The sequence below is a fragment of the Eikenella sp. HMSC071B05 genome (assembly GCF_001811325.1).
In the GTDB taxonomy this organism is placed as follows: Bacteria; Pseudomonadota; Gammaproteobacteria; order Burkholderiales; family Neisseriaceae; genus Eikenella; species Eikenella corrodens.
The window spans coordinates 1-45,062 of record NZ_KV804547.1 but is presented as its reverse complement, the minus strand read 5'-3'; the positions used below and the strand labels follow the sequence as shown (position 1 = coordinate 45,062).

The window sequence follows — 45,062 nt, the reverse complement described above, 5'->3', positions numbered from 1 at the left end:
AGGCTACCTGAAACTTTCAGGTAGCCTTTTCTCAGCGCATCACATTGCGCCAATCTTGTTCGAAATAATGCACCAGAATCTGCGTGTTCAAATAGTTCGGCTGCACATCGCGGCGGGCCATGTCGGGCGGGAAGCGGAACATTTCGGCGGCGGTGTCGGCATTCAAAAAGCGGGTGGGCACGCTAAATTGCGTGGGTACGGGAAAATCGGGCTCAAGGGCGGCCAGCACAAAGCCCCATTCGCCGAAGGAGGGCACATACACATGATAGGGCGCGGTGGCGAGCCCGGCGGCCTCCAGCGTGGCCACCACCGACCAATAGGCGTTCGGGGCGAAATAGGGCGAGGTGGATTGCACCACGATTTTGCCGCCGGGCGCGAGATGCCGCGCCACCAGCCGATACATGGGCACGGAATAGAGCTTGCCCAGCGAGAAGTTGGAGGGATCGGGCAGGTCGATGATGATGACGTTGAACTTTTCTTGCGCCTGCTCCAGCCATTTGGCGGCGTCGTCGTTCACCACGCGCACTTTGGGGCTGGCGAGCGAACCGGCGTTGAGGCGGCTTAATTCGGCGGAGGTGCGGAAGGTGCCGGTCATTTGCGGGTCGAGGTCGACCAGGGTGATGCCCTTTACTTGCTGATATTTCAGCACTTCGCGCGCGGCCAGGCCGTCGCCGCCGCCCAGAATCAGCACGTTTTGCGCCTGCCCGCCCACCATCTGCATGGCGGGCAGCACGAGGGCTTCGTGGTAGCGGGCTTCGTCGCGCGAGGAGAATTGCAGGTTGCCGTTGATGTAGAGGCGCAGGTCGTCGTGCCATTTGGTGATCACCAGGCGCTGATAGGGCGAATGGCTTTCATACACCACCGGATCGCCGAAATAGCTTTGTTCGGCCAGAAAGGTGATGCGGTTGGCGGCAGCGAAGGCGGCCAGCAGGCAGGCCAACACGATGCCGCCGCGCAGCTGGATAGCGCGATAACGCGGCAGCTCCGCCTTGAAGGCGCGCGCGGTAAGCACGGCCACGGCGGCGTTGAGCAGGCCGAACAGCAAGGCGGAACGCGCCATGCCCAGCCGGGGCGCGAGCACTAGCGGGAACAGCAGCGACACGGCCAGCGCACCCAAATAATCAAACGTCAGCACCTTGGCCACCAAGTCTTTAAAATCGGCCTGCCGCCGGTTCAACACCCGCATCACCAGCGGGATTTCCATGCCCACCACGATGCCCACCACCAGCACCAGCGCATACAGCAGCGTGCGGAACGGCGCGGCAGCCAGCCCGAACACCACAAACAGCACCAAGGCCGACACGCCGCCGATGATGCCCACCAGCAATTCGATTTCGATAAAGCGTGAAAGCGCGTCTTCATCGCGGATGTATTTGGTGAGGTGTGCGCCGATGCCCATGGCGAAGAGGTAGAGGCCGATGATGGAGGAAAACTGCAAAATGCTGTCGCCCAGCAAATAGCTGGCCAGCGCGGCAATGATCAGCTCGTAGGCCAGCCCGCAGCTGGCAACGATGAAGACGGAGATAATGAGGGTGCGGTCGGGTTTCATGTTTCAGGTAGCCTTGATGATGGGCTGGATTATATAGCTAAAGCCATACCTTTTTTCATCAGCCCGTAGCTGCCTTTCTTCTGTTGCCTTTTCTTGGGAGCCGCCAACCAACAGAAGTGCTCGTGCGGCATGATGCATAAGGGCAAACAGGGTGCGAATCATGAAGGCTACCTGAAATTCAGTAAGCCGCCTAAAACCTAAATTTTGCTTCATAAATAAAACGGCAAAGCAGGATGAACAACCGGCATTTGTATGGCATAATCAGCCGCATATCGCCGCTGCTGCGGTTTCTCTTTCCACCCTGATTGCAAAGGCAACCCATGAGCATTTCCCTGCAACAATATCTGTCGTATCTGCAATACCTGGCCGTGGGCCTGGGCATGACTGCGCTGTTTTCCGCCGTGTATCTGCGCATCACCCCGGCCGACGAATTGAAGCTGATTAAAAACGGCAACCTGGCCTGCGCGCTTTCCTTCGGCGGCGCACTCATCGGCTTTTGCCTGCCCTTGGCTTCCAGCATCACCCACAGCGTCGGGCTTTTGGATTTCGTGCTCTGGAGCTGGGCGGCCGCGGCAATTCAGATTGTGGTGTATTTCGCCGCCACCCGCCTCGTGCCCGATGCCGCCGGCGAGCTGGCCGGCAACAATGTGGCGGTGGGCGCACTTTGTGCCGTGATTTCCGTGGCGGTGGGGCTGCTTAACGCCGCCTGTTTGGTGTAGCAACGCGTACACAAAACAGGCTACCTGAAATTTGGTTTTGCCGGAATTTGCCCCATTTTAGCTGCGCAGTAATTCGGCCTTGGCCGCGCCAAGGTATTTGGCTGCCCCGTTGCAGCTATGCTTTCAGGTAGCCTTCCCCTTCTCCCTATCCATCAAGAAAGGAATCCCCATGCTGGGCAATTTCATCAAGAAGCAGTTTATCGACGTTATCGAATGGCCGAATCCCGAAGAAGGGCTGCTGATGTGGCGCTTCCCCGTGGCCGACCAGGAAATCCAAAACGGCGCCAGCCTCACCGTGCGCGAAGCGCAGGCCGCCCTGTTTGTGGACGAAGGCAAAGCCGCCGATGTGTTCCACCCCGGCCGCTACACGCTCACCACCCAAACCCTGCCCATCCTCACCAACCTGAAAAACTGGGATAAATTATTCCAGTCACCCTTCAAATCCGACGTTTACTTCTTCAACACCCGCCAGCAGCTCGCCCGCCGCTGGGGCACTTCCCAGCCGGTTACCGTGCGCGATGCCGATTTCGGCGTGATCCAGCTGCGCTCCTTCGGCATGTATGCCTACCGCATCAGCGATCCCGCCGCCTTCTTCCGCGAAGTCACCGGCGTGGGCGCTTCCTACAGCGGCGAGCAGCTCGAACAGCAGCTGCGCAACCTGGCCATGACCCAGCTGGCCGCCGCCTTCGGCACTTCCGGCATCCCCTTCCTCGATATGGCTGCCAACCAAGTGCTGCTGTCGCAGAAAATGAACGAGCTGTTGCTGCCTGAGTTTGCCAAACTCGGCCTCACGCTGGAAAACTTCACCGTGGAAAGCGTGACCCTGCCCGAAAACGTGCAAAAAGCGCTGGACAGCAAAATGTCGATGGGCATCATCGGCGACATGGGCAAATTCACCCAATACCAAACCGCCACCGCCATCCCGATGGCCGCGCAAAACGAAGGCGGCATCGCCGGCATCGGCGCCGGTCTCGGCGTGGGTGCCGGCATCGGCCAGGCCATGGCCGGCGCGATGGGCGGCATGATGCAGCCCCAGCAGCCTGCCCAAGCTGCGCCCGCTCCAGCTGCCCAGCCTGCCGCTCCGGCTGCTCCCGCCGCCCCCTCTGCTGAAGACCCGCAAGCCAAACTGGCCAAGCTCAAAACCCTGCTCGACGGCAACCTGATTTCTGCCGAAGACTACGAGAAGGCCAAAGCCGAAGTGCTCAAACAGCTGATTGGTTGATCAGCTGAGGCTACCTGAAAGCGTCATCCGTAAAGCTTTCAGGTAGCCTCGAACGCGGCTCAAAGGCTACCTGAAAGCCAAATCCCACCATCATGCCAACCACAAACCCCGTACAAGTCATCGCCAAACATCTGCAAACCCGGCCCAGCATTCTCGATTTTGCAGAGGAATTGCAAACCATTGCCGACTTGCAGGCCGTTGCGCCCGAGCAGGCTGCCGCCGATTGGGATGCGTTCAGCACCGTGGTGAGCCGCCTCCGCGATTCGCACCAAATCAACGGCATTTTCTGCCTGACGCCGCAAAACCAGCCTGTCTTTCTCGAGTTTGCAGGCTACCTGAAAACTGTTGCCAGTATTGCAGGCCAAGATGCCGCCCCTTTGTGCGACGGCTTCGATCTAACAGCCGCCGAGATTGCCGCTAAATTTGCCGCCAAACCGCCCGCCCCTTAGGAACCCATCATGAGCGAACCCTTCTTTAAAACCGACTGCCCCAGTTGCGGCGCGCCCGTGCACGCGCACTCGGCCACAGCGGTTACGCTGGTGTGCGGCTTCTGCCACAGCCTGTTGGTGCGCCAGGGCGCAGGCATCATCGACAGCGGCCGCGATTCCGCCCTGTTGGAAGACTTCAGCCCGCTGCAAATCGGCACCTCCGGCACGTTTGCCAACCGCCCGTTTGCCATCATCGGCCGCCTGCAGGCCAAATACGATGCCGGCATGTGGAACGAGTGGTATGTGCAGTTTGAAGACGGCGGCAACGGCTGGCTCTCCGAATCGGGCGACCAATACGTCTTCACCCTGCCCGCTGCCGAGTCCTTGCAGGAAATCCCGGAATTTTCCGGCCTGGTGGCCGGCCGCAGCAGCCTGATATACCGCAACAAACGCTTTTGGGCGGCCGACGTGCGCGATATTGTGCTGGAGCAGGCCGCCGCACAGGGCGAGCTGCCCTTTGCCGTGCCGCCGCAGATGAAAAACCAAGTGGCCGACTGGCGCTGCGAACAAATTTTCCTCACGCTGGATTATGCTTCCTCCCCACCCGAAGTGTTTGTGGGGCAAGGCGTGAAGCTGGCCGACTTACAACTTGGCAATACGCGCAGCAGCGAGCAGGTGGCCGATAGCGCCGGCCGGCTCAAAGGCACACGCCAAGCCGAAAGCTGCCCGAACTGCGGCTCGCCGGTGCAATGGATTACCGGTCTCACGCCTTCCATCCTCTGCCCCAGCTGCGGCAGCAACCTGGATGCCACAGAAGGTAAGCTGGAATTGCTGGAAGCCAACAATAGGCGTGAGGCGCAGGCCGATGCGTTCACCCTGAAAATCGGCTCGGAAGCCCGCATTAACAACCGCACCTACACCCTCATCGGCGCGGTGCGCAAAGACGAATTAGAGCCGGAAGACGCGTTCAATCTGATGTTCGGCCAAAAGCCCCTCGGCATCGTGCCCGTTGGGCGCTGGACGGAATACCTGCTCTTCGAGCCTCAAGCCGGCTTTATGTGGCTGGTGGAAAGCGGCGACGGCGAATGGAGCGTGTCGGAAACGCTCAACGTGTGGCCGCGCCTGTATGGCGATTTGTTCCAACCGCAGGGCCTGCCCAAACTCTACGACTACGGCGGCCGCGTGGTCTTGGCTGCCGGTGCATTCTACTGGCATATCCGCCAAGGCGACGTGGATTTCTACAGCGACTACCGCCACAACAGCAACGGCAAGCTCTGCGCCGAATCCAACCGGCACGAAGCGGCCTGGAGCCAAAGCACCACCATTCCCTATCGCACCGTGTTCGAGTGGTTTGGCATAGAGAGCAACATCCCGCAATACAGCGCCAATATGAATGCAGATCGCCCGTCAACCGGGCTGATGACACTGCTGATAATCGTGTTTGTCATTATCAACGTGCCGGCGTGGTTGAATATGCTGGCTTCGGAAGAGGATATATCTCTGGCCGCGATGCTGTCGATGATGGTGCTGTATTTTCTGGGCAAACGCGGTAATGTGTTCAGTAGCGATGACGACGACGACGATGAGTGAAATAAAATGTCGAGAAATACTTATTTGATTTTCAGCATCATAGCTATGCTAGCCAGTACCTTTTACAACTACAGCTTCATGGGCAGCAGCAGCGGCAGCCGTTCCTACAACGGTTCGCGCGTGGGCGGAGGCTATTCTTCAGGATGGCATAAATGAGCCACAGCCCCGGCAGCCACGGCCTGCTTGATTTATACGGCTGCCCGCCCGAATTGCTGCGCAACGAAGGCTATCTGAAAACCACATTGGAGCACACCGCCCGCCACATCGGCGCCACCGTGCTCGAAAGCCGTTTCCACACCTTCGGCGGCGAAGGCGGCGTAACCGGCGTGCTGCTCTTGGCCGAATCCCACCTCAGCATCCACACCTGGCCCGAACACGGCTTCGCCGCCATCGACATCTTCCTCTGCGGCCGCCTACGGCCTGAAGCGGCGAAAGAAACACTGCAACATGCTCTGAAAGCCGAACGCAGCGTTTGGCAAACCCATCCGCGCGGCAGCGGGCTATAAGGCTTGCCACAGATAAGTGGCGGGAGGAAGAAAGGCTACCTGAAACCTTAAACAGGTTTCACTCTTAACCATGTGCTTGACTAAATAGCGCAGTAGCAACGTACCCTACCTGGTTTGCCCGATAACAAAAAGGCTACCTGAAAATTTTCAGGTAGCCTTTTCAGCATTCAAATCAAACCATCAACGTTTGTGCGCCTGATCCACGGCAGCGGTGAAGAGCACGTCGGTAGAGGAGTTGAGGGCGGTTTCGGCGGAGTCTTGAATCACGCCGATGATGAAGCCCACACCCACCACCTGCATGGCGATGTCGTTGGGGATGTTAAACAGGCTGCAGGCCATGGGAATCAGCAGCAGTGAGCCGCCGGCCACGCCGGATGCGCCGCAGGCACCGATGGAGGCAATCACGCTCAGCAGCAGTGCCGTCCAGAAATCCACGGCGATGCCCAAGGTGTGTACCGCGGCCATGGTGAGCACGGTGATGGTGATGGCGGCACCGGCCATGTTGATGGTGGCGCCCAGCGGGATAGACACGGAATAAGTGTCTTCATGCAGGCCGAGTTTTTTCGCCAAAGCCATGTTCACCGGGATATTGGCGGCAGAAGAGCGGGTGAAAAAGGCGGTTACGCCGCTTTCACGCAGGCAGGTAAACACCAGCGGGAAGGGGTTGCGGCGGGTTTGGGTGAACACAATGATGGGGTTCACCACCAGTGCCACAAACAGCATCGCGCCCAACAATACGGCCAACAGGTGCAGATAGAAGCCCAGTTTGTCGAAGCCTTCTTTCACGATGGTAACCAGCACCAGCCCGAAAATGCCCAAGGGGGCGAAGCGGATAACGCCGCGCACCACTTTGGAAATGGCTTCGGCCACATCGTTGATCAGCGTGCGGGTTTGTTCGCTGGCTTGGCGGAACGCCGTGCCGAGCACCAATGCCCAGGCAAGGATGCCGATGTAGTTGGCATTGGCCAGTGCCTGAATCGGATTGGACACCAGGTTCATCAACAGGTGGCGCATCACCTCGCCGATGCCGGTGGGCGCTTCATTGCTGGCTGCTTCCACACCGCTGAGCAAGAGCTGCGAGGGGAACATGAAGCTCGCACCAACGGCCACCACGGCAGCGGCAAACGTGCCCACCAAATACAGCACCAAAATCGGGCGGATATTAGTGGGGTTGCCGCTGCGGTGCTGCGAGATGGCGGAAGTGACCAAGGCAAACACCAAAATCGGCGCCACTGCTTTGAGCGCGCCCACAAACAGGCTGCCCAAAATCGCACCGATTTCCACCACCGCGCCGGCAGCGGCAGTGTTGCGCACCAGTACGCCCACCAAAATGCCGAGCACGAGGCCGATGGCAATCTGCGTTACCAGCCCCAGGCTGGTGAAAAAGCCAAACGGGCTTTTCCTTTGAGTGTTGTTTTGCATACAAATCCCTAGGTTGTGTGGTTGTCTATAGCCAAAGCCCCGTGCTTGTTAACGCATCAGCCTACTTCAGCCATGGTTCCGGGTGGAAAAAGTTCAGTCTAACAGAAACGAACGTATCAGCACAAATATTTACTGACAGTGCTTCCTCACGCAAGCTGCCTGTGGCGGAGTGGGCGCGTTTTTCAGGTAGCCTTTGGGCGGATAGAGGCTACCTGAAACACACAACAACAGACCGTTTGGATAATCAAACTCAACCATCCCTTTCAGGTAGCCTTGGCCGCCTGGATTTCTTTTGCCTGCCTTTACTATAAAACGTAAGGCAAAAATGCTAATATGCCGCCGTTTGCCGCACACACACCGGCCTGATGTTTACCGATTGCAGATTGCCCATGAAAACCCCTTTATTTCCCCTTGCCGTAATTGCCGCCCTGCTGATGAGCCTGCCTGCCCGTGCCGACGGCAAGGCGGGGGAGGCAGCTGCCAATTCGGTGCAAAAAAATAAAGAAAAAGAATCGATCGAGCAGCCCGCCACGGCCAAACCGGACAAACTGCCTTTCCCCATTTCCATCGATGCGCCGGCCGATTTGGCCGCACTGTTGCGCGAGCATCTTTCCATTATCAACCGCCAAACCGAGCCGGATGCGGATATTGACCAAGAACAAATGCAGTTTTTGGCCGAAGAAGCGCCAGACGAAATCAAACAGATCGTGCGCTCGCAAGGCTATTTCCGCGCCGATATTCAGGTAGCCCCGCACGGCCGCGGCTGGCGCATCACGGTAAAACCCGGGCCGCGCACACAGGTGAGCGATGTGGAAGTGTCGATTGTGGGCAAGGTGTTGGAAGACGGCGAACTGGCCACCTACTATAAACGCGCTATGGCCAACTGGGCCTTGCCGGTGGGTCAGCCGTTTGTGAACAGCGAGTGGAGCAGCAGCAAAGACTCGGTGCTCTCCGCCGTGCGCCGCTATAAATATCCGCTGGCCTCGCTCACCGAAAGCCGCGCCACCATCAACCCGCAAACCAGCCAAGCCGTGCTCTCTGTGAGCGTAGACAGCAAACAGCCGGTGTATTTCGGCGATATTCAAGTGAGCGGCAACGAGCGTTACCCTGCCTCGGTGATTACCGGCATGGCGCAGTTTAAGCCCGGCGAACCCTACGATTTCGATAAAATCCTGGATTACCAACAGGCGCTAGAACAAGACAGCCACTACAGCCGTGCGCAGGTGGAGGCCGATTTTTCCAAAATGGTGGACGACCGCGTGCCGCTGTTGGTGTCGGTGAGTGAAGTGCCGCGCCAGAAATTCGATATCGGCCTGCGCTACGACTCCAAAGACGGCCCCGGCATCCGCCTGGGCTACGAGCACTACAATGTGTTCAACCGAGGCTATGTGTTTGCCGGCGCCGCCGACGTGAACCGCTACGAAAAAAGCGCCAGCATCGGCCTGAGCCAGCCGCGCAACAGCAACGGCTGGTATTGGACGGGCAACATCGCCTACAACAGCTCCACCACACAGAAACTGGATAAAAACACCCTGCAATCCGGCATCTGGCACGTGCGCGACCGCGACGGCATCGAAGCGCGCTTCGGGCTGGAATACATCACCGAATCACGCCACGTTGTGGGTGGCCCCGACTTTGGCCGCAGCAATGTGCTGATGCTCACTGCCGCCTGGCGCCGCCAAAACATCGAAACCCTGCTGCGTCCGGCCAACGGCTATTATTTGGAAGGCAAGGTAGGCGCCACCGTCGGCTCACTCGGCTCGTCCGCCGTTGTGCAGCGCGTGCACGGCCGCGCCGGCTACTATTTCACGCCCGAAGAACACAAAACCATCGGCACCTTCATCGCACGCGGCGAACTGGGCTACACCCATTCCAACCAAGATTTGGATGTGCCCTCCGTATTACTGTTCCGCAGCGGCGGTGCCAACAGCGTGCGCGGCTACGAGCAAGACAGTATCGGCCTGAAAGGTCCGAATAATTCCGTGCTGCCCGACCGCGCCTTGGCCGTGGCCAGCTTCGAATATCAAAAACCGATCGGCAAAAACTTCGCGCTGGCGCTGTTTCACGACATGGGCTCGGTGAGCCACAACTTCACCAACATGAACTGGCATCACGGCAGCGGCGTCGGCCTGCGCTGGTTTAGCCCGATTGCCCCCTTCTCCTTCGATTTGGCCTACGGCCACCAAGACCGCAAACTGCGCTGGCACATCAGCCTGGGAACCCGATTCTAAATGACCGACACCGCACTACCCGTTGATTCCGACACCCTGCCGCCCGAAGCTGAAAATGAAGCCGCTGCCGGCAACACCCCGCCGAAAAAGCCACGCCGCCGCTGGCTGCGCCGCCTGCTTTCCGCCTTTTTGCTGCTGCTCACGCTTTTGGTGGCCGCCGTGGTGTGGCTGGTGGGCACCGAATCCGGCCTGCGTTTCGGCATCACCAAAATTCCTGCCTGGTTCGGTGTGAACATCAGCGTGAAGGAATTGAACGGCAGCCTGTGGCGCGGCTTTCAAGGCAGCGGCATTCAGGTAGCCACCGAGGGCACCGATTTAGACATCAGCAGCGTGGCGCTGCAATGGCAGCCCAATGAATTGTGGCACCGGCAGCTGCACGTCAACCGCCTGGCCGCCGGCGACATCCGAATCATCAGCAAACCCACCCCGCCCAAAGAAGACCGCCCGCCGATGAGGCTACCTGAAAGCGTGGATTTACCCTTGGGCGTACAGATCGAGAAAATCGAAGTCGGCCGCATCCTGCTGGGCAAAAGCAACAACCCGGTGGTGGAATCCGGCGCGGTCAGCTACCAGTTCGACCACCAAAACCACAAGCTCAACATCGTTTCCCTGCGCCTGCCCTGGCACAATTTCAGCGGCAACGCCACGCTCAACACCGCCACGCCCTTCAAACTCGACGGCCAAATCGTGGGCAGCGGCGAGCTGGACGGCAAACAGGCCGACAGCGCCATCGCCATGAACGGCAGCCTGCAAAACCCCGAGCTGCTCGTCCAGCTGGACAACGGCGATTCCCATTTTGCCGTAAACGGCAAACTGCGCCCCTTCGAGCCGCTGCTCAACCGCAAAATCGTCAACCTCAACATCGACGGCCGCCAAATCAACCCCGAATGGTTCGATCCCTCCCTGCCCGCCGCCGATTTGGTGTTCAACCTCGCGCTCAATCCCGCCGAAGAAGCCGACACCCTCGCCGGCCTGCTCGAAGTGCGCAACCAAGCCCCCGCACCCATCAACGGCAACGGCATCCCCGTAGCCGGCATCAACGGCAAACTCAAAGTGGACACCAGCGGCAAACTGCATCTGGACAATGTCGATACCGAGCTGGCCGCCGGCGGCCGCATCACTTTCAACGGCAACATCGACAGCGCCAACCAAAACATGGCCGTAGATGCCGCCGTGCAGCAATTCAAACTGCAAGACATCCTCAAACAAAAGCTCGACCTCAGCCTAGACGGCGACATCAAGCTTTCAGGCAGCCTTGGCAGCCCGCAGGCCGATTGGCAGCTTAAAGCCGGCCAAACCGCCACCAGCGGCACCTTCCAGCTGCTCACCGACAAAACCAACCGCCAGCGCAGCATCAGTCTGCAACAAGTGAAAATCACCCCCGCAAACGGCGGCGAAATGCAAGGCGAAGCCCTGCTCGAGCTCTTCCAAGGCCGCAAAATCACCGCCCGCGTTAACAGCACCCGCTTCAACCCCGCCGCCGTGCTGGCCGATTTGCCGCAAGGCAGCGTGAACGGCAGCGTGAAGCTCGACGGCAGCCTCGGCCAAAACCCCGATTTGCACCTCCTGCTCGATTGGCAAAACAGCCAGCTCTCCGGCGCACCCCTCGCCGGCAAGGCCGATTTGCGTTATCAAAACGACCACCTGCCCAAAGCCGACCTCCACCTTTTGCTCGGCCGCAACCGCATCCACGCCGACGGCAGCTTCGGCAAAGCGGGCGACCGCCTCAACCTCGACATCGACGCGCCCAACCTCAACCTCTTCGGCTTCGGCCTCACAGGCTACCTGAAAGCCCAAGGCTTCCTTTCCGGCGACCCCGCCAAGCTCACCGCCGACCTGCGCGGCCACGCCGACGGTCTGGCCGTGCAAAACGCCGTGCGCATCGACCGCCTCGATTTCGACCTCAAAGGCTCGCCCGATCTCAACCAGCCGCTCAACATCAAGCTCGACGGCCGGAAAATCCACATCGGCAGCACCCAAATCGACAACATCAACCTCAACGCCAACGGCAGCGGCAAAAGCCACAGCATCACCGGCAACAGCAGCCTCAGCCTCAGCGGCAAGCCCTTCCGCCTCAACCTGGCCGCCAACGGCGGGCTGAACAATGAGCAGCAGTGGAACGGCCGCATCGGCCAACTCGACATCAGCGGCGCCTTCAACCTCAAGCTGCTCAACCCCATCCAAATCGAAGCCGGCGCCAAACGCGTGCGCCTCGACAACGCCCGCTGGGCAGCCATGGGCGGCAGCCTCAATCTGCAAACGTTCATGTGGGAAAAACAAACCGGCATCAGCAGCAAAGGCAACGCCACCAATCTGCACCTGCAAGAACTGGACAACCTGATCGGCCTGGGCAAAGACGACAAATCCGTCAAGCTGCAGCTCGTAGTGGCCGGCGATTGGGACTTGCGCTACAGCCGCGATGCCACAGGCTACCTGAAACTCACCCAGCAATCCGGCGACGTGGTTATCCCCTATCGCCAGCAGGCATTGGGCTTGAGCAACCTCGTGCTCGACACCCGCTTCCAAAGCGGCCGCATCGACAACCGCCTCACCGGCAAAACCCGCTATGGCACGCTCGACGCCTCCGTAGCCGTGAGCCAGCAGTTCGGCAACGCCATCAGCCAAGCCCCGATTAACGGTTACCTGAAACTCGACATCCCCGAGCTCGACGCCATCCGCAACCTCCTGCCCGGCGGCATGAGCGCCAAAGGCGCGCTCGCTATCGACACTACCGTGTCCGGCAATGTAGGCGAGCCCCGCCTCAACGGCACCGCCACCGGCAAAAACCTCTACTACCGCGACCGCAACACCGGCGTGATTTTGGATAACGGCAGCCTCAGCTCCCGCTTCCAAGGCCGAGACTGGGTGATCGACTCGCTCAAATTCACCCGCAAAGACGGCAACGTCGAGCTCAAAGGCCGCGTCAACCTCACCGGCACCACCCCCGATGTAGACGTCAACGCCCAGTTCGCCCGCTATCCCATCCTCGACAACCCCAACCGCAAGCTCACCCTCAGCGGCAACAGCCGCCTGCTCTACAACCCCGGGCGCGGCATGGCGCTAAACGGCGAGCTCAAAGTGGATAGCGGCCACTTCGGCTTCCAAAAATCCAGCATGCCCGGGCTGGATGACGACGTGGTGGTGCTCGGCGAAGAAAAACCCGCCGAAACCAGCACCGCCACCCCCATCGAGATGAACCTCACCCTCGATTTGAACGACAACTTCCGCTTCAGCGGCCAAGGGCTGGATGTGTTGCTCGGCGGCAAGCTCACCCTCAGCGCCCGGCCCAAAGAGAACGTGCGCGCAGTGGGCACGGTAAACATCGTGCGCGGCCAATACAAAGCCTACGGCCAAGACCTCGTCATCAATAAAGGCCACATTTCCTTCGTCGGCCCCATCGCCTCGCCCAACCTCAACCTGCGCGCCACCCGCAAATATTCCCCCGTGGGCGCCGGCGTGGAAGTGCTCGGCAGCCTCGACAACCCGCGCGTGAGCCTGGTATCCAACGAGCCGATGAGCGACAAAGACAAACTCTCCTGGCTCATCCTCGGCCGTGCCAGCAGCGGCAACGAAAGCGACGAAGCCACCGTGGCCGCCGCCGCCGGCGCCTTCCTGGCCGGCAACATCAACGACAAAATCGGCCTCCTCGACGACTTCGGCATGACCACCCGCCGCACCCGCAACACCCAAACCGGCGAGCTCAACCCGGCCGAACAAGTCATCACCTTCGGCAAGCGCATCACCAACGAGCTCTATCTGGGCTACGAATACAGCGTAACCAGCGCCAACCAGGCCGTGAAGCTGATCTGGCAGATCAACAGCACCCTGCAGGCCATCAGCCGCGTCGGCACCGACTCCGTGAGCGGCGAAGTGCGCTACACCATCCGCTTCGATTAAGCCGCCGTCCGGCCAAGCCGCCGCAAGATTTTGGCTTGGATAAAGTTTCAGGTAGCCTCCGCCAATGCGCGGAAGGCTACCTGAAAAACCAAAGCACCCAGCTGCCACCTTTTTTAGCTTCGCAGAAACTCCGCTTCGCTCCGTTTTCAGGTAGCCTCAACTATCTGAAAGGCTACCTGAAACCCCAACCCCGCTCTCCTAGGAGCGGAAGGCAAATCGCAGGTTTGCCTCAGCATTCATCGGACAAAATATGAACCGCCGTATCCAACTTCTTCTCGCCGCTTGCCTGCTGGCCGCATCATTAACCACAGCTGCCGCACCGACGGCCGAGCAGCGGCAGCAACTCAATCAGGCCTTTTCCGCCTATCAGCAACAAGACTACCGCCGCGCCCATGAGTTATTTTTACCGTTGGCACAGCAAGGCGATGCCACCGCTCAGCACAGCCTCGGCCTCTTGTATGCTGAGGGGGAAGGCGTGCCGCAAGACTATGTTCGTGCCCGCCACTGGTTTGAAAAAGCCGCTGCCCAAGGTGATGCTGTTGCACAATACAATCTTGGTGTCCTTTACAACCGTGGGCTGGGTGTAACTCGGGATTATGCCCGCGCCCGCCATTGGTTTGAAAAAGCTGCCGCTCAAGATTATGCCGATGCGCAATACAACCTTGGTTTCCTATATTACAACGGGTATGGTGTGCCGCAAGACTATACTCGCGCCCGCCACTGGTATGAAAAAGCGGCTGCCCAAGGTGATGCTGTTGCACAATACAATCTTGGTGTACTTTATAGACAAGGCTTAGGTGTACCCCAAAATTATGCCCGTGCCCGCCATTGGTATGAAAAAGCTGCTGCTCAAGGCTATGCTGCCGCACAACAGAGCCTCGGTCTGTTGTATGACCAAGGTCATGGTGTGCCGCAAGACTATGTCCGCGCCCGCCACTGGTATGAAAAAGCTGCTGCCCAAGGATTGGCTGCTGCGCAACACAATCTTGGCGTCCTTTACAACCGTGGGCTGGGCGTAACTCGGGATTATGCCCGTGCCCGCTATTGGTTTGAAAAAGCTGCCGCTCAAGAATTGACTGATGCCCAATATAATCTTGGTTTTTTATATTACAAAGGTCATGGCGTGCCGCAAGACTATGTCCGCGCCCGCCATTGGTTTGAACAAGCTGCTGCTCAAGGCTATGCTGTTGCCCAAGTCGGCCTTGGCGTCTTGTATGCAAAGGGTCGAGGCGTGCCGCAAGACTATGCCCGTGCCCGCTATTGGTTTGAACAAGCCGCAGCACAAGGGATGGCAGTAGCGCAATTCAACCTGGGTGTCTTTTACGAAAAAGGGCTGGGTGTAACTCAGGATTACGTCCGTGCCGGCCACTGGTATGAAAAAGCCGCGGCTCAAGGCTATGCTGCTGCCCAAGCCAACCTTGGCGTCTTGTATGCAAAGGGTCATGGCGTGTCGCAAGACTATGCCCGTGCCCGCTACTGGTTTGAGAAAGCGGCCGCCCAAGGGGACGGTCCCGCCCAATCTGCATTGCGCCTGCTGCAACGGGAAGGGCACTAGCCTGCCCCCGAAAGGCTACCTGAAACCCCTTATCCAATCATGCTCCCCATCCTCTACCGCCTGCTCACCCGTCTGCTCGGCCGCCCGCTGGCCCGCCACCTGCTCGCCAAACGCAGCCGCCGCTCCCCCGCCTATCTGCTACATCAAGGCGAGCGGTTTGGTGAGCCGCTGGATAATCCTGTGCAGCACGCCATTTGGGTGCACGCCGTGTCCGTGGGCGAAACCCGCGCCGCCATGCCGCTGGTGCAGGCTTTGCACCGCCGTTTTCCCGATGCCCCGCTGCTGCTCACGCAAATGACGCCCACCGGCCGCGCCACCGCCGAGAGCCTGTTTCCCGATGCCCAATGCCGCTATCTGCCCTACGACCACCCGGCTTGGACAGCCGCCTTCCTCGCCCAGCATAAGCCGCGTTTCGGCATCATCATGGAAACCGAAATCTGGCCGAACCTGCTGGCCGCCTGCCGCGCGGCCAATCTGCCTGTATTCCTGGCCAACGCCCGCCTCTCCGAGCAATCCGCGCAGGGCTACCGCCGCTGGCCGTCCCTGTTCGCCCCCGCCCTGCAATCCTTCCGCCGCGTGCTCGCCCAAACCGAAGCCGATGCCGAACGCCTGCGCGGCATCGGCGCGGGAAACGTGCTGGTGTGCGGCAACACCAAATACGACATCGTCCCGCCCGCAGCCATACACGGGCTGGCCGCGGCGTTTAAGCAACGCATCGGCGGCCGACCCGTTGTGGTATGCGCCAGCACACGTTTTCATCAAAACCAAGACGAAGCGCTGCTGCTGTTGCAAGAGTGGCGGCAGTATCAAGGCGATGCGCTTTTAGTAATCGTGCCGCGCCATCCCGAGCGCTTCGATGCCGTGGCCGAAGGCGCGGCGGCACTCGGCCTACGCGTGCAGCGGCGCAGCGACGAAGCCGCCGTGCGCCCCGACACGCAAGTGTGGCTGGGCGACAGCATGGGCGAGTTGTTCGCCTACTATCTGGCCGCCGATCTGGCCTTTGTGGGCGGCAGCCTGGTGGACACCGGCTGCCAAAACATCATCGAACCCATCGCCTGCGGCAAGCCCGCCCTGTTCGGCTACTCCACCTACAATTTCGCCGCCGCCTGCGCGGGCGCATTGGCCGCCGGCGCCGCGCTTCAGGTAGCCACCCCCGCCGAATGGTATGCCGCCGTACAGCACTGGCTGGCGAACCCCGCCGAACGCGAACGTTTCTCCGCTCAAGCCGCCGGCTTTATCCAAGCGCACCAAGGCGCCAGTGAACGGATTGCCGAAGCCGTGTGTGCGGCCTTGGACGAGGCTACCTGAAAACGGAGCGAAGCGAAGTTTCTGCGAAGCTATAGTGGATTAACAAAGACCAGGACTAGGCGGCGAGCCGCAGACAGTACACACGTTACGGCAAGGCGAGCCAACGCTGTACTGGTTTTTGTTAATTCACTATAAAACGCCAGCTTCAACGAAGTTAAATAAGGTTCCGAAGAGAGCTGGGTTTCTATGAAGCTAACGTTTCAGGTAGCCCCATAGCGTGATGTAGAAGGACGATTAAATGGAACAAAGTAAGCTGCAGACTACAGCTCCTGCCAAACCACCTCACCCGTGGCGGGTGCCGATGATTTACGCTCTATTGGGTGGGCCGTTGGGGGCGTGGCTGCTGGCTGGTTACTACTTATGGTTGCAAAACGGCTGGCTTGCCCAAGCCGGTTTGGCTGAAGTGATTGATGCAATGTGGGGATTGGTGCTGTGGGGATATGTGTTCGGCGGCATTCCCGCACTGCTGACCGGCCTGCTGTCCATGAGGCTGCGCCTGCGCCGCACGGCAAAAGGTGTGGCCTGCGCGGTGGTGATGGGCGCGGTGCTGTCATTGTTATGGTTTGTGGTAATAAACTGGGATGTCAGCACGTTGTATAGCAGCCCGCAAACATTGTTGATGAAAATGCCGGTTATAATGAGCTGCGGCGCGGCCAGCTCGCTGATTTTGTCGGCATTTCTGCCCAAACCGCAGCCGCAATAAATCGGGCATCCATGCCCTGCTGCTTACAGGCTACCTGAAAGCATGAGCCGCAATGAAATGAAGATTTTCAGGTAGCCTTTCCCCTATTTCCCGTTTCCAAAGAAAGGGCTTCCCATGCCTCTCCTCCATCATCTCCCCGCTGCGCGCTATTCCGAAGCCGTGGTGGCCAACGGTTTCGTTTTTCTCTCCGGCCAAGTGCCCACCAACCCCGAAGCCGATATCGAAGCGCAAACCGCCGATGTGCTCTCGCAAATCGACCGTGTTTTGGCCGACTGCGGCTCAGACAAGGCGCATATTTGCGAAGCGGTCATCTACCTGCCCGATATGGCCGACTACGCAGGCATGAACCGGGTGTGGGATGCCTGGGTAGCGCCCGGCAAAGCCCCTGCCCGCGCTTGTGTGCAGGCCGCGCTGGCGGATGCGGGCTGGAAAGTGGAAATCAAGATTACGGCGCTGCAGCGCACAGCATGACAGCAGCGGCCTTCTGCCGTACAATCCGCGCGGTTTCTGTTTATATGATTCGGGACTGTTGATCGCTACTGGTTTCCGCGTCTTTATTGCCCCAGCGGCATCTTCCGCGTTGGAAATCATCGCAAGGCGTCCAGCCTTACTGCGGTTTCCGCCTTGAATCTGCTGCCTTGGGGCAAAAATCCACTGGGAAAAGTGGTTGCCAGCAGCCCCTAAAGCATTTATCCCTTTTTGCAACGGTGCCTTGCCTTGTATGCAAGAGAGGCTTCAGCCAACAGTTGCTCCAGGCTACCTGAAACCGGCAAAACTACGGAACGATATGGTTTATCAGAGAAAATTCATTAAAGAAGTATCACAAACGGCGATGGGCGTATTCGTGCTGCTCTTGGCCACCTTGGTGGCGGTGCAGGCGGTGAAGCTGTTGGGCGGCGCGGCCGGCGGCAAGGTGGCGGCAGACGCGGTGGCCACGCTGGTGGCATTTTGGACGGTGGCGCTGATGCCCATCGTGCTCATCCTCACAGCCTATATTAGCGCGCTTACCGTGCTTTCCCGCTATTGGCGCGACAGTGAAATGGCGGTGTGGCTCTCGTCCGGCCTGTCGCTTTACGGCTGGATTAGGCCATTGATGGCGTTTGCCGTGCCTTTCGCCCTGCTCACGGCATTGGTGTCGATGCTGGTGATGCCGTGGGCGGATGCGCGCAGCCGCGAATTTGCCGAAGTGCTGAAGCGTCGGCAGGATACTTCCATGGTGCGCCCGGGCGTGTTTCAGGAGTTTAATAAAGAAGTGGCCGGAGTGTATTTTGTGGAAAAATTTGATGCAGGCAGCGGCGAAGCGAGCAATTTGTTTGTCCGCGAACTCAACCTCCAAGGGCGTGATACGCTGATCACTGCCGAGCGCGGCCGTTTTACCGAGACCGACAATAAGCGCACGCTAGAGCTGTTTAACGGCCGCCGCTATAGGGGCACGCCAGGTATGGCAGATTATGAGGAAATATCGTTCGAACGGCTGCATTTGGTAGTGGGTACCGCGCCCAAGCTGGTGCAGCGCGATATGCACCGCCGCACCGTGCCCACGGCCAAGCTGTGGGGCAACACCACCCCCGAATTGCGCGGCGAATTGATGTGGCGTATCACCATGCCGGTGAGCGTGCTGATTTTGTCGCTGTTGGCGCTGCCGCTTTCTTATATGGACAACCGTAGTAGGCGCAGCTACAGCCTGCTGATTGCGATAGGCGTATTTCTCTTGTATCAGAACGGACTGGCTCTGATACGTGATGCCATTGGCAACGGCAAGATTCCGCTGTGGCCGGGCTTGATTGTGCCACACCTTTTGATGCTGATGCTGGCCGTATTGCTGTTGCGCGTGCGCAGCCAGCCCTCCCGACCATTTTGGCAGGCTTTGCGACTAGCCTTGGGAGGCAAACCGACATGAAACTGCTCACCCGCTATCTGATCCGCCGCTTGGGCACAGCCACGTTGTATGCACTCTTGGCCTTAGTGGCGCTGTTCTCGTTTTTTGAAGTGATTAACGCCGTAGACGACGTGGGCGACGGCAACTACACCGTGCTCACCCTGATTCTGTATGTGGGTATGCGCCTGTTCGGGCATATGTATACCCTGCTGCCGCTGGCTGTGCTCATCGGCTGCCTGACCGCCTTGAGCCAGCTCGCCTCCGCCAGCGAATGGACGGTTATCCGCACCAGCGGCGCGTCGCTCAAGCGCATCATTACCACCGTGGCTTCGGTGGGCTTGCTGGCCGGGCTGTTCGGCGTGGCTTTGGGCGAATGGGTTGCCCCGTATATGGAACAACGCGCCGAGCGGCTGCGCCTGCATGCCGTGCAGCAAACCGTAAGCTTGGGTGGTGGTGGCCTGTGGTTTCGGCAGGGTAACGACAACATCAACGTGCGCGAAATGTTGCCCGACGGTCGCATGACCGGTATCCGCATCTACCGCTACAACCAACATGCCGCGTTGGAGTCTGCCTGGCACGCTGCCGAAGGCCGCGTAAACGGCAATGGCACTTGGACGCTCAAACAGGTGGCGCGCACCCACCTTACCGCTGAGCACTCCCAAACCGAGCAGCTTGCCAGCGTAGAATGGCCTAGCGATGTGGGTGTGGAGCTGCTCAGTGTGCTTTTGGTAAACGCCGACCAAATGTCGGCTCGTAGTCTGAAAATGTACATCGACCACCTGCAAAGTAATGGCCAGCAAACCACCGCTTATGTTACCGCTTGGTGGCGCAAGCTGCTCTATCCGCTGATTTGCACGGTGATGGCCTTGGTGGCGCTCGCCTTCACGCCGCAAAGCTCGCGCCACGGCAACATCGGCGTGCGCCTGTTTCTCGGCATCTGCCTCGGCCTCGCCTTCCACTTCGCCGGCCTGCTCTCCGGCTATGTCGCCCAACTCTCCAGCATGCCGCCCCTCGGCGCCGCCATCCTGCCCGGCACGGTGTTCGCTATTGCCGCCGCCTGGTTGATTAGGCGGCAGGAAGTGCGTTGAGAAAAGGCTACCTGAAAACAGACTTGGCATTTTTCAGGTAGCCTTTATCCCGTTGTAAAATAAATATAATCAAGGAGAAACCATGTTTACAGGAATCGTACAAGGCTTGGGCGAAGTACTGGCCGTCGATCAGCGTGCGCCCGATTTCCGCAGCCACACCGTGCGCCTGCCCGAGGGCGCGGATGCCGATTTGCGTGTGGGCGCATCGGTGGCGCACAACGGCTGCTGCCTCACCATTACCCGCGTACACGAAAACGGCGCGGCAGATTTCGACCTGATGGGCGAAACGCTGGCCAAAACCAATCTGGGCACGTTGCAGCCGGGCGACAAAGTAAACATCGAGCGCGCCGCCCGCTTCGGCGACGAAATCGGCGGCCACAGCATGAGCGGCCACATCACGACCACTGCCGAAATCAGCCGCATCGAAGCGAACGGACTGAACCGCACTGTGTGGTTCAGGCTACCTGAAAACCTGAAAGGCTATGTTTTCCCTAAAGGATTTATCGGACTGGACGGCTGCAGCCTCACCATCGGCACGGTAAGCGACAGCGAATTCAATGTCCACCTAATCCCCGAAACCCTGAGCCGCACACTGTTTGGCAGCCGCCAGGCGGGCGAGCGGGTGAATGTGGAAATCGATCCGCAAACGCAGGTGATTGTAGACACCGTGGCGCGGATTCTGGCGGAGAGGGATAACGCATGATGCCGCTGCCGCCGCAAGTGCCGCGCCGGGGCAGCGGAATCAGCCGCCGTGTGGCGGCTGCTTTACTTCGGCTGTTGGGCTGGCGCGTAGCCGGCAGCGTGCCGGATGTGGCCAAATGCGTGGTGGTGGCCGTACCGCACACCTCGAATTTCGACGGGCTGTATGTGTTGCCTGCTCTGTTGGCTTTGGATTTGAAAATGAGCATCTTCGGCAAGAAAAGCCTGTTTGCCGTGCCCGGCTTGGCAGCGTTTTTACGCTGGGCGGGCGTGATGCCGCTGGATAGGGAGCACGCCGGCGGCGTGGTGGACGAAGCCGTGGCCGCCTTCCGCCGCAACGAGCAGCTGTTTCTCGGTATCTCGCCGGAAGGCACCCGCCACGCCGCGCCCAAATGGAAGAGCGGCTACTGGCGGATTGCCCGCGGCGCCAGTGTGCCGGTATTGCCGGTGGCGATCGACTACGGGCGGCGCGAAGTGCGCTTCCTGCCGCTGTTTACCCCCACTGCCGACATGGCCGCCGACCACGCCGCTCTGGCCGCGCTGTTTCGCGGCATCGAGCCGAAGCATAAACATCGTTTGTCTTTGCCGCTGCGTGAAGCCCAGACGGCTGAAACCGATTGATGATATATGGAAATTACACTTAGCCCCATCGGCCGCCTCGAAACGCCGTTTAACGACATCGCCGATATGCCGATACAGCCGTCTGTGCTGGCCGACACGCGCGGCAAAGCCGTGCTGGATGAAAAATTTATGCCGGGCTTAAAGGATTTAGACGGCTTCTCACATATCATCCTGCTGTTCTTGCTGCATAAAATATCCGGCTATCAGCTGGAGGTGGTGCCGTTTATGGACACGCTGCCGCACGGTATTTTCGCCACCCGCTCACCCAAACGGCCAAACCGTATCGGCATGTCGATTGTGCGCGTAGAAAGGGTAGAGGGAAATATCGTGCATTTCAAAGGCGTAGATATGCTCAACGGCAGCCCGCTGCTCGATATCAAGCCCTACTACTCCTATTTCGACCAACAAACACAAGTTCGCAATGGCTGGCTGGAAGGGAAAACGCTGCGGCCGGAAAATTTGCGTTCCGACAAACGCTTTGAATCGTGAACCCGCCCACTCAGCACAAAATGCCTTGAATACCCAAAAATCGTGCTTAATCATTGCCCGTACAACTCTTCCAACTAAGCCAGCCAATGCCGCTGGCAAAAAAGCCGTGCTTTAGCCGCCGTTGAAACCGATTGATATGACAGATACCCCCACCGTTCCCGACTACCTGCGCCACATCCACGTGGTGCTCACCCGCACCAGCCATCCCGGCAACATTGGTGCCGCCGCCCGCGCCATGAAAACCATGGGCTTGAGCCGCCTCACCTTGGTGGCGCCCAACCTGATGGCCACGCCGATGACTCCCGAGCCGCCCGCCTTCGATGCCGCCCGGGCGGCCGCGTTCCGGCTGCCGGAAGAAAGCTTCATCCTCGCTTCCGGCGCACGTGACGTGCTGGAACAGGCGCGAATTGTGGCTACTTTGGATGAAGCGCTGGCCGACACCGTGTTGAGCTGTGCGCTTACCAGCCGCCGCCGCGAACTCTCCGCCCCGCTGCACACCCCGCGCGAACTCGTGCCCGAGCTACTGCAGACCGCGCAGCAAGGTTTTCAGGTAGCCCTCGTATTTGGCAACGAAACTTTCGGCCTGAATATTGATGAAGTGCAGCGCTGCAACCGCCTGCTCACCATCAGCGGTAATCCCGCCTATTTCTCGCTCAACCTCGCCCAGGCCGTGCAAGTGGTGTGCTACGAAATTTTCAGCCAAACCGGCATCGGCATGAGCCAGCTGCAACAGGCGCACACGCCCGCCACACAAAGCCAAACGCGCGGCATGGTGGAGCACTTGGAGCAAATCATCGAACAAACCGGCTTTGCCAACCGCCGCAACCAAGAACGCATGATGCGCCGCCTGCACAGCCTCTTCGACCGAGCCTCCCCCAGCCGCGAAGACATCGACCTGCTGCGCGGCCTGTGGAACAGGATTTCGCAGCGGCTGAAAGATTAAGTGGCACTTTTATAGTGGATTAACAAAAATCAGGGCAAGGCGGCGAAGCCGCAGGCAGTACAGATAGAACGGCAAGGCAACGCCGTACTGGTTTAAACTTAATCCACTATAGTGCAAAAGGCTACCTGAAACTTTCAGGTAGCCTTTCCTTTTTTCCATTACCAACCTACAACGTTAGAACGAACGCCCGAACTGAATAAACACGTTGCCTTTGCGGTAGGGATAGAAGAAGTGGTTGCTGTTTACCCTCTGCCAGGTGCCCACCAGCTGCGGGGTGATGCCGGCGAATTGCAGTTTGCGATGGGAGAGCACCAAGCTGGCGGCCAGCTCGTGGTCACGGCGGGTGATGCGGAACAGGTCGGGGGCGTCGTAGCTGCGGTGGCCGGCGCTGATTTGGGCGGAGGTGGTGAGCCCCCAGCCCCATTGCTGCGTCCAGCCCAAGCGCAGGCCTTTGCGGGTGTAGGATTCGCTGTTATCGGCGGCGGTTTTGCGCAGCCAGTCGAGGCCGAAGCTGAAATATTGGGTGGGGCTGCGCACGAAAAGCCAAGTGCCGGAAGCAGTGTAGCTGTCGCCGTCGAGCCAGCGGCGGCGGTCGTGGCGCTGCTCGCCGATTTCAAGCGCGCTCAATATTTTATGGCGCGGGGTGAGCCAATATTGCCATTCGGCGCGCACACCGACTTCGCGCGAGTATTTGTGCCTGCCATACCAACGGCGTTCGTAATAGGGGGTAACGGCGGCTTCGGCACGGGCGGTTTTATAGGCGGGGCCGCTGCTGAGACGGGCGATTTGGTCGTCGAATTTGTGGTTGTTCCAATAGAATTTGCCGTAGTCGTCGAGGCTGAGCCGCCAGTAGAGGTTGCCGTGTACATTCCAGTCGCGATCGGCATTGAGGCGGTAGGCAAAGCCTTGGGCGGATTCGGGCTCGGGCAGCGTCCACACGCCGCGCGGGGTGCGGATTTCGCGCTCACGGCCGGCGTTGTTTACATTGCTGTCTCTGATGAAGTTTACGCTGCCGCCGAAGCTCCAGCGATCGCGTTTGCGCAGGGCTTCGAGGTATTGCCCGGCAAGTTGTTGCAACTCGGGCGCGAGATTGGGGGTTTGCCGGAAGTGTTCGAACTCTTGCCGCGCATCTTTGTCGGCACGGTTTTCAAACAGGCTCTGTGCCAGCGAAAGGCGCACGGGCGGGATGTCGGGGTCGGCTGCCAATACGGCGCGGTAGAGGCCGATAGCGCGTTGGTAGTCGCCCTCGGCGCGGGCAATCAGTGCCTGTGCCAAAGCCACCAGCAGCGCATCGTGCGGCCCGGGCAGTTCGAGATAAATCGGCAGCAACAGCGATGCGCCTTCGGCATTGTGGGTAAGCACAGCATAGCTGAGCGCCTGTTGCAGCAGCTCGGGGCGCTGGAGCAATTCTTCGCGGCTCATTTGCAGGCGTTTATCGGGCTGAGTGTTGGCAGGCGCGGGCGCAGCTTCCACCTGCGGCGCGGCCGCTGGCGTGATGTCGAAGCCGGTATCCGGTTCGGTGACCAGCCTGTCTGCCGGCAGATCGGCCAAGGCTACCTGAAAAGGCAACAGCAGCAGGCAGGCGGCCAGCCGCGGCTTATTCTGTATGCTCATCCAACGCTTTCTTTGCGGCAAAATCTATAAACGGGCGAATTATAGCGGATTCAATATGCCCGCCAAACCTGAACTAACATTTGTAAAATGCAGGAAATGATAATGACTCCACCCGGCCACATCCGCCTTTTTGTGGACAAAATGGCGAATTTCTCACCTATTTTCAATCAGATTTAGCTGTTCGGGCTTAACCATTCATATCCTTTTTTACAAATCTTATATTCAAAAAAGAACGTAAATTTTCTTGCCTAAATTAACCAACAAACCAGCTTTTCACTACCAATAAATATCAAACTATTTGATATTCGTCATATTTCCTGCCAAACATCGTGCTATACTGTAACCGATTCGAACAGCATCCCCTGCAACAAAACGAAAGGATCTGCCATGAAAAAACATCACATTCTTTACATTGCCATCACTGCCCTTACCCTAGGCGGCTGCAGCAGCGCAGGCAGCTCGCTGGCCAACGCGATTACTGATCCGTTGACACCAAAGCCGCATGGTAAGACCACTCTTGCGATTAACGATCAAAACGGTAACGGATTGTTGCGAACCGGCAATGATGTGGCAGACACAATCAATATTGCAGGCCGGAATTATGGAAATAACAGCACGTTGGATATCGGCCATCTTTGGCAGAACAGGCTAACCAGTTTTCAATATATCCTGAAAGCCAATGGCCGTAATTTGGAAGACGGCCAGTTAGAGGTGTACAAACGTTCTTATAGCGCCATCGTTGGTGCGCACGTTAGAAACCGCTATGCTCCAGACGGCACTCAGCAGCAGGCGCAACCAAACGAATTCCAAATCAGAAGCATCCAGGGCACGCTTACTCAGGAAAACCAACTGCCCACCACCGGCACCGTCCGCTATCAAGGTCATGCTTTCGCCGGATCGGATGAGAGCAACGGCAGGTTGGATTACAGCATCAATTACGGTAGTCGCACGGGTTCCGGCCAAATTACCGGCCTACCGGATTTCGGCAATATTACCCTGCGCACCGGTAATTTAGACCGCCATAATTCCAACATTACCGGCGTTGCAGAATCCCAACGCCGAGGAAACGGCAATTACCATCTCAACATCTTCGGCCCGAATGCTAATGAAATCGCTGGCAAAGCACATAACTTTACCACCCAACAAAACGGTGGGAATCTTATCTATAACCGGGAAGTCGGCTTCTCCGGCAGCCGGGTAAATTAATCCTGCTTGAAGCGGTGGCTGACCAGTTTTGCTCATGCGTTTTTGCTCAACTTTCCCTCTGAAACGCGCCAACCCTGAACCACGAAACCCCAGCCATCGCCAAAAGGCTACCTGAAATCCCAGTAGATTTTCAGGTAGCCTTTCCTATATCCGGCATGTACAAAACATTCAAGCGTTTTGTTCGCCCACAGCGGCATCGGCAGCCTTACGGCTGTGTACGGCAATGTAGCCCATGGGTTTGGCCGGATCGTTGAAGGTGCGGTACATGCGTTTGAAGGTTTCGCGGTTTTCGGCTTTGAGTGCGTTTTTCACGATTTGGAAGGCGCGCCGCCAGCCTTCGTCGTAAATCAGGCCTCTGGGCGAGAGCAGGGTCATGCCGCCGCTGATGGTGGTGATGTTGCTGAAGCCGCTGCGGTGGAAAAGATCGGTCCAGGCGTTTTCGGTGAGCGGGGTAACTTTTACTTGGATGGTGTCGCGCAGGCGTTCCACGGCTTCTTCGGTGTTCTGCTCGCTCACCACCACATCGTGCGTGAGCAGCACGCCGCCGGGCTTGAGCACGCGGAAGTATTCGGCCACCGCCATTTCTTTATTGGCCAGCGGCAGCATGGTGAGCATGGCTTCGTTGATGACGACATCGAAGCTGTTATCGGGGAAGGGCAGCTCGGTGGCGTTGGCGTGCTGCACCTGCACCAGATGTTCCAGCCCGGCGGCGCGGATGTTTTGCCGGGCCTTATTCAATGCGTTTTCGTCCAAATCCACGCCGGTGATGTGGCAGCCGAAGCGCTGCGCCAGCCCCACGGCGGTGGTGCCCATATTGCAGGCCACTTCGAGCACCTGCGTGTCGGGGGCGAAGCGGGTTTGGTTGATCAGCCATTCGGTGGCGAAACGGCCGCCGGGGCGCAGGCGGGTTTTGCCGAGGCGAGCGAGGAAATGATGGCCGGTTTGGTCTTTCTTCATGAGGTTCTCCTGTGTGAATGCGGTGGGCGAGGCTGCCGCGCCAAAGGGCTGGCGTGCGTCATAGCCACGCAAACGATTTGGCAAAAGGCTACCTGAAAAACAGACGGCGGTTTCAGCCACACACGCGGATGCGCGGCGGCCGGCGGCAGTTTGGGGAAACGGAGAAGTGGTTTGAAGCGCCGATGAATAATGATGTTGTTTTATGTGGCGCGGAGGTGTTTATACTGCAAAAGTGTGTTCACAGCAAGCGGCAGGCTACCTGAAAAAAGGCTACCTGAACCGCCCTAGCTGGTTTCAGGTAGCCTTTTGTGCGGCGGACTGCCGCCTTAGTCGAACAGATCATTTTTCAAATCGCGCAGTTTGTCCATAAACGATTTCTGGCGCGGAGTTTGGGCGCGGTCGAGGCCGGTGGAGATTTTTTCAAACTCTTCCAGCAATTCGCGCTGGCGATCGGTGAGGTTGACCGGGGTCTCCACCACAATGTGGCAATACAAATCGCCCATCGAGGAAGAACGCAGCGATTTCATACCCTTGCCTTTCACGCGCATGCGGCGGCCGGTTTGGGTTTCTTTCGGGATATTCAGCTTCACGCGGCCGTTGAGCGTGGGCACTTCCACTTCGCCGCCCAGCGCGGCGATGGTGAAGCTCACGGGCAATTCGCAGTGCAGATCCAAGCCGTTGCGCTCGAAGATTTCGTGGCGACGGATATGCACCACCACATACAAATCGCCCGCGGGCGCGCCGTGCGAGCCTGGCTCGCCCTCGCCGGCAAGGCGGATGGGCTGCTCGTTTTCGATGCCGGCGGGGATGTTCACATCCAGCGTTTTGCGGCTCTTCACGCGGCCTGCGCCGTGGCATTTAACGCACGGCTCTTTGATTTCTCGGCCGGAGCCGCCGCAGGTGGGGCAGGTTTGCTGCAACTGGAAAATGGCCTGGCGCACGTGCACCACACCAGAGCCGTGGCAGGTGGAACAGGTGGTGGCGGAGGTGCCGGGTTTGGCACCGGAGCCATGGCAGATGTCGCACTCTTCGTGCGAGGGGATGGTGATGCGTTTTTTGCTGCCGGCTGCGGCCTCTTCCAGCGTGATTTCAATATCGTAACGCAGGTCTTTGCCTTGGAAGTTCTGCTGGCGCGCACCGCCCCCTCCGCCGAACATCTGGCTGAAAATATCGCCGAAATCGAAGCCGGCCGCGCCACCGAAACCACCAAAGCCGCCGGCATTGCCGTCTACGCCGGCTTGGCCGAATTGGTCATAGCGGCTGCGTTTTTCGCGGTCGGAAAGGATTTCATAGGCCTTTTGGATGGTTTTGAATTTCTCTTCCGCTTCCTTATTGTCGGGGTTGCGGTCGGGATGGTATTTCATCGCCAGCTTACGGTAAGCCTTTTTGATTTCGTCGTCAGAGGCATCGCGGGAGACACCGAGGGTTTGATAATAGTCTTGATCGCTCATGATTGCTAATGGATAAATAAACAGTTTGCCGCGCAAGATTAGGGCGGGGGCGGGAAAAACAAGCTCTCCGGCAGATTATAGTGGATTAAAATAAGAATGCTACGGCGTTTGCTCGCCTTGCCGTACTAGCTGTACTGTCTGCGGCTCGCCGCCTTGTCCCATTCTTATTTTAATCCACTATAACTTTACTTCCGGCTTCGGGCGGCGCAAGGTAGGAATCCGTCATGCCGCCCCGCCCGTACAAATTCACCCGTTTTAGCTATCGCGGAAAACGGGATTTTCAGGTAGCCTTAGCGGCTTACGCAGCTATGTTAAAGAAACACCATGCCGAACACCATCTATCTGGCCTCGGCCAGCCCGCGCCGCCGCGAAATTTTGGTTTCATTAGGTTTCCAGCCCGTGCTACTGGCGGCGGAAATCGACGAAACGGCGCTACCGGGCGAAGCGGTGGCGGATTATGTGGCGCGGATGGCGCGGCAGAAAAACGCGGCAGCGCGCCAACTGGCGGCGCAACGCGGCCTGGCCTTGGCACAGCCGCTGTTGAGCGCCGACACGGTGGTGGCGCTGGACAATGCCATTTTGGGCAAACCGCGCGATGCGGCGCACGCCCGCGAGCTGCTGGAAAGCCTTTCCGGACGCGAACACCAGGTGTGGACGGCGGTGTGCGTATCGCTCGGCGGCCAAACGCTGGAGGCGGCACAGCGCAGCGATGTGCGGTTTAAAGAACTGAGCGCGCAGGAAATCGCGGCCTATATTGCCAGCGGCGAACCGCTGGATAAAGCCGGCGCATACGGTATCCAAGGCATTGGCGGCGTGTTTGTGGCGCATCTTGCCGGCAGCTTCAGCGGCGTGATGGGGCTGCCCGTGTTTGAAACCGTGCAGCTGCTGCACAAATTGGGTGCGCCCGTGCCGCCGTTTGCAGAGGCCATAGTGAATTAACATAAACCAGTACAGCGTTGGCTCGCCTTGCCGTACTATCTGTACTGTCTTCGGTTCGCCGCCTTGTCCTGATTTTTATTAATCCACTATACCTGAAAACGTATTGCCGCATGATTTAAGGGCTACCTGAAAAGCCTGCCGTTTTTCAGGTAGCCTTCCCCGTTTAACTCCCTACCCTACAAACCAATCATCATCACATCATGAATCTGCTTTCCAAAAACCATCCCGTTTGGGGCATGGCCTTCCGCCCCTTCTATCCGCTGGCCGCCCTCTACGGTACGCTTTCCATCCTGCTGTGGAGCTTCGGCTATCAGGGCACGGCCGCGCTGCCCAATTACTTTTGGCATGCCCACGAAATGATTTGGGGTTATGCCGGCGCCATCGTGGTGGCCTTCCTGCTCACGGCGGTAGCCACCTGGACGAAACAGCCGCGCACTTGGGGCGCGCCGCTGATGATGCTGGCATTGCTGTGGCTGTTGGCGCGCGCGTTTGCCTTTGCCGCACCGCTTACCTTGGCCGGCGGTATCGCGGGCGTGGCGTTCTATTGGCTTGCGGCCTGGTATATGGGCGTGGCCGTAGTGCGCAGCCGCAACAAGCGCAATTATTTGGCGGTGGCCGCGCTGTTTGTGTTCGGCCTGTTGCAGGCGCTGTTTCATTGGCAGCTGGCGCGGCATAATTTTTCCGCCCTCGCCGGCGGGCTGTTTGCCGGGCTTTCCGTGGTGGCCGGCTTTATCGGGCTGGTGGGGATGCGCGTGATTCCGTTCTTCACCGCCAAACGGCTCGGCTGCGAGCAGGTGGGCAGCCATCCTTTGATGATGACGGCTTCTTTGGTGGTGCCGCTGGCCATGGCTCTGCTCTACGGTTTGCAGGCGGTGCTGCCGCCTTCGGCAGCCGATGCGGCGCTGGCTGCCGCAGCCGTGCTCAGCATAGCGGCCGGGTTGCTGGATATCGTGCAAACCGTGCGCTGGTGGCGGCCGGAAGTGGTCAAAGAGCCGATGTTGTGGATTCTGTTTGCCGGCTTCCTGCTCACCGGGGCGGGGCTAACGGTGATGGGCTTGGGGCATTGGCTGCCGCGCTGGCAGAGCCTGGGCGTGCATTTGGTGGCCGTGGGCGGCATCGGGCTGATGACGGTGGGCATGATGGTGCGCACCGCGCTGGGACACACCGGCCGGCCGCTCTACCCTGCTCCCGCCGCCATGCCATTGGCGTTTTGGCTGATGGTGGCCGCTGCGCTGGCGCGTGCCGCCACGGCGGTGTTGATGTATCTGCTCCCCGCCGCCTACCAGCCCGGCCTGTGGCTCTCCGGCCTGCTGTTTGCCGCTTCGCTGCTGCTCTACACCTGGCGCTACCTGCCCTGGCTGACCGCACCGCGGGTGGACGGCAAAGAAGGCTGAGTTGCAGGCTGCCTGAAACTGTCCCGGCATTTTTCAGGTAGCCTTTAGCTGGCCCATAGAGGCTACCTGAAACAGAACAAACGCAGTTTTCTATAACACGCCAAACGAAAACAGGGCGGGCAAAAATTGCCCACCCTGTTTTTTTAGATGCAGCAATAGCCGTGAGCCCGCAGGCTGAGGCTACCTGAAACCGACAACTTAATGATGGCTGCTGCCGATCTCGAAGGTTAACGTGGCATAAGCAGCCAGCTGGCCGCACACAGCCTGGTCAGAGAAATCGGTTTTGTGCACCACGCGCACTTTCCAGCTGCCTTGGCGCAGCGGAATGATGCCTACCGTGCCGTCGGCACGGGTAGTGTCGGAGAACGCCTGCGGCTCGAGGCGGTGTGATTTATCGGCCGGGTCGCGATGGGAGAAACCGTCAAACGTGGCCACCACCGTGGCATCCGGCAGCGGCTCGCCACGGAACAACACCCGCACCGGCAACACTTCACCCACGCGCACATTGGCCGGGTTTTCCAGTGGCACAATCTCCAGCAAATCGCCCACCGGCCGGCTGATCAGCTCCTTGCTCGCGCTTTCGTGCCCCACGTTCACCACCGCTTTGCCAAACATGCTGGTTTGCTCGCAATAAGTGGCATCTTTCATCTGCGTCAGATTTTGCCGCTGCCAGCCCGCCTCATTGCGCGACCAAAAAGTCGGGCGGTATTGCGCCAACAGCAGATAGCTGCCGTCGGCCACCGCCCGCGGCGTTTCAAACTGATAATTATGCTGCCCGCGCCGCACCAAATCGATTTTGCCCTGCGGCGTGAGCAATTGCAGCGGCTTGGGAAACAGTGTCAAACGGTCGGCTGCAATCGGCTCCAACTCGGGATAGTGCCCATAGCCCAGCTCGGCCTTCAACACCTCGCCGCCATGCGTATGCGCAGCATTCACCCACACCTCATGGCCATGCGCGGCCACCGATACGCCGGCCAACAGCACGGCAGACAATAAATGGCGGAACATAAAAACTCCTTTACAGATTGTTTACACAGACCGTGTGTTATACCATAACTATCCTGCCTAGAAAATATAGTCAACGTACTTATTACCTCCTGCAACGTGTCAGCACGCCTGGCAGGATAAGACCGATTGCTTCCGCTAGCGCAGGCAATGCCATCCAGGCTACCTGAAAATGCTGCAAAAACCGCCCTGCCCTGCCGCCGCCCTTCACGAGCAGCACGGCTTGCGTGTAAGATGCGCAACGGCAACAGCCTCCTTACCATATCACCATTCATCACCATGCAAGGCAAACCAGACTGGAAACGATACTGGCAGCAGCTGCAGGCAAAACTGCAAGCCCTACGGCCAAAACGGCAAGCTAAACCGAACACCCCGCAACCCAAATGGCGGGGGAATCTGCGTTCCCTGTGGCAGAAACTGCGTGGAAAACTACGCACCCTGCCGCAGCAAGTGCGTGAAAAACCGCAGCTGTTGGCCGTAGCCGCCGTAGTGGCCGGTGGCCTGCTGCTTGCCTTCGGGCTCTTGGCCGGCGGCAGCCGCAAACACCCTGCCCCCGCCGCGGCGACTGCGGCATCACAAGCCTCGGCACCGGCCGCTGGCAGCGCATCCGGCATCGAAACAGCCACGGTATCGGTGGAACTGGTTACCCCCGAAGTGTCGGACGGCAATGCCGAAGACGACCCGCTCACCGCCGCCGAAGCCAACCCCGAGCCGGAACATGCCCTGCCGCCTACCACCGCCGACCACATGAACCCCGTGTGCGAAACCTATTTCCAACGCGCCCGTGCCTGCTTCCGCCAAGCCCCCGACGGCCAGGGCGATGCGCTGTTGCAATCGCTGGAAGCCACCCGCGGCGATCTCTCGCAATTGGATACCGAGGGCTGCGAAGTGGTGAGCCAGCAGTTTGAAGAAATGGTGCAGCAGATGGGCTGCGAACAAAAAGCCGCAGACAGCAAGCCGGCTAATACCAACCCGCCGCCGGCCAAACCTGCCGAAGCCAAACCCCAAGCCGCTTCGGCAGTGCATAAGCGTTAAAGCAAAAATGATCAAAAGGCTACCTGAAATGCTTGATTGGCTTTCAGGTAGCCTTTTATGCTGCTCACATAACTAAAGTGCTTCACTGCATACTGCGCTGGCTCACTTTGCCGTACTGGCTGTGCTGTCTGCGGCTCACTGCTTGGTATGAATCAAGAATCCCTCCAGCTATCGCAGGCTACCTGAAAACCAAACTTCCTCCACCCACCAAACCATCCGCCTACGAAAAAGGCTGAACCCGCTTATTACGATTTCAGCCTTTTGCTTTTCAGGTAGCCTTATTCGGCTTCATCCACCTGCTCGTTCACTTGCGCTTCGTGATGCGCCTGCCACTGCACACGGCGGCTGCGGTGGTAAGTGAGGCCGGTACCGGCCGGAATCAGGCGGCCGACAATCACGTTTTCCTTCAGGCCGCGCAGGTCGTCTTTCTTGCCCATGATGGCGGCTTCGGTAAGCACGCGGGTGGTTTCCTGGAAGGAAGCCGCGGAAATGAAGCTGTCGGTAGAGAGCGAAGCCTTGGTGATACCCAGCAGGATGTTGTCGAAACGTGCCGGTTCTTTGCCTTCGGCAACGGCGCGTTCGTTGGCCTGCATTACGTCGCCACGCTCCACCTGCTCGCCGGTGATGAACCCGGTTTCGCCGGCGTCGGCAATGTTCACGCGGCGCAGCATCTGGCGGATGATCACTTCAATGTGCTTATCGGAAATGCGCACACCTTGCAGGCGGTATACTTCCTGCACTTCTTGCACGATGTAGCGTGCCAGCGCTTCGATACCTTGCAGGCGCAGGATGTCGTGCGGATCAACCGAGCCGTCGACGATAATCTCGCCGCGGTTCACTACTTGGCCGTCGTGCACCAGAATCTGTTTCTCTTTGGAAATCAGGGTTTCGTGTGCCGCGCCTTCCAAGTCGGTAATCACCAAACGCTGTTTGCCTTTGGTTTCTTTACCAAAAGACACCGTACCGGTTACTTCGGCCAGCATACCGGCATCTTTGGGCACGCGGGCTTCAAACAGCTCGGCCACGCGGGGCAGACCACCAGTAATATCGCGGGTTTTGGAGGAAGCCTGCGGGATACGCGCCAGCACGTCGCCCTTGCCCACTTCCTGATCTTCACGCACGGTAATCACCGCGCCCACGGGGAAGGCCATGGAAACGGGGGTTTCGGTGCCGGGTACGGTAACCTCTTCGCCGTTTTCATCCAGCAGCTTCACGGTTGGGCGCAGCAGTTTGCTGGTGCTGGTGCGGCGTTTGCCGTCGATCACCACCAAAGTGGAGAGGCCGGTGATTTCGTCGGTTTGACGGGTAACGGTTACGCCTTCTTCCACGTTTTCAAAGCGCACGCGACCGGCATATTCGGTAATCATCGGGCGGGTATGCGGATCCCAAGTGGCCAGGGTTTGGCCGGCTTTCACCGCAGAACCGTCCTGCACCAGCAAAGTGGCACCATAAGGCACTTTGTGGCGTTCGCGCTCGCGGCCCACTTCGTCGTGAATCACCAATTCACAGGAGCGGCCGATCACCACCAATTCGCCTTTGTTGTTAGCGACATAGCGCATCTGACTGCTGAAACGGGCGGTACCGTTGGATTTGGCCTCCACTTGGCTGGCGGCAGCGGCACGGGAGGCGGCACCACCGATGTGGAAGGTACGCATGGTCAGCTGCGTGCCGGGCTCACCGATGGATTGGGCGGCAATCACGCCCACGGCTTCGCCGGTATTCACCAGCTTGCCACGTGCCAAGTCGCGACCGTAGCACTTGGCGCACAAGCCGTAGCGGGTTTTACAGGTAATCGGGGTGCGGACTTTCACTTCGTCCACGCCGGAGCGGTCGATCAGATCCACCAGCTGCTCGTTGAGCAGGGTGCCGGCTTCCACCAAAGTAGCGCCGCTAGAGGGATCCACCACGTCTTGCGCGGTAACGCGGCCGAGGATGCGGTCACGCAGGGCTTCAATCACATCACCACCCTGTACCACGGCTTTCATTACGAAGCCGTCGTTGGTGCCGCAATCGTCTTCCACCACAACCAAGTCTTGGGTTACGTCCACCAAGCGGCGGGTCAGGTAACCGGAGTTGGCGGTTTTCAACGCGGTATCGGCCAAACCTTTGCGCGCACCGTGGGTGGCGATAAAGTATTGCAATACGGTAAGGCCTTCGCGGAAGTTGGAGGTAATCGGGGTTTCGATAATCGAACCGTCCGGCTTGGCCATCAAACCACGCATACCGGAAAGCTGTTTAATCTGGGCGGCAGAACCACGCGCACCGGAGTCGGCCATCATGTAGATCGAGTTGAACGACTCCTGATCCACTTCTTTGCCTTCGCGGTCGATGACTTTCTGTTTGGAAAGGTTGTCCATCATCGCCTTGGCAATTTTATCGCCGGCACGGCCCCAAATATCCACCACTTTGTTGTAGCGCTCGCCGTTGGTCACCAAACCTTGGCGGTATTGGTCTTCAATTTCCTTCACTTCGGCGTTGGCTTCGGCCAAGAGCTTGGCTTTCTCTTTCGGCACTTCCATATCGTCCACGCAGATGGAGATGCCGCCTTTGGCTGCGAAGCTGAAGCCGGTGTACATCAGGTGGTCGGCGAAAATAACCGTATCGCGCAAGCCGCATAGGCGGAACGAGGCGTTAATCAGGCGGGAGATTTCTTTTTTCTTCAGCGCCTTGTTGATGTATTCAAACGGCAGGCCTTTAGGCAGGATTTCGGACAGCAGGGCGCGGCCAACCGTGGTTTCGTAGCGTTTGGTAACCGGCTCGAACTCGTCTTGGTCGTTTTTCACCCATTCCTGCAAACGAACGGTGATTTTGGTGCCCAATTCCACCTGCTTGGTGTAGTAAGCACGGTGTACTTCTTTCACGTCCGAGAACAGGCTGCCTTCGCCTTTGCCGTTGATTTTGTCGCGGGTCATGTAGTAGAGACCCAATACGATATCTTGAGACGGCACGATAATCGGCTCGCCGTTGGCGGGCGAGAGCACGTTGTTGGAGGCCAGCATCAGGGTACGGGCTTCCATTTGTGCTTCCAGGCTCAACGGCACGTGTACGGCCATTTGGTCACCGTCGAAGTCGGCGTTGAACGCGGCGCACACCAAGGGGTGCAGCTGAATGGCCTTGCCTTCAATCAGAATCGGCTCAAAAGCCTGAATACCCAAGCGGTGAAGGGTTGGGGCACGATTGAGCATAATCGGATGTTCGCGGATCACTTCATCCAAAATATCCCACACCACCGGCACTTCCTGCTCCACCAGTTTTTTCGCCGCTTTCACGGTAGCCGCTTCGCCGCGCACTTCCAGTTTGTGGAAGATGAACGGTTTGAACAATTCCAAGGCCATGCGTTTGGGCAGGCCGCACTGGTGCAGGCGCAGGTAGGGGCCTACGGTAATCACGGAACGGCCGGAGTAGTCGACGCGTTTACCCAACAGGTTTTGACGGAAGCGGCCGCCTTTACCTTTAATCATGTCGGCCAGCGATTTGAGCGGGCGTTTGTTGGCGCCGGTCATGGCTTTGCCGCGACGGCCGTTATCCAACAGGCTGTCTACCGCTTCCTGCAACATGCGCTTTTCGTTGCGCACGATGATGTCGGGCGCGTGCAGCTCCAGCAGGCGTTTGAGACGGTTGTTGCGGTTGATCACGCGACGATAAAGATCGTTCAAATCGGAAGTGGCAAAACGACCGCCATCCAACGGCACCAACGGACGCAAATCGGGCGGCAGCACAGGCAACACGTCCATAATCATCCATTCCAGCTTCATGCCGCTGCGCTGGAAGGCTTCCAGTACTTTCAGGCGTTTGGCCAGCTTTTTGATTTTGGTTTCGGAGCCGGTGCTTTCCAATTCCTGGCGCAGGATTTCGATTTCGGCCGGCACGTCCAGCGACCGCAACAGTTCGCGAATGCCTTCGGCACCCATTTTGGCATCGAAGTCTTCGCCGTATTCATCCAGCTTGGCGTAGTAGTCTTCTTCAGTCAGCAGCTGGCGGCGTTGCAGCGAGGTCATGCCGGGGTCGGTTACCACAAAGGCTTCGAAATACAGCACACGTTCAATATCGCGCAGGGTCATGTCCAATACCATGCCGAGGCGGGAAGGCAGTGATTTCAAGAACCAAATATGGGCAACAGGCGCAGCCAGCTCAATATGCCCCATGCGCTCGCGGCGCACTTTGGAAAGGGTAACTTCCACACCGCATTTTTCGCAGGTTACACCTTTAAATTTCAAACGCTTATATTTGCCGCACAAGCATTCGTAGTCTTTTACCGGGCCAAAGATTTTGGCGCAGAATAAGCCGTCGCGCTCCGGCTTGAAGGTACGGTAGTTGATGGTTTCCGGCTTCTTCACTTCACCGTACGACCAAGAGCGGATGGTTTCGGGCGAGGCAATGCCGATTTTGATGGCATCGAATTCTTCTTCCATGCCGGCAGCTTGCAGGGGGTTAAACAGGTTCGACAGATTCATTTTTGCTCCCAATCAGGATTTTGTATTTTGCTCACTCTGTTTCAGACAGCCTTTGAGGCTACCTGAAAAATATGGGCGGGCGGCTTGGCCGGATTCTTGCACGGCGGCAAACGGCGGCTCGACGGGAAATATCACGCCGGCACAGTGGCCGTTTCTATTTTCAGGTAGCCTCAGAGGCTACCTGAAAAGCCCCGTTTAATACCGCTCCATATCGATATCCAAGCCCAGCGAACGGATTTCTTTTACCAACACGTTAAACGATTCGGGCATGCCGGCTTCGATTTTGTGTTCGCCTTTAACGATATTTTCATACATCTTCGTACGGCCGGTTACGTCGTCCGATTTCACGGTCAGCATTTCCTGCAGCGTGTAGGCGGCGCCATAGGCTTCCAGAGCCCACACCTCCATCTCACCGAAACGCTGGCCACCGAACTGGGCTTTACCGCCGAGCGGCTGCTGGGTAACGAGCGAGTACGGGCCGGTTGAACGAGCGTGCATTTTTTCGTCCACCAAGTGGTGCAGCTTCAGATAGTGCATCACGCCCACGGTTACCTTGCGGTCGAACGGTTCGCCGGAGCGGCCGTCGTACAGGGTGATTTGGGTCTTGGTGTCGTTGAAGCCCAGTTTCTGCACTTCGGGGTCGTCGCTCGGGTAGGCCAATTCGAGCATGTCGTAGATTTCCTGCTCTTTGGCACCGTCGAACACCGGCGAAGCGAAGGTGGCACCACCCTTGAGGTTTTTGGCCAAAGTGAGGATTTCTTCATCGCTGAGCGATTTCAGGTTCTCTTTTTTACCGCTGCCGTTATAGAGTTTTTCTAGGAAAGCACGGATTTCTTTCACTTTGCGCTGTTCGGCCAGCATTTTTTCAATGCGCTGGCCGATGCCTTTGGCGGCCCAGCCCAAATGCACTTCCAGAATCTGGCCGATGTTCATACGCGAAGGTACGCCCAGCGGATTGAGCACGATGTCTACGGTGCGGCCGTCGGCCATGTAGGGCATGTCTTCCACCGGCAGAATGCGCGATACCACACCTTTGTTACCGTGGCGGCCAGCCATTTTGTCGCCTGCCTGCAGGCGGCGTTTGATGGCGATGAACACTTTGACCATTTTCTGCACACCGGGCGGCAGCTCGTCGCCCTGGGTCATTTTTTTCTTCTTAATTTCGTATTGCTCGTCGGCCTCTTCGCGTTTCTGCTGCAGGCTGAGCTTAATCAATTCAAGCTGTTTGGCCAGCTCTTCGTCTGACAGACGGATGTCGAACCAATCGTGCTTGGTCGGCAGAGAAGCTAGGTATTCGGCAGTAATTTCTTTGCCTTTGCCTAGTTTCATCGGGCCGCCATTGGCTTTTTGACCGACAATCATGCGCTCGATACGGTCGAATGCATCGTTATCGAAAATACGCAGTTGGTCGTTCAAATCCAAGCGATAGCGTTTCAGCTCGGCGTCAATAATGGATTGGGCACGTTTGTCGCGCTGGATGCCTTCGCGGGTAAATACCTGTACGTCGATTACCGTGCCGCTCATGCCGGTGGGCATACGCAGCGAGGTATCTTTCACGTCGGAAGCTTTTTCACCGAAGATGGCACGCAGCAGTTTTTCTTCCGGTGTGAGCTGGGTTTCGCCTTTGGGCGTTACTTTGCCCACCAATACGTCGCCAGCTTCCACTTCGGCGCCGATGTACACGATGCCGCTTTCGTCCAAACGGTTTTGCATGCGTTCAGACAAATTGGGAATATCGCGGGTGATTTCTTCCGCACCCAGTTTAGTGTCACGCGCCACCACATTGAGTTCTTCGATGTGGATGGAGGTGTAGCGGTCGGCAGCAGCCACTTTCTCGGAAATCAGAATCGAGTCTTCGTAGTTGTAGCCGTTCCAAGGCATGAAGGCAATGGTCATATTCTGGCCAAGCGCAAGTTCGCCCAAGTCGGTAGAAGCGCCGTCAGCAATCAAATCACCACGCTGCAACACATCGCCGGCTTTTACCGCCGGGCGTTGGTTGATATTGGTAGATTGGTTGGAGCGGGTGAATTTCACCAGGTTATAGATATCCACACCCACTTCACCGGCTACAGTTTCTTCGTCGTGCACGCGGACCACGATACGGTTGGCATCCACGTATTCCACCACGCCGCCGCGACGGGCCACGATAGCAGTGGCGGAGTCCACAGCCACGGAGCGCTCAATGCCGGTACCAACCAATGGTTTTTCAGCACGCAAGCAGGGCACGGCCTGACGTTGCATGTTGGCACCCATCAAGGCACGGTTGGCGTCATCGTGCTCCAAGAAGGGAATCAGCGAGGCGGCTACGGATACCACTTGGCCGGTAGCCACGTCCATATACTGCACGCGGTCGGCACTGGCCATGATGGTTTCGCCTTTTTCGCGACAGGTAATCAAATCGCCCTTCAGGTAGCCTTTCTTATCCACTTCGGCGTTGGCCTGCGCAATCACATAACGGCCTTCTTCAATGGCAGACAGATAGTCGATTTCATCGGTAACCTTGCCGTCTACCACGCGGCGGTACGGAGTTTCCAAGAAGCCGTAATCGTTGGTACGGGCATAAACCGATAATGAGTTAATCAGACCGATGTTCGGGCCTTCCGGCGTTTCAATCGGGCACACGCGACCATAGTGGGTCGGATGTACGTCGCGCACTTCAAAGCCGGCACGTTCACGGGTCAGGCCGCCCGGGCCGAGTGCCGACACACGGCGTTTATGGGTCACTTCCGACAACGGATTGGTTTGATCCATAAACTGTGACAATTGGCTGGAACCGAAAAATTCTTTGATCGCCGCTGATACCGGTTTGGCATTGATCAAATCGGTCGGCATCAGGTTGTCGGCTTCCGCCTGATTTAGGCGCTCTTTTACTGCACGTTCCACACGGGCCAAACCGGAGCGGAACTGGTTTTCGGTCAGCTCACCCACAGAGCGCACACGGCGGTTACCCAGGTGGTCGATATCATCCACTTCGCCATGGCCGTTACGCAATTCAACCAGCGTGGCAATGGAGGCAACAATGTCTTCAGTGCTGAGAATAAACCCGCCTTTTTCAGCTGCTCCGGCCAAAGTTTCATTCAACAGACGACCGTACCACGATTGCTGCTGGTCTTCAGACAGTTTTTGCTCGTAGGTGCGGGTATTGAATTTCATGCGGCCAACGCGCGACAGATCATAGCTGGCCTCATTGAAGAACAAGCGATCAAACAGCATTTCTACCGCTTCTTCAGTAGGCGGCTCGCCGGGACGCATCATGCGGTAGATGGCAATTCGCGCAGCCATTTGGTCAGCCGTTTCATCCACTTGCAACGTAGAAGAAATATAACCGCCATACCCCAATTCGTTGATATATAGGGTTTGGATTTCGTTCACGCCATGAATTTCCAGCTGTGCCAACAATTCTTCGGTAATTTCACTATTGGCTGATGCGAGAATTTCACCGGTATCGGGCACGATAACGTCTTTAGCCAGCATTTTGCCGATCAAAGTCTCAGCATCCACCCGCAGGCGCTTCAAACCAGCTTTCTCAATATCGCGCAATCCTTTGGCAGTAACCCGTTTGCCCGCAGCAACCAACACTTTGCCGTCTGCATCGCAAATATCGGTTTTTACGGTTTCTCCCTTCAACCGCGACAAGACCAGCTCGGTCTCCACACCATCTTTGTTTAGATAGAATGTTTCCTTGTCGTAGAAGGTATCCAAGATCTGTTCGGCGCCGTATCCCAATGCTTTCAGCAAAATGGTTACCGGCATTTTGCGGCGGCGGTCGATACGGAAATAGAGCAGGTCTTTTGGATCAAACTCTAAATCCAGCCATGAGCCGCGATAGGGAATAATACGTGCAGAAAACAACAGCTTACCTGAGGAGTGAGTTTTGCCCCGGTCATGTTCAAAGAATACACCCGGAGAACGGTGCAGCTGAGACACAATGACGCGTTCAGTACCGTTAATAATGAATGAGCCATAAGGGGTCATCAGTGGGATTTCGCCCATATAAACTTCATTCTCGCGCACTTCTTTTACCACATTGGGTTTGGAAGATTCTTTATCCAAAATCACCAATCTGATACGCGCACGCAACGGGGCAGCATAAGTGATGCCACGCAACTGGCATTCGGCAATATCAAATAATGGCTCACCCAAGATGTAATGAGTAAATTCCAACCGAGCATATCCGTTGTGGCTCACAATCGGGAAAATAGAATTGAATGCAGCCTGCAAGCCTTCATCCAAACGCTTATCAAAAGCAGTTTCCTGCTGGAGAAACTTTCGGTAAGACTCCAGCTGGGTCGCCAGCAAATATGGCACCTCCAGCACGCTATCGCGTTTAGCAAAGCTCTTTCGGATACGTTTTTTTTCAGTAACTGAATAACTCATTGTTGAACACTCCGGATAATGAGAGGAATTGATTCCCACTTGAACAGCAGCAACATCCACTACCACTCTAAAATTTACATATATTTGCCATAAAAGCCGGCTTAGATAGCAAATATATGTAAATTATTATTTAATCCTAATCTCCAAGCGAAACAAGGCTGGCAGATACCTGCCAGCCTGTTGGCGAGAAAATACTTATTTAATTTCCACTTTGGCGCCAGCTTCTTCCAGCTGTTTCTTGATTTCTTCAGCTTCAGCAGGAGTAACGCCTTCTTTAATAGTCTTCGGAGCGCCATCAACCATGTCTTTGGCTTCTTTCAAGCCCAGACCAGTAATGGCACGAACCACTTTAATCACGCCTACTTTCTGATCACCAGCGGCAGCCAAAATAACGTCTACCTCAGACTTGGCTTCAGCTTCACCACCAGCAGCACCAGGACCCGCAGCAATAGCAACGGCAGCAGCAGAAACGCCAAACTTGGTTTCAAATTCTTTTACCAAGTCGTTCAACTCCATTACAGTCAAACCACCGATTGCTTCCAAAATGTCTTCTTTAGTAATAGCCATGCTATCAAACTCCTAATTAAATGAATAAGTAAAATATAAAAAATGGTTAAGCAGATGCTTCTTCAGCGGCTTTTCTCTCAGCCAGAGCAGCCAAGCCGCGAGCCATGCCAGACAACGGAGCCTGCATGAGGAACAGCAATTTGGACAACAATTCTTCACGACTCGGAATTGCAGCCAGCTGACCTACCTGAGCGGCATCCATCACTGCACCGTCATAAGAGCCTGCTTTAATAATCAGCTTCTCATCTTTTTTAGAGAATTGGTGCAACACTTTTGCAGCAGCTACAGCATCTTCAGATGCTGCATATACCAACGGGCCAACCATATGCTCAGCCAACCCTGCAAAAGGAGTGCCTTCCACCGCACGACGAGCCAACGTGTTTTTCAAAACACGCAAGTACACACCTTCCTTACGAGCATTAGCACGCAATTCGGTCATACTAGCAACGCTGATACCGCGGTATTCGGCAAGCACCATGGTCTGAGCATTGCCGATACCGGCAACAATCTCTTCCACAACTGCTTTTTTAGTTTCAATACTAAGACTCAAGGTCTACCTCCTACTGTTTATCAAAGAATGTCTAGTGACATCCACCAGTTCGGTAACCTGAAAAGACATTTTGCAAGCAATTGCTTGCTCATAATCTCAGGACCACCGTCTACGTAGGGTAAAATATTAAATCTCACGATCCCTACGGTCTTGGACTCTACTTACAATCAAGCATAAGCAGTCCATATTTCAGGCAGCCTCCGCAGCTAGCAAAGGCTACCTGAAAATTTCTTCTAATTAGACACGCTACCAACATCTACACGGACACCAGGGCCCATGGTGCTAGATAATGCAATTTTCTTCAAATACTGACCCTTGGTAGCAGCAGGCTTTGCTTTTACCACTGCATCCAGCAAAGTATTAAAGTTTTCACGCAAATCAGCCGCCGCAAAAGAAGCGCGACCAATAGTAGCATGCACTACACCAGCCTTATCAGTGCGATACTGAACCTGACCAGCCTTGGCATTACGCACGGCCTCTGCCACATTTGGCGTAACCGTACCCACCTTCGGATTTGGCATCAAACCGCGCGGTCCCAAGATAGTACCCAACTGACCAACGATACGCATCGCATCAGGAGAGGCAATAACAACATCAAAATCCAAATTACCCGCTTTTACTTCAGCAGCCAGATCCTCAAACCCAACCACATCAGCACCTGCTTCTTTTGCCGCCTCAACATTGGCACCTTGAGTAAATACCGCCACACGAACAGTTTTACCAGTACCTTTTGGCAATACAACAGACCCACGGATTACTTGATCAGATTTACGCGAATCCACGCCCAAATTGATAGCAACATCAACAGACTCATCAAATTTGGCTGTAGCCGTTTTCTTCACCAACTCAATTGCTTCATCAATTGAGTAGTGCACATTTGAATCAATAGAAGAGCGCAAACCCTGGAAACGTTTAGACAACTTAGCCATTACACACCCTCCACATCCAAGCCCATGGAACGGGCAGAACCAGCAATAGTACGAACCGCCGCATCCAAATCAGCTGCAGTCAAATCAGGCTCTTTAGTCTTGGCAATTTCTTCCAACTGTGCACGGGTAACCTTACCCACCTTGCTAGTCAACGGATTTGAACTGCCTTTCTGCAAACCAGCAGCTTTTTTCAGCAAAATACTGGCCGGAGGAGTCTTCATTACAAATGTAAAAGACTTATCTGCAAACGCGGTAATTACCACAGGAATCGGCAATCCAGGCTCCACATTTTGCGTAGCCGCATTAAATGCCTTACAAAATTCCATAATATTTAAACCACGCTGGCCCAGTGCCGGACCAACTGGAGGAGAAGGATTAGCCTTCCCTGCAGGAATCTGCAACTTAATATAACCTACAATTTTCTTTGCCACATTTAGCTCCTAAATAACGGGTAATACGCAGAAATTCTGCTCCCCAAAAAATCAAGCCGTATATTATAAATAAAATCCTACTTATTGCCAAGCAATCAGACTAAATCTTCTCTACCTGACTAAAATCCAATTCAACTGGCGTTTCTCGACCAAAAATTTGTACCAAAACTCGCAACTTATTGCGTTCATAATCAACAACATCAACCAACCCGTTAAAATCAGAAAATGGGCCTTCGCTCACCCTGATCTGCTGCCCAACCACAAACTCAACTCGCGGCTTAGGCTTCTTCTCGGAGCCAGCAACAGCCGACACCTGAGATATTATCGCATCAACTTCTCGTTGAGAAATTGGCAAAGGACGGTTAGCCGTGCCTCCAATAAACCCATTAACCCTAGGCGTACTCTTAACCAAGTGCCATGATTCATCAGTCATTTCCATTTCTATCAACACATAGCCTGGAAAAAACTTACGCTCACTAACTGTCTTCCGACCATTCTTAATACCAACAACCTCTTCAACTGGCACCAGAATCTGACCAAAAAGCCCCTCCATTCCCTCTCTTGCGATCCGCTCTTTCAGAGTCTTCTGCACATTCTTCTCGAACCCAGAATAAGCTTGGATGACATACCAATTTTTAGCCATTTTCTCGCCCCTGCAAATTACTCAGCAATTTTCGTAAATAACCACACTAAAAAAGAATCCACCAACCACAAAAATAAAGTCAGCACTGCCGTGAACATCAAAACGAAGAATGTATTGCGCCAAGCCTCGTTTTTAGGCGGCCAAACAACCTTCTTAATCTCAACAACAGAATCCTTGATATACCGAATTAACCCGGGACCAGTATCACACCAGAAGAAAACAATTAGCCCAGAGAGCAACAACGAGCCCCCTAAAATGGCACCTCGCACATATAGCGGCTGCTGAGACAGAAATGAAAAACCAATCGCCCCACCGATAACCAAAGCAGCTGCCAAAAATAATTTAGCCCCATTTCCTCTTCCAGTCTTACGTTGAGCACCCTGTCCCCGATTACGCAACTCCTGGTGAGCCTGCTTCAACGAAGCAACGGACATCTCTTTTACTTTCTGCTTACGATCACTCATTTGCAACCACCCTAAACTTCATAGTTCTTTATAAAACAGCATAAAACAAAAGACCAACCGGCAGGCCGGTTAGTCTTTCTTTTGGCAGGCCAGGAGGGTCTCGAACCCCCAACCCTCGGTTTTGGAGACCGATACTCTACCAATTGAGCTACTGGCCTCTAACCTTTAAGCGATCACGGAAGCCACCACACCGGCAC

37 protein-coding genes and 1 tRNA gene are annotated in these 45,062 nt (G+C 56.9%); 21 read left to right on the top strand and 17 right to left on the bottom strand.

The features are described from left to right. Positions 1-31: 31 nt before the first annotated feature. On the bottom strand, positions 32-1,549 hold the full coding sequence (locus tag HMPREF2796_RS04160; RefSeq protein WP_070631236.1) for a polyamine aminopropyltransferase: 1,518 nt from the start codon (positions 1,547-1,549) through the stop codon (positions 32-34). Between the two features lie 3 nt (positions 1,550-1,552). Next, entirely contained in the window at positions 1,553-1,711 is a 159-nt protein-coding gene (locus HMPREF2796_RS11355) for a hypothetical protein (protein WP_168162812.1), read from the bottom strand. Between the two features lie 158 nt (positions 1,712-1,869). Here HMPREF2796_RS11355 and HMPREF2796_RS04155 point away from each other — a divergent pair, with 158 nt between their 5' ends. The 5 genes from HMPREF2796_RS04155 (at position 1,870) to speD (ending at position 6,014) form a co-directional block, all read left to right on the top strand. Continuing rightward, positions 1,870-2,268, top strand: a complete 399-nt coding sequence (locus HMPREF2796_RS04155; RefSeq protein WP_023887633.1) for a DUF350 domain-containing protein — start codon at positions 1,870-1,872, stop codon at positions 2,266-2,268. Between the two features lie 172 nt (positions 2,269-2,440). After that, on the top strand, positions 2,441-3,490 hold the full coding sequence (locus HMPREF2796_RS04150) for an SPFH domain-containing protein (protein ID WP_070631406.1): 1,050 nt from the start codon (positions 2,441-2,443) through the stop codon (positions 3,488-3,490). A 92-nt stretch (positions 3,491-3,582) separates the two neighbouring features. Next, positions 3,583-3,939, top strand: a complete 357-nt coding sequence (locus HMPREF2796_RS04145; RefSeq protein WP_070631235.1) for a hypothetical protein — start codon at positions 3,583-3,585, stop codon at positions 3,937-3,939. A gap of 9 nt (positions 3,940-3,948) precedes the next feature. Next, a complete protein-coding gene (locus HMPREF2796_RS04140) occupies positions 3,949-5,508 on the top strand; it encodes a DUF4178 domain-containing protein (RefSeq protein WP_070631232.1) in 1,560 nt (519 codons plus the stop codon). Between the two features lie 152 nt (positions 5,509-5,660). Continuing rightward, positions 5,661-6,014: an adenosylmethionine decarboxylase gene (gene speD / locus HMPREF2796_RS04135; protein ID WP_070631231.1), complete on the top strand. Its 354-nt coding sequence runs from the start codon at positions 5,661-5,663 to the stop codon at positions 6,012-6,014. A 180-nt stretch (positions 6,015-6,194) separates the two neighbouring features. Here the strand turns inward: speD and sstT are convergent, their stop codons facing one another. Beyond that, entirely contained in the window at positions 6,195-7,436 is a 1,242-nt protein-coding gene (gene sstT / locus HMPREF2796_RS04130) for a serine/threonine transporter SstT (protein ID WP_070631229.1), read from the bottom strand. Between the two features lie 389 nt (positions 7,437-7,825). Here sstT and HMPREF2796_RS04125 point away from each other — a divergent pair, with 389 nt between their 5' ends. From HMPREF2796_RS04125 to HMPREF2796_RS04070, 12 genes are all read left to right on the top strand, one after another. Then, a complete protein-coding gene (locus HMPREF2796_RS04125; protein WP_070631227.1) occupies positions 7,826-9,667 on the top strand; it encodes an autotransporter assembly complex protein TamA in 1,842 nt (613 codons plus the stop codon). Further along, the gene (locus HMPREF2796_RS04120) at positions 9,668-13,564 is read left to right on the top strand and encodes a translocation/assembly module TamB domain-containing protein (protein WP_070631225.1); all 3,897 of its coding nucleotides are present in this window, start codon (positions 9,668-9,670) and stop codon (positions 13,562-13,564) included. A gap of 250 nt (positions 13,565-13,814) precedes the next feature. After that, a complete protein-coding gene (locus tag HMPREF2796_RS04115) occupies positions 13,815-15,119 on the top strand; it encodes a tetratricopeptide repeat protein (protein ID WP_083308641.1) in 1,305 nt (434 codons plus the stop codon). Between the two features lie 39 nt (positions 15,120-15,158). Continuing rightward, entirely contained in the window at positions 15,159-16,427 is a 1,269-nt protein-coding gene (gene waaA / locus HMPREF2796_RS04110; RefSeq protein ID WP_070631223.1) for a lipid IV(A) 3-deoxy-D-manno-octulosonic acid transferase, read from the top strand. Between the two features lie 238 nt (positions 16,428-16,665). Continuing rightward, positions 16,666-17,130 carry a hypothetical protein gene (locus HMPREF2796_RS04105; protein WP_141749148.1) on the top strand — a complete coding sequence of 155 codons (465 nt, stop codon included), beginning with the start codon at positions 16,666-16,668 and terminating at the stop codon, positions 17,128-17,130. Between the two features lie 114 nt (positions 17,131-17,244). After that, positions 17,245-17,601, top strand: a complete 357-nt coding sequence (locus HMPREF2796_RS04100; RefSeq protein WP_070631218.1) for a RidA family protein — start codon at positions 17,245-17,247, stop codon at positions 17,599-17,601. 316 nt (positions 17,602-17,917) lie between these two features. Then, positions 17,918-19,030, top strand: coding sequence for an LPS export ABC transporter permease LptF (lptF, locus tag HMPREF2796_RS04095; RefSeq protein WP_070631216.1), 1,113 nt, complete (start codon positions 17,918-17,920; stop codon positions 19,028-19,030). Continuing rightward, positions 19,027-20,097 carry an LPS export ABC transporter permease LptG gene (lptG, locus tag HMPREF2796_RS04090; RefSeq protein ID WP_070631214.1) on the top strand — a complete coding sequence of 357 codons (1,071 nt, stop codon included), beginning with the start codon at positions 19,027-19,029 and terminating at the stop codon, positions 20,095-20,097. Before lptF ends, lptG begins: the two co-directional genes overlap by 4 nt. Before the next feature lie 82 nt (positions 20,098-20,179). Further along, positions 20,180-20,800, top strand: coding sequence for a riboflavin synthase (locus tag HMPREF2796_RS04085; RefSeq protein ID WP_070631212.1), 621 nt, complete (start codon positions 20,180-20,182; stop codon positions 20,798-20,800). Next, complete coding sequence (locus tag HMPREF2796_RS04080; protein WP_070631210.1) at positions 20,797-21,417, top strand: lysophospholipid acyltransferase family protein; 621 nt, start codon at positions 20,797-20,799, stop codon at positions 21,415-21,417. Before HMPREF2796_RS04085 ends, HMPREF2796_RS04080 begins: the two co-directional genes overlap by 4 nt. Before the next feature lie 6 nt (positions 21,418-21,423). Further along, positions 21,424-21,906 carry a tRNA (N6-threonylcarbamoyladenosine(37)-N6)-methyltransferase TrmO gene (gene tsaA, locus HMPREF2796_RS04075; RefSeq protein ID WP_070631208.1) on the top strand — a complete coding sequence of 161 codons (483 nt, stop codon included), beginning with the start codon at positions 21,424-21,426 and terminating at the stop codon, positions 21,904-21,906. Positions 21,907-22,042: 136 nt separating this feature from the next. Then, positions 22,043-22,849, top strand: a complete 807-nt coding sequence (locus HMPREF2796_RS04070; protein ID WP_070631206.1) for an RNA methyltransferase — start codon at positions 22,043-22,045, stop codon at positions 22,847-22,849. Positions 22,850-23,023: 174 nt separating this feature from the next. On the opposite strand, the gene HMPREF2796_RS04065 is transcribed toward HMPREF2796_RS04070, so the two are convergent. Then, positions 23,024-24,463 carry a surface lipoprotein assembly modifier gene (locus tag HMPREF2796_RS04065; protein ID WP_070631204.1) on the bottom strand — a complete coding sequence of 480 codons (1,440 nt, stop codon included), beginning with the start codon at positions 24,461-24,463 and terminating at the stop codon, positions 23,024-23,026. 387 nt (positions 24,464-24,850) lie between these two features. On the opposite strand from HMPREF2796_RS04065, the gene HMPREF2796_RS04060 reads away from it, so the two are divergent. Continuing rightward, positions 24,851-25,669, top strand: coding sequence for a factor H binding protein domain-containing protein (locus HMPREF2796_RS04060; RefSeq protein WP_070631202.1), 819 nt, complete (start codon positions 24,851-24,853; stop codon positions 25,667-25,669). Between the two features lie 168 nt (positions 25,670-25,837). Here the strand turns inward: HMPREF2796_RS04060 and HMPREF2796_RS04055 are convergent, their stop codons facing one another. Both HMPREF2796_RS04055 and dnaJ read right to left on the bottom strand, forming a co-directional pair. Beyond that, complete coding sequence (locus HMPREF2796_RS04055) at positions 25,838-26,626, bottom strand: class I SAM-dependent methyltransferase (protein WP_070631201.1); 789 nt, start codon at positions 26,624-26,626, stop codon at positions 25,838-25,840. A gap of 326 nt (positions 26,627-26,952) precedes the next feature. After that, complete coding sequence (dnaJ, locus tag HMPREF2796_RS04050; RefSeq protein ID WP_064087373.1) at positions 26,953-28,077, bottom strand: molecular chaperone DnaJ; 1,125 nt, start codon at positions 28,075-28,077, stop codon at positions 26,953-26,955. 324 nt (positions 28,078-28,401) lie between these two features. Between dnaJ and HMPREF2796_RS04045 the strand changes: the two genes are divergently transcribed. Together HMPREF2796_RS04045 and HMPREF2796_RS04040 are read left to right on the top strand one after the other, a co-directional pair. Then, the gene (locus HMPREF2796_RS04045; protein WP_070631199.1) at positions 28,402-29,016 is read left to right on the top strand and encodes a Maf family protein; all 615 of its coding nucleotides are present in this window, start codon (positions 28,402-28,404) and stop codon (positions 29,014-29,016) included. 200 nt (positions 29,017-29,216) lie between these two features. After that, a complete protein-coding gene (locus HMPREF2796_RS04040) occupies positions 29,217-30,410 on the top strand; it encodes an NnrS family protein (protein ID WP_070631197.1) in 1,194 nt (397 codons plus the stop codon). Between the two features lie 198 nt (positions 30,411-30,608). Here the strand turns inward: HMPREF2796_RS04040 and HMPREF2796_RS04035 are convergent, their stop codons facing one another. After that, entirely contained in the window at positions 30,609-31,418 is an 810-nt protein-coding gene (locus tag HMPREF2796_RS04035) for a DUF4198 domain-containing protein (RefSeq protein ID WP_070631195.1), read from the bottom strand. 276 nt (positions 31,419-31,694) lie between these two features. Here HMPREF2796_RS04035 and HMPREF2796_RS04030 point away from each other — a divergent pair, with 276 nt between their 5' ends. Then, positions 31,695-32,450 carry a DUF5339 domain-containing protein gene (locus HMPREF2796_RS04030; protein ID WP_141749147.1) on the top strand — a complete coding sequence of 252 codons (756 nt, stop codon included), beginning with the start codon at positions 31,695-31,697 and terminating at the stop codon, positions 32,448-32,450. 278 nt (positions 32,451-32,728) lie between these two features. Here the strand turns inward: HMPREF2796_RS04030 and rpoC are convergent, their stop codons facing one another. The 10 genes from rpoC to HMPREF2796_RS03985 all read right to left on the bottom strand — a co-directional run bounded on the left by rpoC (position 32,729) and on the right by HMPREF2796_RS03985 (position 45,023). Beyond that, entirely contained in the window at positions 32,729-36,904 is a 4,176-nt protein-coding gene (gene rpoC, locus HMPREF2796_RS04025; RefSeq protein WP_070631190.1) for a DNA-directed RNA polymerase subunit beta', read from the bottom strand. Positions 36,905-36,916: 12 nt separating this feature from the next. Then, positions 36,917-37,039: a hypothetical protein gene (locus tag HMPREF2796_RS11760; protein WP_256374337.1), complete on the bottom strand. Its 123-nt coding sequence runs from the start codon at positions 37,037-37,039 to the stop codon at positions 36,917-36,919. A 60-nt stretch (positions 37,040-37,099) separates the two neighbouring features. Beyond that, positions 37,100-41,281 carry a DNA-directed RNA polymerase subunit beta gene (rpoB, locus tag HMPREF2796_RS04020; protein ID WP_070631189.1) on the bottom strand — a complete coding sequence of 1,394 codons (4,182 nt, stop codon included), beginning with the start codon at positions 41,279-41,281 and terminating at the stop codon, positions 37,100-37,102. Between the two features lie 195 nt (positions 41,282-41,476). Then, positions 41,477-41,848, bottom strand: coding sequence for a 50S ribosomal protein L7/L12 (gene rplL / locus HMPREF2796_RS04015; protein ID WP_003823693.1), 372 nt, complete (start codon positions 41,846-41,848; stop codon positions 41,477-41,479). A 46-nt stretch (positions 41,849-41,894) separates the two neighbouring features. After that, positions 41,895-42,398: a 50S ribosomal protein L10 gene (gene rplJ, locus HMPREF2796_RS04010; protein ID WP_070631187.1), complete on the bottom strand. Its 504-nt coding sequence runs from the start codon at positions 42,396-42,398 to the stop codon at positions 41,895-41,897. Between the two features lie 233 nt (positions 42,399-42,631). Then, on the bottom strand, positions 42,632-43,327 hold the full coding sequence (gene rplA, locus HMPREF2796_RS04005) for a 50S ribosomal protein L1 (RefSeq protein WP_070631184.1): 696 nt from the start codon (positions 43,325-43,327) through the stop codon (positions 42,632-42,634). Further along, positions 43,327-43,758 (bottom strand): 50S ribosomal protein L11, encoded by a 432-nt coding sequence (gene rplK, locus HMPREF2796_RS04000; protein ID WP_035573849.1) that lies wholly within the window; start codon positions 43,756-43,758, stop codon positions 43,327-43,329. The genes rplA and rplK overlap by 1 nt, the downstream gene beginning before the upstream one ends. A gap of 100 nt (positions 43,759-43,858) precedes the next feature. Beyond that, positions 43,859-44,401: a transcription termination/antitermination protein NusG gene (gene nusG, locus HMPREF2796_RS03995; protein WP_070631181.1), complete on the bottom strand. Its 543-nt coding sequence runs from the start codon at positions 44,399-44,401 to the stop codon at positions 43,859-43,861. A 17-nt stretch (positions 44,402-44,418) separates the two neighbouring features. After that, positions 44,419-44,865 carry a preprotein translocase subunit SecE gene (gene secE / locus HMPREF2796_RS03990; protein WP_070631179.1) on the bottom strand — a complete coding sequence of 149 codons (447 nt, stop codon included), beginning with the start codon at positions 44,863-44,865 and terminating at the stop codon, positions 44,419-44,421. Positions 44,866-44,947: 82 nt separating this feature from the next. Further along, positions 44,948-45,023 (bottom strand) — tRNA-Trp (locus tag HMPREF2796_RS03985). Between the last annotated feature and the right edge of the window lie 39 nt (positions 45,024-45,062).

What these genes read in the sequence shown, in the direction of transcription:
- HMPREF2796_RS04160 (WP_070631236.1), bottom strand. Translation starts at nt 1,549, where the DNA reads ATGAAACCCGACCGCACCCTCATTATCTCCGTCTTCATCGTTGCCAGC.
- HMPREF2796_RS11355 (WP_168162812.1), bottom strand. Translation starts at nt 1,711, where the DNA reads ATGATTCGCACCCTGTTTGCCCTTATGCATCATGCCGCACGAGCACTT.
- HMPREF2796_RS04155 (WP_023887633.1), top strand. Translation starts at nt 1,870, where the DNA reads ATGAGCATTTCCCTGCAACAATATCTGTCGTATCTGCAATACCTGGCC.
- HMPREF2796_RS04145 (WP_070631235.1), top strand. Translation starts at nt 3,583, where the DNA reads ATGCCAACCACAAACCCCGTACAAGTCATCGCCAAACATCTGCAAACC.
- HMPREF2796_RS04140 (WP_070631232.1), top strand. Translation starts at nt 3,949, where the DNA reads ATGAGCGAACCCTTCTTTAAAACCGACTGCCCCAGTTGCGGCGCGCCC.
- speD (WP_070631231.1), top strand. Translation starts at nt 5,661, where the DNA reads ATGAGCCACAGCCCCGGCAGCCACGGCCTGCTTGATTTATACGGCTGC.
- sstT (WP_070631229.1), bottom strand. Translation starts at nt 7,436, where the DNA reads ATGCAAAACAACACTCAAAGGAAAAGCCCGTTTGGCTTTTTCACCAGC.
- HMPREF2796_RS04125 (WP_070631227.1), top strand. Translation starts at nt 7,826, where the DNA reads ATGAAAACCCCTTTATTTCCCCTTGCCGTAATTGCCGCCCTGCTGATG.
- HMPREF2796_RS04120 (WP_070631225.1), top strand. Translation starts at nt 9,668, where the DNA reads ATGACCGACACCGCACTACCCGTTGATTCCGACACCCTGCCGCCCGAA.
- HMPREF2796_RS04115 (WP_083308641.1), top strand. Translation starts at nt 13,815, where the DNA reads ATGAACCGCCGTATCCAACTTCTTCTCGCCGCTTGCCTGCTGGCCGCA.
- waaA (WP_070631223.1), top strand. Translation starts at nt 15,159, where the DNA reads ATGCTCCCCATCCTCTACCGCCTGCTCACCCGTCTGCTCGGCCGCCCG.
- HMPREF2796_RS04105 (WP_141749148.1), top strand. Translation starts at nt 16,666, where the DNA reads ATGGAACAAAGTAAGCTGCAGACTACAGCTCCTGCCAAACCACCTCAC.
- HMPREF2796_RS04100 (WP_070631218.1), top strand. Translation starts at nt 17,245, where the DNA reads ATGCCTCTCCTCCATCATCTCCCCGCTGCGCGCTATTCCGAAGCCGTG.
- lptF (WP_070631216.1), top strand. Translation starts at nt 17,918, where the DNA reads ATGGTTTATCAGAGAAAATTCATTAAAGAAGTATCACAAACGGCGATG.
- lptG (WP_070631214.1), top strand. Translation starts at nt 19,027, where the DNA reads ATGAAACTGCTCACCCGCTATCTGATCCGCCGCTTGGGCACAGCCACG.
- HMPREF2796_RS04085 (WP_070631212.1), top strand. Translation starts at nt 20,180, where the DNA reads ATGTTTACAGGAATCGTACAAGGCTTGGGCGAAGTACTGGCCGTCGAT.
- HMPREF2796_RS04080 (WP_070631210.1), top strand. Translation starts at nt 20,797, where the DNA reads ATGATGCCGCTGCCGCCGCAAGTGCCGCGCCGGGGCAGCGGAATCAGC.
- tsaA (WP_070631208.1), top strand. Translation starts at nt 21,424, where the DNA reads ATGGAAATTACACTTAGCCCCATCGGCCGCCTCGAAACGCCGTTTAAC.
- HMPREF2796_RS04070 (WP_070631206.1), top strand. Translation starts at nt 22,043, where the DNA reads ATGACAGATACCCCCACCGTTCCCGACTACCTGCGCCACATCCACGTG.
- HMPREF2796_RS04065 (WP_070631204.1), bottom strand. Translation starts at nt 24,463, where the DNA reads ATGAGCATACAGAATAAGCCGCGGCTGGCCGCCTGCCTGCTGCTGTTG.
- HMPREF2796_RS04060 (WP_070631202.1), top strand. Translation starts at nt 24,851, where the DNA reads ATGAAAAAACATCACATTCTTTACATTGCCATCACTGCCCTTACCCTA.
- HMPREF2796_RS04055 (WP_070631201.1), bottom strand. Translation starts at nt 26,626, where the DNA reads ATGAAGAAAGACCAAACCGGCCATCATTTCCTCGCTCGCCTCGGCAAA.
- dnaJ (WP_064087373.1), bottom strand. Translation starts at nt 28,077, where the DNA reads ATGAGCGATCAAGACTATTATCAAACCCTCGGTGTCTCCCGCGATGCC.
- HMPREF2796_RS04045 (WP_070631199.1), top strand. Translation starts at nt 28,402, where the DNA reads ATGCCGAACACCATCTATCTGGCCTCGGCCAGCCCGCGCCGCCGCGAA.
- HMPREF2796_RS04040 (WP_070631197.1), top strand. Translation starts at nt 29,217, where the DNA reads ATGAATCTGCTTTCCAAAAACCATCCCGTTTGGGGCATGGCCTTCCGC.
- HMPREF2796_RS04035 (WP_070631195.1), bottom strand. Translation starts at nt 31,418, where the DNA reads ATGTTCCGCCATTTATTGTCTGCCGTGCTGTTGGCCGGCGTATCGGTG.
- HMPREF2796_RS04030 (WP_141749147.1), top strand. Translation starts at nt 31,695, where the DNA reads ATGCAAGGCAAACCAGACTGGAAACGATACTGGCAGCAGCTGCAGGCA.
- rpoC (WP_070631190.1), bottom strand. Translation starts at nt 36,904, where the DNA reads ATGAATCTGTCGAACCTGTTTAACCCCCTGCAAGCTGCCGGCATGGAA.
- rpoB (WP_070631189.1), bottom strand. Translation starts at nt 41,281, where the DNA reads ATGAGTTATTCAGTTACTGAAAAAAAACGTATCCGAAAGAGCTTTGCT.
- rplL (WP_003823693.1), bottom strand. Translation starts at nt 41,848, where the DNA reads ATGGCTATTACTAAAGAAGACATTTTGGAAGCAATCGGTGGTTTGACT.
- rplA (WP_070631184.1), bottom strand. Translation starts at nt 43,327, where the DNA reads ATGGCTAAGTTGTCTAAACGTTTCCAGGGTTTGCGCTCTTCTATTGAT.
- nusG (WP_070631181.1), bottom strand. Translation starts at nt 44,401, where the DNA reads ATGGCTAAAAATTGGTATGTCATCCAAGCTTATTCTGGGTTCGAGAAG.
- secE (WP_070631179.1), bottom strand. Translation starts at nt 44,865, where the DNA reads ATGAGTGATCGTAAGCAGAAAGTAAAAGAGATGTCCGTTGCTTCGTTG.